Genomic DNA, 57,671 nt, shown 5'->3' on the forward strand with positions numbered 1-57,671 from the left:
CATACCGGAGCCTGCCGTATCTGGGGACGGCGATCGGAGAAATGATGCCATCGGCGTGGAGATCGCGGTGATAGATCGCACCGCAATCCTCCGGACATTCGCGGATCGCCGCCAGCAGCGCATCGACAGCGCCCTCGGCGAGTTCGTCGTCACTGTCCACGAAAGCAATCCATTCGCCTCGCGCCCGGGAGACGCCGCGGCCGCGCGCGGAACAAACGCCCTTGTTCCGCTCCTGCACAAGAACGCTCAGTCGCGGATGCGAGAAAGCCCGAACCGCCGCAACGCTGTCGTCGGTGGACGCATCGTCGACCACAATCACCTCGACATTCTCGCCCGCCTGGGAAAGACAGCTGCGAAGACAGCGCCCGATCAGTGCCACCCGGTTATAGACGGGCACGACGATGGTAAGATCAATCGCCCCGCTCATACTCTCTTCTCATCCACTTTCGGCTCGCCCCGCCCTGCCGCCATTGCCTGGACGCGCTTGACCCAGCGAGATACGCCTTTCCGCAGACCAGATGGAAACAAGGCCAGAACGGCAATCGCATAGGCTCGCCGATTGAAGGGGTCCAGCCGAAGCGCGCCGAGGAGATATCGCCACCCCTCCAGATTCAGACCTTCGGAAAGATAGGCGGAAGCGATCTTGGAATGCCGGTAGGACTTCCGCCGTGCCTGCAGCCCCGCGAGGCGCGGCACGCGCGCCATCGCGAGCTCGGCAACACGCTCGGCTGCCGCCTCCCAGCCCGCCATGTCCCGGGAGGCATTCCTTCCATGCCGGCGTTTGTACACAAGCCCTCCGGGCACATACTGAATCGACCAGTCCTGTGCAATCCGGAGAACCATGTCGGAGTCCTCCGCAAGGCGAAGCTCGGTGTTGAACAGGCCAGCCTTTTCAAACACCTCGCGCCGGTAGACGGTGCTCGAAGGGATGACGGGTCCACCCCTGACAAAAAAGCGCTCGAGCAGGTTTGGATCGCTGGCCGCGTAGCGGCGGACCTGAAAGAGCTTCGCATCGGATATGCCGGCGTCGGAGAAATCATAGAAATCGCTGTAGACGAGGCCGATGCGATCATCGCTTTCGAGGCGGGGCAGCTGCAGCTCGAGCTTGCGCGGCGCCCAGATGTCGTCCCCGTCCAGAACCGCAATGAAAGCGCCGGAGGCCTCGGCCAGCGCCATGTTACGGGCGGCGGAAGGCCCTATCCCCGATGCCTTCAGGATTTTCAGTTTGCCTATCTCGTGAGCAAGCCCCTTCAGAATGGACTCGGATTGGTCGGTGGAGCCATCGTTAACGACGATGATCTCGCTCACGCGCCCATACGCCGTCTGGGCAGTCACGCTTCTGATAGCCTGCTCGATAAAGGCCGCCTCGTTGTGGCAGGTCATGATCACCGAGACATTGCCGGCGGCACCCATGTCGACTATCCGTCTGCTAGCGTTAAGACCTCAGCATGGCATTTCCGCTCCATTGACGGCCAGCCAAGTATGCAAGCTATCTTACTTCGGCTACTTTAAATATGGCAGTCAGAGCGTTGCTGCCCCTCCGAAACCGCCTGCCCGCCGGACCGATCGCCGCATGGAGACAGCATACATTTCCGAGTCCCGCTCTCCCGCGCAACACCTGGGACAACGCTCAGGTGCGGCCGGACGATGGGCGTGCATCATCCTCGGCTTGATTTGCGCCACCATGTTTCTGGACACGCAGTTTCACGCGGCAGGAGCAAAGATACGCCTTTTCGACGTTGCATTCGCAGCCGTTACCGCAGTCTACGCCCTCTCGATTCTCGTATCGCGACGGGTAAGACGCGTGCCGGGGGGAAGCTTCATCCTCGCCTTCTCCGCACTCACCCTCTACTGGGTCCTGAACGCATTCTTTCTCACATCCCCAACGGATGCCCTCAAGGAACTGCTGCAGGCGGTCAGCTTCATCGCGTTTTTCTGGATACTGAAAGACCTGCTGGCCGAAGAGGGGAATTTCCAGATTTTCCTGGTCAGTCTTTTCGTGGGTATCTGGGGCTTGTCCATTGCGAATGCCGCGGTGTTCATTACCAGCGGAACCTTCTATGGCTTCAAAACCATGGGGGCGATAAAGCTCACCCATAGCTACAGCCTGGTGCTCACCGCCGTAACCGCCGGCTACTGGTTTGGCCGGAAAAACTGGTATCTACCGCTGCTCCTGATCGTAGTTGCAGCAGCGCTCACGATCATGTCCGGCGAGCGAAAGGCCTGGCTCGCGGCCGTGGCCGCCATTGTCGTTGCGTCAGCCTTCACGGAAACAGGAAGACTAGCCACGTCCCGGGTCCTGCAGCGTGGGCTCCTGATCTTCGCGGTCGCACTCCCCCTTGTCCTTGTCGCGCAGGCTTCTTCGGAACGAAGCTATCTGACGAAGCAGGTCAACAGCACGCTCTCTGCCTTCGATAAATACTTCAACCCTGCCTATAACCCAATCGCCGACACGAGAGAGTCCATCAGCAACCGCGTGCGCCTTTACGTGTCCGACCAGGCGTGGTCTGTCTTTGAAGAGAACCCGGTCTTCGGGCTGGGCGTGAACCAGTTCATCACCTATATCGAACAGCGTTCGAGCGGGTTGCCCGAGGCGTTTTCACAAGGCATTCACAACGAATATCTACGCACCGCAGCAGAAACCGGTCTCGTGGGGCTTGCGCTCTACCTGGCGGTTCTTTTCATCGTCATGAAAAGAGCTGTGCTCTGCGTCCGCTCGATGCCCTTCCTCAACCGCTCGCTTCAATTCAGAACGCGCATGGGTATTTCGTTGCTCGCATTCGGCCTCGTCATGAACGCGTTCAAGGCGAGCACCGGCCTGAGCGTGCTGATCATCTTCTTGCCAGCCGTACTCTTGTTCTTCCCTTCCCGGAGCATCCGCTTGCCGAACGGCGGGCGCCGCCTTGCATCGGCCGACCGGGTCGGACGGGATCCTGCGGACACGACCGTTTAAATCTGGACGAAACCGGCAGATGCTTCCGAATTTTCTCATAATTGGCGCGCAGAAGGCGGGTACGACCTGGCTTTACGACGTATTACGCCGTCATCCCGACATCTTCCTGCCGGACACGAAGGAACTCAGCTACTTTTCGCGTCTGGATTCCGATGGCCGCGTGCTCGACCAGTTCACGCGGCTCGGCCGCGCCTGGTATGAAGATTTCTTCGCTCCCCGCCGGAGCGAACGCGCTGTTGGCGAAGTATCTCCCATGTATCTCTGCGACGACGCAGCGCCGGAGCGCATTGCCGCCATGCTTCCGGATGTGAAACTGATCGCCGTTCTGAGAGATCCCGTGGAGCGCGCGGCTTCCGAGTACTGGATGACCTATAACAAGCGGGCATCCATGCCGCCATTGATGGATCTCGCCGAAGACGGCAGCAACCTCATCGTAAGGCGCGGCCTCTATGGCGCGCAGATCGAGCGCTATCTACGTCATTTTCCGCGCGAGAACTTGCTGATCCTCATATTCGAGGAAGTCATGGCCGATCGCGATCGCGCACTCGACCGGCTTTGCAACTTTCTGGGTGTCGATCCGGCTCTTCAGCCGAGAGACGACCTCCATCGTGCATCGAATCCGGCCACAGCCTACCGCTGGCGATGGCTCCACACGACATCCGTGAAAGCAGCTTCGGCCTTGAGAGCAACCAGGGCACTCTCCTGGCTCCCGCGCCTCCTGAAGAGAGCGGGCTTCAACAAAAAAATAAGGGCGCTGAACGCCGTGGAGTTCGACAAGCCGGAGCTGACCGAAGAAGAGCGTCATACGCTGCGCTCCCTGTACGTGGCGGACCGGGAGAGGCTCGAGAAATTTCTGGGCAGGAAAATCGAGGCATGGCCACGGTAGGCGGAGGAAGCGTCTTCCCCTACAGCGAGCCGGGCGCGAGGGATGTGCCGAAGCCCGTCAGGCAATCTTCGTAGACCGTTTCGATCCTGTCCGTCATTATACGCGCGTCCCATTCAGAGAGATCGGTTGCCGCGCTCGCGGCGGCGAAGCTTGCGCGAAGCCCGGTGTCCCGCATCAACTTCTCTACTCCCTCGGCAACGCCATCGAGCCGGTCCCCTGCCACCACGAAACCATTCTCGCCGTCGCGGATAACGCGCTCGATCCCCGGAAGCGCCGAAGCGACGACAGGCTTTCCGGCAATGACATACTGGACGATCGAGCGGGGCAACCCTTCCCGCTGCGAAGCGAACACGCAAATGTCGCAGCCGGCCACGACCCGCTCCACATCTTCCCGGAAACCCAGGATGCGTACACGCTCGCCAATACCCTTGTCCCGAATGAACCGTTCGAGTTCGGGCCGTTCCGGACCGTCGCCCGCAAGCACGAGGAACAGGTCCTTGTTCTTTGCAAGCAGCGGCATCGCCGCTTGCAGGAGTTCAAGATGCCGCTTCCGCCTTTCGAGGACAGCGACGTAACCGGCGATCACGGCGCCGTCGCAGGATTGTCTCAAAGCCGAGATGTCGTCCGCAGGACGCGCATTTCGAAACCGCTCAACATCCATGCCGCTCCTGATGACGAAATGATTGTCATTCGTCCCCAGCCCATAGTCGAGGCAGAGGTCGCGCATACCCTCGCTGACATCGATGAAGGCATGGGTACGCAACGCCGTGAGCTTTTCCAGCAGAACGTACACGATGCGCTTCAAGAAGGGTTCACTCGTGAAGGGAAGAATGTGCACACCGTGAACGACCTTGGCGGGCAGCCAGGCAAGAGCGGCAAGACGCCCCACAATGCCGGCCTTGCTCGTATGCGTGTGAACGATGTCGGGGCGGACCCGGCGATAGAGCCTCGCCAGACCGGCCAAGGCGGCGAGATCTCTCGCCGGCGAAATCTCGCGCACCAGCAACGGAATCTCTACCGCCCTGACGCGCGGATCGAGCTGACCGCGCATGCGCTCCGTCCAGTCCCGTCCATAGACGAGCCACACCTCATGCCCCGCTTCGGCTTGATGGTTGCAGGTCAGAAGCGTGTTCTCATCCGCCCCGCCATTAACGAAGCGGGTTATGACGTGAACGATGCGGAGGCTGGAGGACATGGAGCCGTGATGAAGGAAGTGTGGTTGAAATCGCCAATGCGTTTGTTGAAGAACTCTAGCAATATTTAGACAGAGGCAGGATAAAATATGGCATGCTCCGAAACGGCCGGGCGGCAGCCTCCGGTCTCGACCGCCAGCAGACCCGTTCAGATCGGTACCGAATACGTGGACAGACCTCCCGGCACCTCTTCCCTGCACATCGTGCTCGTCCTGCCGACCTACCTGCCGGAGTCCTTCGGCGGCGCGGAACAGCAGAGCCGGAAGTTCGCGGCCACGCTGGTGCGCGAGGGCGTGAGGGTCACGCTGCTGGCACCGCGCATCGAGGCGGACACGCCCGCGCGCGAAACGAAGGACGGTGTCGAAATCGTCCGCTTCCGCCTGACGAGCCTGCCGAACCTCGGCGGCCGTCACTTTCTTTCCTTTGCCTGGTGGTCGCTGCGCACGGCCTGGTGGCTGTGGCGGCACAGGCAGAGCTACGACGTGGTTCACATCATCCACGGACGGCTGCACGCGGTTGGCCCGCTGATCGGCGCGAAACTCGCCGGGCGGCCGGCGCTCATCAAGTTCGGACGCGGCGGATACGATTTCGACATCGACACGGTGAAGAACAAGCGCCTCTTCGGCCCGCAATTCGCGGCGGTCATCAAGCGGCTGACGACGGGCTTCATCGCCAACAGCGCGCAAATGGCTGACGATGTGGAACGCCACGGCATCGAAAAAGCCTTTGTTCATCGCATTCCGAACGGCGTCCTCATGCCGCAGGCCGAACCGCGCGCCGCGCGGGAGAGAGACGAAAGCATCTTCCTTTTCATGGGACGCTTCGACAGGGAAAAGGCTATCGATACCATGTTGCGAAGCTTTGCCAGCCTCGAATGCAAGAACGCCGCGAAGCTGATGCTCGTCGGCAACGGCCCGCGAGAGGAAGAGTTGAGGGCGCTTGCACAAGACCTCGGCATTGCCGCGCGCGTCGAATTCACGGGACGCCTGGACGATGTAACGCCGGCCTTGCGGAAAGCGGATTTTTATCTGTCTACGTCGCTTTCGGAAGGCATGTCGAACTCCGTACTGGAAGCGATGAGCTTCGGCGTCGTGCCCGTGGTGACGCGCGTGAGCGGCGTCGAGGACATGGTGGAAGACGGAGCGAACGGTTATCTCTTCGAAGCGGGCGACGTTTCGAGTTGCGTGGAGGCGCTCGAAAGGGCCGCCGCGACACCACCGGACAGCCATGCGCGGATGAGCGCCGCCGCCCGCGAGACCCTCGCCGCACGCTTCGGCATGGAGAGCGTGGCCGCGCAACACATGGCGCTCTACCGGACGCTGCCGGGGATAAGAGGGGCCGAAAAGGCCTGAAAAAGGGATGACTGTCATCGAAATGTCATGCGAACGTCACATTCGAGGACGCAGACGCGCCGCGAGCACGGACAAAAAAACTTGTCCCCGGTTTGGACGAGGCCAGAAATGAGCGACATTGCCCGCGACGGAGAGCGAGCGAGGAGCATGAGGGGAGAGAGCCACCCGCTGCCGCCGCGCGCCTTCATCCTGGACTGCTTCGGTCGTGGCGGATCGAACATCGTCTGGAACATGATCGGCAGTTCGCCGGACGTGCTGGTGCCTTCGCGCGAATGGCACCAGGGCGTGTTCGGACAGCACCACAGACTGCGCAAGACGATGCGCGCGATGGGACGCGTCATCGACTGGAACGCCGTTCCGGGTTTCACACGCATTGCCGCCGCCCGGACGGCGCGCACGATCTCGCCCGAAGCATGGGCGGAGAAGCCGGACGCGACGGCCACCGTCCTCAAAGTCATGGACTTCCATATCGTCTTCGCCTCCGCAATCGAGGCCGGTTTCGACTGGAGCCGCCACATCGTCCTGATGCGCCACCCGCTGCCCATGTGCGAAGGCCTCATCCGCGGCGGCGAAAGCGAGGCGCGCGCAGCCTCAAGCTACAACGGCGTCGCCGCGAACATGGCGAGGGCCGCCCGCCGCCCGGATGCCCTCTCCGTCCGCTTCGAGGACATGATCGCGGACCCGGCTTCGTTCTACCGCCGGCTCGCCACGGACCTCGCGCTCCCGCCTTCGCCGGACGGCCTCGTCCGCTTCATGCAGAAGAAATTCGGCGCGGCGAGAACCACCGCCGACCATGGCGGGCGGGACGTCGTCCGCATCGCGCCGGAGGAACTCCGTGAGCGGATAGATGCTAATGTGAACCGGGACGCGGTCGCGCGGCTGACGGCGGAGCAGCGCCGCCGCCTCTGGCAGGCGACCGCCGACGCGGCGGCAACCCTCGGTTACGGCGAAACGGATTTCTGACCCATGAGCAGCGATCAAACGCCGCCGCCCGACCCCGCGCCCGCCGCGAAACCGGGGCGCTCCCTCACCCAGAAAACGGTGAGCGGTTTCATCTGGTCCGCCGGCGGCAACGCGGCGCAGGTCGTGCTGCGCATGCTCGTCCTCGCGGTCCTTGCGCGCCTCCTCGAACCCAGCAGCTTCGGTATCGTGAGCGCCGCCCTCATCGTCATCAGCCTGCTCGAGGTGACGGGTCAGGTTGGCACCTCACAAGCGATCATCCAGCGCCCGGACCTCGAACCCCGCGACATTCACACGGCGATCGGCTTCACGGCGCTCACGAGCTGCCTCATGGGCGCGCTGATCTTCATATTCGCCGCCGACATCGCGGCGCTTTTCGACATGCAGGGCGTCGAGCCCGCGGTGCAGCTTCTTGCCCTCGCCTTCCCGATCAAGGGCTTCTCCGCAGTGAGCGAAGCCTTGCTGCGACGGTGGATGCAGTTCCGGCGCCTCGCCGGCATCACCCTTGCGAGCTACATTTTCGGCTATGCGCTTGTCGCCCTCACGCTGGCCTATCTCGGCTGGGGCGTGCTCGCACTGGTCTATGGACAGATCGCCCAGACGGTCCTTCTCTCCCTCTGCCACATCGTCTTCACGCGCCATGTCTTCGGCTTCGGCTTCCACTGGCCCGCCCTGAAAGGCCTGCTCGTCTTCAGCGGCGGCATCTCGCTTTCGCGGTTTGCAAACTTTTTCGCAACGAACGCCGACAACTTCATTGTCGGCCGCATGCTTGGCGCGGAGGCGCTCGGCTTCTACTCCCGCGCCTTCAATTTCATGACGATGCCCGTGGGACTGTTGGGAAATGTGCTGGACCTGGTGCTTTATCCGGCCATGTCCTCGATCCAGACGGAAGAAGAAAGGCTGCGCCGCGCCTATCTTCTCGTCGTCGGCCTGATCGCGCTGACGGTGATGCCGCTCAGCGCCGTCATGGTCGCGCTGGGTCCGGAGATGATCCTCGTCGTGCTGGGCCCCAACTGGACGGAGGCCATCCTGCCGTTCCAGATTCTCTCATCCTGCCTTCTCTTCAGGATCGGCTACAAGGCGAACACGATCCTTGCCCGCGCCAAGGGCGCGGTCTATCGCAGCGCCTGGCGGCAATGGCTCTTTGCCGCTCTCGTCGTCCTTGGCGCATGGGCCGGTCACTTCCACGGCACGAGCGGGGTAGCGGCGGGCGTCGGCGTGGCGCTGGCCGCCCAGTTCCTGATGATGCTCGACTTCGGACGCAGGCTCACTTCGGCCAGCCCCGGCGATCTCGCGCGCGTTCACGCGCGTCATCTGACGGTTGCGCTGCTGACGGGCGGGGGTACCTACGCTTTTGCAGCAGTGGCGCGGGCGTATGAAATGCCACATCTTGTTGTTGTAGTGGCCGGCGGATTGGCGGCGGCGTCTGTAATGCTGGCGATACAGTTACTCATGCCGCATCTTTATGGCGAAGAAGGAGCTTGGATCAAAGACACAGTCACGAGCCAGATCGCAAGAAAGATGCATCGGGCGAGATAATGTTCGGTTTAATCGCTTTTCCAAATTTGTCGGTATTATGAGCGCGCGAGCCACACCTGAACACCACCGGTACAACCAACTTTGGCGAGATTTCATCTATGCATAGCAGACGAAGCATATTCATCGGCGGCTGCGGTCGAAGCGGCACGACGATGCTCGGAAGCGCGCTGGGTGCCGCCCCTGAGGCTGTGGTCACGCCGGAGTCTCAATTCAAATTGAAACTTATCCACCAAAAAAAAGCGGCGCTGTTATCGGAAAATTCCGAAGCGATCTACGCTCAGATAGCTTCGGACGAACGATTTCAGGTGCTATGGGAGATGACAGTATCTCCGTACGTGACCCGCATCGAAGACGAGAAGACCGATACATATGTGAGACGAATTCTTTTCGACATCGTAGACCAATACGCACAGAAGCATAACCGGCAAGGTTGGGAAGTCTGGATCGACCACTCACCAAACAACATAGAGAATGTTCCAAGTTTGATGACGGCATTTCCGGACAGCAAGTTCATTCATCTCGTCCGAGACGGCCGCGCAGCCATGGCGTCAGTACTTCCACTGGATTGGGGCCCCGCCGATCCGATACAAGCCGCATATTGGTGGATGGGGGCTGTCGCGTGCGGTCTGGCAGCCGAGCGGCGTTACCCGAAGCAGGTCTTATTCGTCAAATATGAGTCGCTAACACAAAACCCTGAAGCAGAACTCAGACGCATATGCGAGTTTACGGACCTGACCTACACGGAGGAAATGCTAACGGCCAACGCTCTACGGAAGTCTCGTTACATTGAGCAGCAACACGTGCGCGTGGGAACAACGATTAGCCCTGATACGAATGATCTGTGGCGTAGGAGCCTCTCAATCAAAGAGATATCGCTGTTCGAAATGGTATGTGGCAGCCTCCTCGAATTGCTTGACTATCCACTCGAAAACACCGACACGAGTGGCCGTTTTTCTCGGATCGATTTGATGTTTGTCCGCCTGAAATCAGCGATCAAAAAGGCTAAAAAACGCCGAAGGCTCAGACAAAGGGTAGCCGACTCACTACAACATCGCGGCGTCTCTCAGCACGGTCGCCAGTAAAGAAATTGCTAGGCAGTACCTGCCCCCCTGCGCGCCGTCACTGCCGTATGGAACTGCCCGCTCCGCAGCGACTTCAAACAAGAGAACAGTGCCTTTCCCTTGCTGCCTTCGCCGAACAGGACGCCGAGGCGGCCGCCGCCGGAACCCGGCAGAATTTCGGCGCGTTCGACTTCGAATCCGGAAACGGACAGAAGATTGCCGAGGGTCAGCGGCGTCCACGAATGCAGATGCATGTCGTCATTTGCCTTCCATGCCCTGTGGGAACGCAGCAGCAGAGGCATTTCGCAGGGCACGAAGATGCGGACCGCACCGCCGGGCTTCAGCACCCGGTGAAACTCGGCAAGGATGCGGCCCGGGCTGTCGACATGCTCCAGCGCATGATAGCTGACGATGCGGTCAACCGTCCCGTCGCCCACGGCAGCGAGATCACCGAAAACCTCATCCAGTACCTCACGTGCCTCACATGCGGCATATTCGCTGACCTCGACGCCGAGACGCCGTTCCGCATCGAGACAGGCGAGCACGCCTCCGGTGCCGCAACCGAAATCGAGCACTACCTGATCCGGCCTCGTAAAGTCCTGAAAATGACGAGAGCGTCTGCGCTGGGTCTCGTCCGACCGGTCCTGCGCACGTTGTTCGAAATAGTGCGCGCCCTTCTCCCCGACATAAAGATCCTGAGCCTTCATCGAACATCCTTTCCGCCACCGCACCGCCGGGCGGTTGAGAAACAACCGGTCGGGATGATAAGGCTTCGCCAGCTTTTGTCACAGCTTCTTGCAACGAGGTTGGCAGGATTTTGGATCGTCTTCCGGCGTGCGGGCTACTTGTCACACTGAACGCATTTCCGGGTGAGCAGAATGGAATTTCCGGTGTTTTCTTCTGCGGGAGTCCGATTGCTATGTAGTATGGTCATTCAATTCCATCCATAACCCGGTCAGACAACGCGATGCGACCAAGCGAAGCAAAGGCAATCGGCGAAATTCTGGCCCGGCTGGACAGGCAGGAGATATCGCCCTTTCTCAATCTGGGCTCGTCGACCGGGGCCTTCCGCAGCACCTCCCAACCCCATATCGACCGCTTCATCTTCCGCCCACTGGCCGGGCGCGGCGTCGAGGGTCTGCATGCGGACATAAAGCCTGGCGAGGGCGTCGACATCGTGGGCGACATCTACGATCCGGCAACGATGGCAAGCATCGAGAGGCTCGCCCCGAAGCTCGTCCTTTGCTGCAACATGTTCGAGCATGTGACGGACCGGGAGGCGCTGGCGAAGCGGCTGGACGAAATGCTGCGGCCCGGCGGGCACCTGCTCGTCACCGTCCCTTACAGCTACCCGATCCATTACGATCCCATCGACACCCGTTTCCGGCCGTCGCCGGAGGAACTGAAGGCACTCTTTCCGGGGTTCACGACGGTCGAAGCCGGCATCTGGCCGGACACGACCTATCTGCAGGACCTCCTCGCCGCGCGAGGGACCGGCGGGACGCTGAAGCACATGGCCAAGAGCGCCGTGAAGTTCTTCATGTTCTGGAGGGGCCTGCACTGGTGGAAAGGGCACTTCCACCGCTATCTCTGGCTTTTCCGTCCCTACAAGGTGACGGCGGTGCTGCTTCGCAAGGCGTGACGCCCCCCCCCGCAATGGCAATTCCCGGCGAAGGCTGCTACCCCTTGAAGCAGGCGGCAATGCACTCTTGAGGACCAGGTGAGCGGGAATTCGGCCTCCGGCGGAACGGGGAGCGGGAGCGGGACGGAGCGATGGCTCTTCCGCGCGCTGCTCGCCCTTGTCGCGCTGGCGCCGCTGCCGCTGGCGAGCAACCGGCCGCTGCCTGCCGCGATCCTCTCGCTCGGGGCTGGGCTCCTGCTCGCGCTCTGGGCCGGCGCCGTTCTGACGGGGCGGGCGGAGATGGCCTTCGCGCCGCGCAAGCTGCGCTGGCCGCTCGGGCTCTTCGGCGTTGTGGCGCTGTGGATCCTCGTGCAGGCGCTGCCGCTGCCGGCCGCATGGGGCGACCCGGTGTGGCGGGAGGCGGGGGCGGCGCTGGGCACGCCGCTGCGCGCGAGCCTCTCGGTCGACCCGCAGGCGACGCTGTCGGGGCTGATGCGCCTTCTTGCCTATGCCGCCGTTTTCTGGCTCACGCTGCAGCTTGGCCGCGCGCCGGACCGCGCGCGCCTCGCCATCGCCGCCGCCGCCCTCATCGGCGCGGCCTACGCGCTTTACGGCATCGGGGTCTATCTGGCGGGGAACGAGTGGGTGACGATCTACCGCAAATGGGCCTATCACAGGGCGCTCTCCAGCACCTTCGTGAACCGCAATTCCTATGCGACCTTCGCGGGCCTCGGCCTGCTCTGCGCCACCGCCTGGTTCGTCAACGGCTTCCGCCACCTGCTCGGGATCAAGCGCCCGGCGGCGCGGAAGGCGGCGATGATCGCGGAGGAAATCTTCAGCCGCTCGCTGCCGCGCACGGCCTGCGTACTGCTCCTCTTCATCGCGCTCATCCTGACGGGCTCGCGCGCGGGCATCGCGGCGAGCCTGATCGCCCTTTTCGTCCTGATGCTGACCCATGCGCGGGGCGGCGCGCTGCGCGGCGGGCAGGCCTTGTTCATGGCCGCGCTGGTCGCCGGCACCGCCCTGCTGGCGGCCGGGCTGGGCGGCGGCTTGCTGTTCGAGCGCCTGTCCTCGGCGGGCTCGGATGTGAGTGCCGGCGACCGGCGGATCATCTATGCGGCGACCCTCGACGCGATCTCGACCGCGCCCTGGACGGGAACGGGCTACGGCACCTATGAACAGGTCTTCGCCGCCTACCGCCCGGAGGCGCTGTCTTCCAGCCTGCTCTGGGACAAGGCGCATAACGTCTATCTGGAAAACGCGCTGGAGCTCGGCGTGCCGGCAATGCTGGCGCTGAACCTCGCCATCGCGCTGCTGGCGGTGGAGGCGCTGCGCGGGCTCTGGCGCAGGCGGCGCGAGCGCACGGCGCCCGCCATCGGCGTTGCCTCGACGGTGCTGGTGGGCCTTCATTCCTTTTTCGATTTCAGTCTGCAGATGCCCGCCGTCGCGGTCTTCTACGCCTTCCTGATGGGGCTTGCCGTGGCGCAGGCCTGGCCGCAGGCGCGCGGGCGGACGGGCTGACCGTCCTCAGCCCCGCCGCTCGCGCGTGTATTTGAGGATCTGCGAGCGGAACCTCGACCGTGCGCCGGCATCGGCGAAGGCATGGTCGAGAAAGAGCGCGCGCTCCGCATAGCCCAGCGAGACATAAGGTCCGAAGAGGCCGCGGCGGAGCTTGGGATCGGCGCCGAGGCGGGCCATGTCGCGGGTAGCACCTTCGCGCTGATCCTCCGGAAGGCGCTCCCAGAGCGGCAGCGCCGTGCGCACACGCAGCAGCATGCTCGATGCCTCGAAGCGGCCGGTGAGCCGCGAGAGCCGGAGATAGCCCGCCACTTCTTCCACCGGCGCGCCGCGCTCGAAGGCAGTCTGCGCGAGCAGGCTCCAGATGAAGGCATCGTTGGGGGCATGTGCCGCCGCCTGGCGCAGATGCGCGCGGGCGGCGTCGAGAGCGTCTGGATCGGCCGCCGCCGCGCGGCGCTCGAGGCGGGCAAGCGCGAGGGCAAGGGCGGCATCGGACGGGTGGACGGCGAGCGCGCGCGCATAACGGGCGCGGGCATCGGCGAGCGCGGCGGGAGAGAGCGGTCCGCCATCGGCAAGGACCGCCGCCGCCCGGCCGCCATCGCCGGCGGCGAACCCGTAGGCGATGACGCGGGGAACGGCGAGCGCGCAGATGAAGAGGCCCGCCGCGAGGACAACGAACACCGGCCAGCGCCGCCGGGGCGCCGGGGAGGCCTCGTCAGTTGACATAGTACTTGCTGTAGCGGCTGTAGTAATAGCCGCCATCGCCATAGCCGTAGCGCGCCTGCCTTGCCGTATCGACGATGGAGAGCACGACGCCCGCGATTTTCGCATCGAACTGGCGGAGCTCCTTGAGGGCGCTCTGCGCCGCATCGCGCGGCGTCTCGTTCCAGCGCACGACGAAGACGGTCTCGTCGGCCAGCCGCGAAAGGACGCGCGAATCCGACACCGGCAGGACCGGCGCGCTGTCGAGGACGACGAGGTCGTATTCGTCGCGAAGGCGCTGCAGCAGCAGCTTCATCTGCACGGAGCCGAGCACATCCGGCGGATTGGCGGTGCCGGTCGCGACGGGGATGATGTCGAGTTCGGACTTACTGTCCTTGACCATGACCGCGCTGAGTTCGAGGCGCTCGGCAAGAAGCTCGACAAGCCCCTCCTCCGGCCGCCCGAGGCCGAAGGCACGGTGGACTGAAGGGTGGCGAAGGTCGCAATCGACGAGCGCGACCTTGAGGCCCGAAGCCGCCGCCGCGCGAGCGAAACTCACCGACGTCGTCGTCTTGCCTTCGGCGGGTAGCGCCGAGGTGAAGAGGATGATCTTCGGCGGATTGTCGACATTGGAAAGCTGCAGCGCGCTGCGCAGGCTTCTGAGCGATTCCGAGAAGGCGGAGAGCGGCTTGGCGATCAGATAGTCCTGCGGCAACACGACCTTGCCGCCGGGGCCCTTCTCGGCGGGCGTCGCGGGCAGCGATACGAGATGCGGCAAATGGAGCGTCTGTTCGACATCGCGCGCCGTCTGGAGGCCATTGTCGAAATGTTCGAGCAGGAAGGCCACGCCGCAGCCCAGCATGAGGGAAAGGACGAAACCGAGGCCGACGAAGAGCGTGGTGCGCGGATAGGAGGCGGCCTGCGGGATCACCGCCTGCGAGATGATGCGGGTGTCGGGCGTCTGCAGGCCCTGCTGGCCGGTCGTCTCCTTGAAGCGGTTGAGGAAGGCTTCGTAGACGGCACGCGTGGAGGCCGCCTCGCGCTCCAGCTCACGCAGCTGGATGAGCGCCTGATTGTCCTCGCCCGTCTCGCCCTTGATCTGGTTCAGATTGTCCCGGAGCGCGGAGACCCGCGTCTCGGCGACGGAGACATTGTTGGCAAGGCTCTCGATGATGCGCGAAACTTCCGCGGAGATCTGGCTGCCGATATCGCCCTGCTGCGCCTCGATATTGACGATGGCGGGATGACGCGGCCCGTATTTGGCGGACAGGTTCGCCTTTTCGCGGGCAAGCTCCGCCTGCTTCTGGCGCAGGCTCGAGATGGTGCCGGAGGCCAGCACGTCGGCAACGCTTTCGACGCTGCCGCCCTGGGCGCGGAGCTGGCGCGCGCGGTTGTATTTCGCCTGCGCTTCGGCGAGCGCGGCGCGGGCGAGAATGAGCTGCGCGTTGAGTTCGGAAAGCTGCTGCTCGGAGACAGTGACACCCGACGATTCTTCGAGCCCATGCTCGGAGCGATAGATCGCCACGGCGCGCTCGGCATCGGTGACCTGCGTCCGCAATTCGCTCAGGCGTTCCGACAGCCAGGCATTGGCCGTCCGCGTCGCGTCGAACTTCGCCTCGAGCTGATCGAGGACATAGGCATCGGCGAGCGCATTCGCGATGCGGGCCGCCTTTGCGGGGTCCTCGGAGGTGAAGGAGATGGAGATGACAAAGGTGGTGGTCCGGCGCGCAATCTCGGTCCTCGCGCGGACCGCGTCGACGACGCTCTCCGTCTGTTTGTCGGCGATCCCGGCTTCGCTGGCGGGTGCCTCCACACTGGACGAAGAAAGGGCCGCCATGCCGCGCTTGAGGAGCCAGACCGGCGACACCCAGCGCAGCGGCGAGGGTTCGCGCAGGGCGCTGTTGAGTTCGGGATCACCGACGAGCGCGAGTTTTTCGACAACGCGGCGGGCGAGATCGCGCGAGCGCAATATCTCGACCTCGCTGTCGACCGCCGCCGAATCCGGCGACAGGCCCGACATCACGGCGTCCATGTCGACGACCTGCATCTTCTGCCGGTCGAGCAGGACAAGCGTCTCGCCGGTATAAAGCGGCGTCATCTGGGAAACGGCAAGCGCCACAAGCGCCGTGAGCACGACGGTGATGCCCGCGATGACGCCCGCACGCTTCCTCAGCGTGCGGAAAATGGCGAGCAGATCGAACTCCATGAAGGAATCGGCAGGGGCCTCGACCGATCCGTAAGCACTTCCCCTGGCCGTTGGCGCTGCCGAGCCTTTGACCGGTGCATTCATCGTCTGAAACCTCGCCGCACTACCTGTTGCGCCGCACTATACACGAACGCAGGCTGCTCCCGCCGCCGCCATCCCGCAAATTTGCTTCATGGCTGACGTAATAAAAGGGCAGGCCAAGACGTTCGCCCGGCCTGCCCTCCGTTAACTCTATTGCCGCAAAGCCGTCCAGCTCAGAGCTTGCCGGTCAACGTGAGCGCCACGACGTTTCGCGTGTAGTCCGCGGCCGCGATATTGGAGTCGCGATCCTCGAACGTGTAACGAAGCCCGACGTCGAAATTGCGGTTCAGGAGATAGAGCAGACCGGCACTGGCACCGATCAGATCGTCCTCGCGAGCGCTGGAGCCGAAGTCATCGCTGCCGTAGGAGGCACCGCCGCTGAGGATGAGGTTGCGCATGAGCTCGTGATCGACATCGACGCCGAACCGCTGCCTGTCATAGCCCGATGCGCCGCCGATCGTGGTTTCCTGAACGCTCTGGTCCGCGGTGAAGATCACCGTGGTCAGGGGCGTCACGAACCAGTCGACATTCGCGCCATAGGCAAGACCGTCGGTGTCGCCGAAGGCGGCCGCGTCGTAGTCGCGTTCCTGGTAACCGACATAGACGCCGCCCTGGGCGAGATTGGTCAGGCGGAATTCCGAACCGACCACAATCTGCCGGCCATCGGAATCGCGCGTGACGGCGACAACCGGAGGCTGCAGGTCGTATTCGCGCTGGTCGAGCTGACCTTCGACATAGATATTCGTGTCGGGCGAGAGGTTATAGGCAAGACGGACGCGCTCGATGAACTCCTCGCGGTCGCGGAAGTCCTGGTCGATCAGAACGCCGCCGGCCGTCGCACTGTCGTCGTAATCGTAGTCGAGGTATTCGCCGCCGACCGTCGCCGTCACCCGGGCGAAATTCTGAGAGAGCGCCGCGGTGCCCGTGAAAAGCGTGTACTCGATGGGCTCGTTCGCAGCCGCAGGCGAACTCGGATCGCCACGATCTTCGTGACGCTGCGCATAGCTGAGCGAGCCGGAAAGCGCCGTCATCGAGGTGATGTCGAGCGTGCCGCCCGCGCCGACATTCCAGTCGAAGCGGTCTTCATCGCCGTTGTCCGCGTAGAATTGCTGCGCGAGGCCCGCGTTCAGATTGAGCGCGTGGCGGCTCCAGGTCGAATTGACCGCAACACCCGCCCTGAGCGTGGTGATGAAGTCGTCGGTCTCGTTGGTCGGCGTCGCGTAGATATTGTCCTCATACGCCTCTGTCACGGAAGCCGTCGGGTAGACCATAAAGCCACCGGCCCGGATGCCCGCCGCATCGTAGCCCGGCCGCGCCCTTTCCATGACGGACTGGCCACGCACATCGCTCAGTTCAGTCCCTGCTTCTCCTGCCTGCTGCGCAAAGGCGCCGGAGGCCGAAGCCATCCAAATCCCCGCCGCTGCCAGGGATACGAGGCGAACGCTGCCATAAGTCATTGAATATTCTCCGCTTTGTCTTTGTCAGCCAGCCCCCGGCGTCCCGCCATACCCACTCACTCATGGCAGAACGATTGCACCGGCAGTGCATTTCTTATGTCGCGCTGGCGGGCTCTTCCGGCGTCTCGTCTTCGTCGCCCGCGCCTTCGTCACCACCCCCGGCATTCTGCTCGATCGATGCCGTCTTGTCGGAGGTGCCTGCGGAAACGGCGGCAACCAGCGTCTCGTCGCCGGAGGCCGCCACCAGAGCCTGCATATTCGTCGCTGCCGTCGGATTTGTAAGCGCGATCACAGCGATCGCGGCGCCAAGGCCCCGCCCCAGCGCAATCTTGAGATCGCTGTTGGCCGGAAGGCCTGCGGCAACGGCGACGATCGCCTGCGCCGCAATCTCCGGATCTTCCGAATTCGTTACATATTCCTCGATCGCGGCTTCAAGCCCGTCCGGGTCATCGGCGTACTGGACCAGCAGCGCCTCGATGTCGGCCTGGGCTCCGGCGAGATCCTGGGCCGCAGCCAGAGACGGATTGAAAGCGATCACCGCGAAGGCGAGCGCCACCGCGAATGCAAACGCCGTGGAAACGGATTTCAGCATGACAAAACCTCCTCGAACGCAGGAACTCACATCCATGGAGGACTGGAGGCTCCCGCTAGACTGCGCGAATACATGGTTAGCGATCGCCCCCGCCCGCTAACCATTGCACGTTAGTTGAAAGATAGCACAAGCACGGCGCGAGTTCGATGTACAAGCTGCCGCAGGCGCGAATTTCTGGCCATTTGACGTCGCTTTTCCACTTTGCAGTGGCCGAAATACCTCGCCTTCAAAAGTTAAAATTCGCATACGGAGTAAGGTTTTACGGTTAATGACCCGGTTCGGGACAATCCGCTCCCGGGTCAGGTACCCCGGATCAGAAGAAACGCTCGGGCACCCGCAGGACATCGCCGGGCAGCACCCTGACCGCCTGGCTGGCCGGATACTCGACCTCGTTGCCCTCGCCGCGGGTGATGTAGACCTTGCCCTGATTGGCCCGGTAGGTGTAACCGCCCGCCACCGCAACGGCGTTGAGCACCGTCATGCTGCTGGTATAGGGATACTGACCGGGCGACGAAACCTCTCCATAGATGTAGAAGGGCCGGTAATTCATCACCTCCACGCTGACGCGCGGGCTGGTGAGATAGCCGTCCCGAAGCTTTGCCTCGACCGCATCCTCGAAGGCACTGAGTGTAAGCCCGTTGGCCCGGACCTGCCCGATGAGCGGCAACGCCACCACGCCGGAGCCGCCAACGTCGAACTCGCCTGAAAGGTCGGGCTCCCCGAAAACGATCACTCTGAGCCGGTCGCCCGAGCCAAGTTCATAGTCGATATCCGCATCAGGCGGCAGGGGCGTGTCCGCCGGCTCCGACACCGCCTGTTGAGCCACCGGCGCCGGCGCATTGGTGCGCGGCCCGTCGGTGCAAGCCGCCACCGCGACGACCGCGAACATGACAAAAACAGCCGCTGCCTTGCGCCGCAGAGAGATCAAAATCCTTCGCCCGCAGAAATCCTCGAAGCCGTTCCTGCCGGTTTCCGCCGCAGAATGGTTCATCGAATAGCCCTCTTCGTCTGGTCTGCGCGCAACCGGAACCCCAAGTCCCGGGGGAGATGCATCGCGGACAAATTCAATATGCTCCACCTTTCGGGGCGAAGCGGCCTCCGCGCCCGTTTTCTACCATCAGCGCGCGCTAAAAATAGAGACGAAACGCAGAAAACGGCCAAAAATCCAACCCGCTGGTTAACCCGTCGCCGCAAGCGGCACCTCCGCATCGCATGTCTGCACGAAGCGATGCGACGTTCCTTCCAGCACGACAGCCGTGAGAACCCCCGTCATATAGGCGCCAGTATCCACACCGATCCTGTTCGGTTTGATGACAACTTCCTCGCGCGGCGTATGCCCATGCACGACGATCTTCCCGAACATCCTGCCGGAATCGACAAAGCCCTCGCGGATCCAGAGAAGGTCTTCCTCGATCTGACGATGGAGCGGCACGCCCGGCCGCACCCCCGCATGAACAAAGAAATAGCCTCCGAATTCGGCAGAAAGTTTTAGCGATTTCAGGAAGTTGAGGTGAGACACCGGCAGCACGTCGAGGAACCGCTCGCGCGCCTGTTCGAAGGCGGCCGGATCGTCCGTGCGCGTCAGTTCGGTAACGCCGTAGGAATGGAGCGTTTCGAGCCCGCCGTAATATTTCCATGTCTTGCCGAAGGCGGCGTCCTCCAGGAACTGGAGCATGGCCTGCTCATGGTTTCCCTTGAGGAAGACATATTCGAAGCCGGGAAGCGGCACCCCCGTCAGACGGTCGAGCACGGCTTTCGACTGGAGCCCCCGGTCGACATAATCTCCAAGGAAAATCAAAAGGTTACGCTGAGACGGGCGAGAACGGGCATCGGCCTCGATCTGGCCGAGCAGACGCGCGAGCAGATCGTCGCGGCCATGAATGTCGCCGACGGCATAAATCCTCATGCCCTCGGGTACGGACGCGGGCTCGCCGCCTTGAAACGCACCCTTGAGCCGGTTGAGCAGTCCGCCGATCACGCGTTCCTTCCGGGCATGCCTGCGCATGCCGCTCCGTCAGTCAGCCCCCAGTGACTGAGGTTAGCCGATTGCGATGTGTAAACAAGGAGATACACCACCACGGGGCCCGATTCCGGGCTGTCGGGATGTTTCGCCGCACCCCTTCACCCGTGCCGCGCTGCGGTGGTTACAGAGCGCCTCTTATAGAGTAGCCAGCCAATTGGGATATAAAGAGCCAAATCACTTCGGCGCCGCCCCGGAAGAGCACGGGCCGGCCCAGATGCGCCCACAGGAGCGACGCTTGTCCCGCACGACGAACAACCCGACGGCCGAAGCCGGCCACCTCGCCTCCGCCAGCCGGACGCTTTCGCTCGAAATCGAGGGTCTGAAAGCGCTGCTGGCCTCGCTCGACGGTCCCTTTATCGAGGCGGTGGAAACGCTCGGCCGCGCGGAAGGCCGCATCGTCGTGACGGGCATGGGCAAGTCCGGCCATGTCGCGCGGAAGATCGCGGCGACCCTCGCGTCCACCGGCTCGCCCTCCCAATATGTCCATCCCGGCGAGGCGAGCCATGGCGATCTCGGCATGATCACCGCGAGCGACGTGATCCTCGCGCTGTCCTGGTCCGGCGAGACGGCAGAACTCTCCAGCATCATCTCTCATGCGAAACGGTTTGCGATCCCGCTCATCGCCATGACGGCGGAAGCGGCGAGCGCGCTCGGCCGCGCGGGCGATGTCTCGCTCATCCTGCCGCGCGCGGAGGAAGCCTGCCCCAACAAGCTCGCACCCACGACCTCGACCACCATGCAGCTTGCGCTTGGCGACGCGCTCGCGATCGCACTGCTTGAGAAGAAGGGTTTCTCGGCCAAGGACTTCAAGGTCTTCCATCCGGGCGGCAAGCTCGGCGCGATGCTCGCCCATGTCCGCGAGGTGATGCATGTCGGCGACGAGCTGCCGCTCACCGGGCCCGAGACGCCGATGTCAGAGGTGCTGCTCGTCATGTCGCAAAAGAGCCTCGGCTGCGCGGGCATCGTGGACGGGACGGGCAAGCTTGAGGGCATGATCACCGATGGCGATATCCGCCGCCATTCTTCCGTAGACCTCCTCTCGCGCAAGGCAGCCGATGTGATGAACCCGTCGCCGAAAACGGTGGGCCCCGACATGCTTGCCTCCGAAGCGGTGAAGCTCCTCAACGAGAAGAAGATCACAAGCCTCTTCGTCGTCGAGGGCGGCAAGCCCGTCGGCGTCGTTCATATCCACGATTTCCTGAAGGCGGGCGTCATATAGGAGGCGGATGCGTGAGCGATCCTGAACGCGATTGCGGCCAGCCGAAATTTCGCCTGAATAGATCGCTATAATTTCAGACAGATCGGGTTTCCTGCCACCAGGGCGATCAAGGTGACGCTGAACGCCGAAACCGAGAGGCTCACGGCCACCGCCCGCTTCGGTCTCGGCGCATCCTCCGCCGATATCGAAGCGATGGGCGACGATCCGCGCGGCTGGCTTGCCGGCCAGGTCGACGAGGCGCCTGCCACCCCGCCGCCTGTTGCGGACGAGCTGAGGAGAGACAGCGCGCACCTCCAGCGGGAACTGGTTGCCGAGCGCGATGCGATGCGGGCGGGCGACGAGATCGCGGCCAAGGACATCGCCCGACGATACGTACCGGTCGCCAAACGGATCGACGCGACGCTCGCGGCGCAGAAGCTCGATGTCGCAATGCGGATGGCGGCGACGAAGACGCCTTACCGGGAACGTCTGACCGGCTTCTGGACAAATCATTTTTCCGTCTGGCCGAAGAACCGCCTGGCCCGATCCGCCGTGCCCTATTTTTCGCAAGCCGCGATCGCACCCTTCGCGACAGCACCTTTCGCGGATCTTCTTTTCTCCGCCATTCGCCATCCGGCAATGCAGATCTATCTCGACAGCATCTACTCCGTCGGCCCCAACTCTCCGGAAGGCCGCGAAAGGAGACGGGGCCTCAACGAGAACCTCGCCCGCGAGCTTCTCGAGCTGCACACGCTCGGTGTCGACGGCGGATACACACAGGGCGACGTGATTTCGCTCGCCAAGGGACTGACCGGCTGGGCCTTCCACAGTCTGATCGATGAGGAAAAGGCCTGGGACTTCGAATTTCGCGCCGAGCGGCATGAACCCGGCCCTCTGACCCTGCTCGGGAAGACCTATCCCGACCGTGGCGTGGAGACGGCCGAACTCATGCTGCGCGATCTGGCGCGCCACCCCGCAACCGCGCGCCATCTCGCCACGAAACTCGTCCGGCATTTCGTTGACGACAAGCCGCCCGAAAAAGCGGTGGAGAAGCTGGCGCGCGTCTATCTCGACACGGAGGGCGACCTTGCCGCGGTATCGAAGACGCTCGCCGGTCTCGACGAAGCGCGCCATTCGCTCTTTTCGAAACTGAAGCAGCCGGGCGATCTCGTCCTCTCGTCCTTCAGGGCCTTCGACATCGACATGACGCCGCAACTCGCAACGCTCGCGGCGGAGCATCAGGCGGCGATGGGCCAACCGCCCTTCATGCCGCCCGGCCCGCAAGGCTGGTACGACACCGCCGCCGACTGGAGCGATCCGAGTTCGCTGCGCCGGCGCATCGACTGGGGCGTCGAGCTTGCGCGGCGGACCGGCGGCGACCTCGATGCGGGGGCGGCCATGGAACGGAATTTCGGCTCCCGGCTCGACCGCGACACACGGCTTGCGGTGAAGCGCGCGCCGACCCGCCGCGAGGCGGCCGCGATCCTGCTTGCCTCGCCGATATTCCAGAGGAGATGAGACATGGGAAGCACCTCTCTCGACCGGCGGGATTTCATGATGCTGGCAGCGGGCGCCGCCGCCGCACCGCTTTTCGGATTGAAGGCCGCCTTCGCCGCCGGCCCCGACCGGCCATCGCTCGTCCTCGTCATTCTGCGCGGCGGCATGGACGGGCTTGCCGCGATCGGTCCTCACGGCGACCCCGGCTATCGCCGGGCAAGGACCGGCCTTGCCATCGCGCGTCCCGGCGAAGCGGATGGCTTCAACGATCTCGACGGCTTCTTCGGCCTGCATCCCGCGATGACGCAGGGACACGCGCTCTACCGGCGAGGCGAACTGATCGCGATGATCGGCGTCGCCTCCCCCTATCGCGGACGCTCGCATTTCGACGCGCAGGACATGCTCGAAAACGGGACGGCCGAGACGGCCGGCAGCACGGGCTGGCTCAACCGGGCGATGCCGGCGATGGGTCTGGACGGCATGCGCGCCATTTCCGTCGGCGGGCTCGTGCCTCTCCTGTTGCGCGGCGACGCCCCCGTCGCGTCATGGATGCCCGCCGTGGCGAAGGCGCCGGACGAGACGTTCCTTTCGCTAATGGACAGTCTCTACGCGACGGACGACATACTCGGCCCCGCCTGGCACGAGAGCCGCGCGACCGACCGCATGCTCGATATCCCGCCGCCCGGACGGCCCGACTTCGAACATGTCTGCGCCATCGCCGCGCGGATGATGAATGCGGAAAATGGTCCGCGCGTCGTCTCGCTCGAGGTCCACGGGTGGGACATGCATTCGAGTCAGGGCGCCGCGACGGGACGTCTCGAACGCCTGATGGGAGGACTGGACCGCGGGTTGGGACGCCTCGCCAGCGACCTGACGCCGGAACGCTGGAAGAAAACGGCGATCCTCGCGGTGAGCGAATTCGGCCGCACCGTGCACATGAACGGCACCGGCGGCACCGATCACGGTACGGGCGGCGCGGCGTTTCTGCTCGGCGGCGCCGTCGACGGCGGACGCGTGCTGCATGACTGGCGCGGCCTCGAGGAGAAGTATCTCTACGAGCAGCGCGACCTTCATCCCGCGATCGATCTTCGCGCCGTCTTCAAGAGCGTCTTGCACGATCACATGAAGATCGGCAGCCGCACGCTGGAAACGAAAATCTTCCCCGACAGCAGCGGCACACCGGCGACAGGAGACCTCATCCGCGCCTGATCGTGAAGCGCCGGGCACGCCTGGGCTTCCCCCTCACTCCATCGCGGCGATCCAGTCGCGCAGAAGCGTGACCGCGCGGGCATCGGTCAGCGAGCGGCCGAGCTCCGGCATCATGACGCCGGGCTCCGTGCTCTCCACGCGGTAGAGAAGGATCGACGCATCGGGATCGCCCGGCACGATGTCGAAGGAGAGGTGGCCCGCGCCGCGCCCCGCCGCCACCGGACGTTTGCCGACACCAAGCGCCGAGGGGTTCTTCTCGTCCCAGGTGAGGAACAGGCCCGAATTACTGCCGGGCCCTTCGCGGCGGTGACAATGCGCGCAGTTGATGTCGAGCCAGGCGCGCGCCCTTGCATCGAGAGGTGCCGTTTCATCGAGCCAGTCGGGAACGGAGGGCACGCTCGCCAGATCGGGCAGGCCTGCGAGGAACCCCGCATCCGCCCAGCGCGCGAGCTGGTTCTGCGGACCTTCGGGATAGGCGAAGACATGGTTGAGGTTGCGCGCCTTGGGGCCGATGGGCGCCACCTCGCCGCCGATCGCATGGCATCCCTTGCACTGGTTCTTGTTCGGCACGGCATAGACGAAATCTTCCGCCCTTCCCTCCGGCGTCTCCACCGTCATCGGAATTTTCGCGCCCGCGATATTGAGTTCCGCATCCGTCTGCTCGTCGTTCCAGACATAGGCCCAGGCCTGCCAGCCCTTTTCATGATGCAGCAGCACGCGTGTCTCGACGAGCTTCAACCCCCCGGGACGATCCGCCGCCGGATAGGCGAAGGTCTTGATCAGCGCCGACCCGACGGGGAAGGCAAAAGACTCGTGCGCGTCATAAACCGCGCTCTCGCCTTTCGGTACATAGACGAAGCGGCGCTTCTCCGCGAAATCGGTGAAGAGCGGTGTCGCCGGCGCGAAAGGCAGGATGCCCGATGCCGGAACCTGGCGCGGAGCATCGGCGAAGAAGCCGAATGCCGAAAGCCTCTGCGGTGGCTTGGCGCCGAGGATCGCCTCGTCATTGACGGCGGCGGCCGCCCCCGTCATCGCGCCGAGCAGCAGCGTGCCGAGCAACACCCGCCGCAGCAACAACGAAAGGCGCGTGAGGGATCCGGTCGCCGCCATGATCGTCAGCCTTGTTCGTCCTGTGGAAGCTTCACTGCCGCGGGCTCCGGCAGGCTGCCCGCATAATTCCCGATGTCGCGATCCGGGCTCGCGCCCCAGGGCAGCAGCATGTGCGAGATCATCTTGAGGTTCGCGAATGTCGTGCCCTCGGCCTCGCTGACATAGACGCGGTTTTCCGCCGCGACCCATGTGAACCATTCGGGTATCCGCGTCACGCCGTCCCAGACGACGTCGGGCAGCGGCGCACCCGTCCGCTCGGCGATGAGGCCGCCGATTTCTCCATCGGGCGCGTTGCCGCCATCGCCATAGGTGTTGTCGTGGATGTAAACACCACGCGGCACGAACATGTAGTTGTCGTCGTCATAATCGTTCGGATAGGCCGCGACGATGACATGCACCGTCCCGTTACCCGAAAGACGGTTGCCGAAGATGTGGACGTTCCGGTTCGCCATCACCATGATGCCGGTGCCCGTTGGCACCGATCCCACGATGTTGCCTTCCGGCGCGAAGTTCGGCGTGTCGTTGTCGACCGCATCATTGTCGAAGACGCGAATGTCGTGACCGCCCTGCTGCGGAAGACCGGGCAGGTCGAAGATCAGTATGCCGCCGGTATTGTGGCGGGCCATGTTGCCGTAGACGTCGGCGCGGTAGCAGTTCTCGATCTCGATGCCGGCGACATTGTATTCGGCAAGGCTGTTGCGGACGATGATGTCCTGGCTCTGGCCGACATAGATGCCTGCATCGGATGCGCCGCGCACCGTCACGCCCTCGATCAGTACATTGGTGGAGGAAACGGGATAGACGCCATAAGCGCCATTCTTCTCGTCTGGCCCGTTCGTCCATTCGACGCGCAGGTTGCGGAAGGTGATCAGGTCGACCCCCTTCGACTTGATCCCGTCACCCTTCGTATCCTCGACGGCGAAATCCTCGAGCACCACGCGGTCCGAGGTTATCAGCAGGCCCTCTCCCGAGCCGGTTTGCTCCTTGAACGAGAGCACGGTCTCCCCGGCCCCCGCACCGCGGATCGTGACACCATCGGCGTCGAGGACCAGACCGTCGGTCAGGTTCCAGAGCCCGGCTTCGAGCAGGATCGTGTCGCCCTCCTCCGCCATGATCAGCGTTTCGACGAGCTTTTCCGTGCCGTCGGCCGGGCTCAGCCGGACTTCCGCCGCGTCCGCCACCCCGGCGGACAACATGCCGATCGCGAGTGCGAACGCACCCGCTGAAACAACCGAATTCATCTGCGTCTCCCCCAATGCCGACGGCCCGGGCAATCGCTGGCCCGGCGTCATCGCAGGCAAAATGCTGCCTGCCCCCTGTTCCTGTCAACAAAAATGAAATATTTTCACTTTCTACGAAGCGCCATACCGGACCGGGGATCGATGCAACAAGGCGAACACACCGCAGAAAACACGGCGGCGGCAGCCGCGGGGGGCAGCCAGAAGGTTCCCCGCCAGCGACGGGCGGTGGAAACGCGCATGGCGCTGCTCCAGGCCGTCGAGGACATCGTCGCGGCAGAAGGCGTGGAGGCGGTCACGACAACCAGCGTCGCCGAACGCGCGGGCGTCTCCGTCGGCAGCCTCTATCGCTACTTCAAGGATCGCAATGCGCTGCTCCTTGCCGCCTATGACGCAACAGTTGTCCGCATCGCGGCCGCGAGTGCGAGAAAGCTGGCGAGCCTCGACGAGGACACGCCGGTCGAGGAAGCAGCCCGCCACCTGCTGGAGGTCTATCTCAAGATCGCCGAAGCGATCCCGGCCCATGCGGGCCTGTTGAAGGTCATGCGCTCGATCCGCCCCATGGGCGATGAGCAGGATGCCGCCAATGTCACCATCGCCAGCAACCTCATCGCGCCCTTCCTGAAAAAATTCTCCCCCGCCGCGCAATCCGATCCGGCACGGCTTCATTTCATGAACGTGCTGATCGCCAACCTGGTCGACCTCTACCTCGTCATGCCGGGCACGCGCCCGGAGCGCGCCGCCATGCGCGCGGAGATCGAGGCGCATATGTTGCTGGCACTCGAGCGAGCCATCCGGCCGCATCGCCGGATGGACCTCGAACGAGATTGATATCCCGACGACGACCGGGAAAGAAACTCGCCCTCTATCGCGAATTCCGGCCCGGCTGTCCGTCGCTGAGATCGGAAAGGATATGCTTCAGCGACTGACGCGCGCGATTGAGCCTCGACATGACCGTGCCGACGGGGACGCCGAGCGTCTCCGCCGCCTCGGCGTAGGAGAGACCTTCCAGTCCGACCAGCAGGAGAACCTCGCGCTGTTCGCTCGAGAGCAGAACCAGAGCGCGGGCGACATCCTTGAACTCGATAAAGCCGTGCTGGGAGGCTGGATAGGAAAGCTGCCCGACATAATCGTCGATCGGAATCTCCCTGTCGCGCGCCTTCTTCGCCAGATGATCCGCGCGCACATTGTGAAGAATCCGGAACAGGTAAGCCCGCCAGTTATAGGCCCGGTCGCGATCCGAATAAGTGAGGGCGCGCCTCAAGCTCTCCTGTACGAGATCGTCCGCGTCGGCCGGGTTGGCGACCAGGACCCTCGCATAGAGCGTGAGGCTCCTGATGTGGTCGTCCAGGCCGTCCGCGAGATCGGTCATTACGCTACCCTCCGCCACGCAGTCGGCGTCCAGCACTGCGGTTCGTGACGAGGCAACATTTTCATCGACCTATGACCGCCGATAGGCGGATATGTGGCGAATATGAGGCCAGCACGTGCACCGGTTCGCGGGAAAGCGTTTTGTCCCTGTGCCACAAGCGTTTCTCGCGCTTTCCCGCCGTCGCGTTGTTGCAACACTGAAATATTTTTTGAGCGGCGCGGGGGTCACTTCTTCCTCTCACGGCGCTTCGGCTTCGCGAACGAAACCTGCATTTTCCTACTGGCGAAACGGTTCGTCCCTCCGGTCACTCTCCGATCACACAGACAAGCGCGGCGCGAGCGCGGCGCGCGCCAAGACCCCGCATTGGTCACGGGCCTCTGCGTCCCGCCCCCTCCATAGTTTCCGTCTCCGGATGCGAGGCTCGATCGCATCCCGTTACTTCCGTGGAGTGGAAAGTCATGGCTGCAAGACATTTCGGAGCAATCCTCGTCTGCACGCTCGCGTTTTCTCTCGCAAGCGCCGCCGTCGCGCGCGCGGAGGGGTCGCAGACGCAAAGCGCACTCGACGCCATGCCGGGCACTCAAGGCGATCCGATGAACACACCCTCCGGGCCGGACGTCTCCGGCTCCGCTCCCGACAGCGGCTACCGCCTCGGGCCGGGCGATCAGGTGCGGATCATCGTTTTCGGGCAGCCCGATCTCTCGGGCGTCTTCCGGCTGGATGGCGACGGCCTCATTTCGATGCCGCTCATCAACAACGTGGACGCGAAGGGACTGTCGGCCGAGGAACTTCAGAAGCGGATCGTCGCGAAGCTGACGCCCAATTACCTGAAGGACGCGAATGCGAGCGTCGACATTCTCTCCTACCGCCCCTTCTACATCGTCGGCGAGGTGAGCAAGCCCGGCAGCTACGCCTATGTGAACGGGATGACGGCGATCAACGCTGTCGCCCTCGCGGGCGGCTTCACCTACCGCGCCGACGAGGACGATTTCGAAATCAAGCGCACCGCCAACGGCAAGACCGGCGTTGTGGACGCGGGGCCCGAAACGCTCATCCAGCCGGGCGATGTCATCACCGTTGACGAAAGGTGGTTTTAGCAATGCCGAATATGATAGGTCCGCCCCAGAACCCCCGGGATCCGCTGCCGGTGAGCAACGCGCATTTCGCGGCGCCGCCAGCGCAAGGAGGCAGGTCGTCCGACGATCTTTTCGCAACGTTGCGGAAGCTCGCGCGCCACTACTGGATCGTGCTGGCCGTCGCGGCGACAGCTTTCGTCGTCGCCATGATCGCCGTCCGAAGCCTGACGCCGCTCTATACCGCCACCGCCGAAATACTGATCGGCGCTCCGGTGAACGATGCCGGCAGCTCGCTCGCGCCGGGTGAACGGCAGAGCGTGGATAGCGAAGCGGTTCAAAGCCAGGCGCGGATCGTGACGTCGAGAACGATCGCAAGGCGCGTCGTCGAGAAACTGGCCCTCGACCGGGATCCGGATTTCAATCCCTATCTGCGCGAGGACAAGAGCCTTCTCGACACGATCCTCATGCGCAACTCGTCGGAGGACAAACGCCAGGCACCACGGGAAGAACAGGTCGCGCTCACGACCGAGGTGCTTCTGTCGAAAGTATCGGCCGGCCCGACCGACCGCTCGCATGTTCTCAACGTGCAGACGGAGGTTGAGGACGCGCACCTTGCCGCCCGCATTACCAATGCCTTTGCCGAGCTCTACATCGAGCAGATGCTCGTGCGCCAGACCACGATGGCGCAGCAGGCAAACACATGGCTCGGGGGGCAGCTTGACGAGCTTCGCAGGCAGGTCGACGCGAACGAACGCGCGGTCGAGGAATACCGGCGCAAGCATGGCCTCTACGAGGCGAACGCATCGACGGTGAGCGACCAGCAGCTCGCCGAACTCAACACGCAGCTCGTTCTTGCCGAAAGCGAGAAGGCGCAGGCGGAAGCCCGCCTCTCGCAGGCCCAGGAAGTCCTGAATTCGGGAGGCGAGCTCGATAGCATTCCCGAGGTCGTGAACTCACCACTGATACAGGCTCTTGAAGAAAAGCAGGCCGAAATCGCCCGTCAGGCTGCGGAACTTTCCTCGGTCTACGGACCGATGCATCCGCGCATCACGAATATTGAGGCGCAGCAGGAAGACACAAAGCGCAAGATCGATGCCGAGGTGAGAAAGATCGTCAGCAGCGTCCGCAATTCCGCACTTACCGCGCAAGCACGCTACAACGCGATCAACGCGCGCCTCGACGCCGCAAAATCCGAAGTCAGCGAATCGAATGTCGATTCCGTCGAGCTTCGCCAGCTCCAGCGCGAGGCGGACGCGAGCCGCACGCTCTTCGAGAACTTTCTGGAGCGCTACAAGAGGAATTCCGCCCAGGAGCAGTTCAAGCAGGCTTCGGCATGGATCATCTCTCCGGCCGCGGCGCCCGTTCGCCCGAGCTTCCCACCCAAGACCCCCATTCTCGCGGGCACGACGCTCATGGGGATTCTGCTCGGCACGCTTCTCGTTCTCTTCATGGAATCCCTCGACCGCACGTTCCGGACGAGCGACGACGTGGTGAAGGCAACGGGCCTGCCGAACCTCGCCCTTGTGCCGACCTTCCGGAAATCCGAACTCGCCGGCAACCGGGCCTACGACCCGGCATCTCCGTTCAGCGAGTCAATCTACAAGCTCCATACGCGGATCATGTTTTCGCAGCCGGGCGATCCCCCCAAGGTGACGATGTTCACCTCCGCCGTTCCCGACGAAGGGAAATCGCGCATATCGGTGTCGCTCGCGCGCCAGCTCGCCTATGCCGGCCGCCGCGTCATCATTGTCGATGGAGACCTGCGCCGCCCCTCGGTGCACAAGCTCCTCGGCACGAAGAACGGCCCCGGCCTGATCGATCTTCTGAACGGCACTTCCACGCCGGACGAAGCGGTCTACCGCGACGAAGCTTCCGGCGTTCACGCTATCTTCGCGGGGCGTTCTCCAAATGGCGAGAACATGCTGCCCGACGTTCAGCGCCTGCGCATGTTGCTCGCGTCTCTCTCGAAGCACTACGACACGGTGATCCTCGACGCACCGCCCGTCCTTGTCGGCGCGGAGGTCATTCACTACGCGCAGATGACCGACGCGACGGTCTTCGTCGTGCGGTGGGGCAAGACCCCGAAGAACGTCGTCCTCGACGGGCTTCACCAGTTTGCTGGAACGCAGGCCCGGATCGCCGGCGTCGCCCTCGCGCAGGTCAACCCGCGGCTCTACAAGCGCTATGCGGAGGTCGGCCTTCACTATCGATATCCAGCGAGACAGAAGACGGCGGCGAGGTTGCAGTAGATGAGCAGCGTTCCGCTTCCCACCCCCGCCCTCTTCGTGACGCAGTACTACCGGCCGGAGCTCATCGGCTCGGCGCCGTTCTGCGGCGATATGGCCGAATGGCTGCGGCTGAACGACATTGCCGTGGAAGTGCTGACATCGAGACCGCACTACCCCGCGAACGAGGTCTTCGAAGAATACAGATCGGGCGAGAAGGACTGGGAGATCCTGAACGAAGTCGCTGTGCGGCGCCTGCCCACACGCGTGCCGAAGGGCGGCGGCGCGCTTCAGAGGGCCGCCTCCGCCGGCTATTTCCTCGTGCAAGGCCTTTCACTGCTTGCGCGCGGCGGCGTGGCAAGGCAGGAACTCGTCATCTCGCTTTCGCCCTCGATCTTTTCGGTCGTGCTTGCCATCTGCGCCTGCGCGCGCGATGGACGCCACATCGTTCTGGTTCACGACATCGAATCCGGGCTCGCCGGGGGTCTCGGCATCGCAGGCGGAAACGTCTTCATCAAGACCTTGCGCCGGATTGAGAGGACGGCGCTGAACCGCGCCGATCTCATCATCGTCCTGTCGGAGGAAATGAAACGGCAACTGGAGGCGCTCGATGTGAAGCGCCCGATCCGGACACTTCCTATCTGGATCGACACGAAAGCCATCCATCCGCTGCCGGCCCCCGCGAACCGCCCGCTGACACTGCTCTACAGCGGTAATTTCGGGCGCAAGCAATCGCTGCACCAGGTGCTGGGGCTCGCGGGCATTCTGAAGGAATCGGACCCGGACATCCGGATCGTCCTGCGGGGTGGCGGCAGAGAGGCCGATGCGCTCGCCGAATGCGCGCGGGAAAAGAATCTCGACAATGTGGCGTTCCAGCCGCTCGCGCCGCCCGAGCGGTTGAACGAGGCGCTGAGCGAAGGCGACATACATCTCGTGCCGCAAAATCCCGACGGGGCCGACTTCGCGGTTCCCTCCAAGATCTACGCGATCATGGCGGCAGGCAGGCCCTTCATCGCGACCGCCCGCGAGGGCAGCCAGATATGGCGCCTCCACGAAACGACGAATGCCTTTCTCTGCGTGCCGCCGGACGACCCGCACGCCTTCGCAAACGCCGTCAGACGCCTCGCGGCGGACCCGGCGCGGCGCAACCGGCTCGGCCAATGCGGGCGCGCCTATGTGGAAGCCCATCACACGAAGGCGAACGTACTTCGCGAATTCACGAACGCCGTCACGCAATGCGACGGCAACCGCAAGGGAACATGACATGCCGCCAGAGCTGCTGATTCTGGAGCCGGATGCGCGAGGCCATGCCTTCGAGTGGCTGCAGCACATCGTCGAATATTCGGCGACGGACCGGCATCCCGCCAGGCTCGCCCTTGCCGTTCCCGCGCCGCTTGCTGAAAAGCTTTCGGCCTGGATGAAGACACGCAATCTGCACAACGCGGAACTGCACCCGCTTTCTCCGCGGGAGAGCGAGCTGTGCATGCACCGGCGTCTTGCCGTCAGCGGGCTTGCGCGCTGGTGGACGATGCGCCGGCATCTCGCCGAAAGCGGCGCGCCGCAAGGCCTGTTCCTCGGGATGGATCACCTGTCGCTGCCCCTCGCCCTCGGGCTCGGCTTCGGCGGCCGCAAGGTTTCGGGCATCCTGTTTCGCCCTTCGGTTCACTACCAGGCGGACAATCCGGGCCGCCTCAGCCTTCGCGAGCGCCTGCGGGATTTGCGGAAGGACCTTCTCTACCGCCTCATGTTCCGCAACCGGGCCGTGAAGGCCGTGTTCTCGCTCGATCCTTATTTTCCTTCCTACAGCATCCGGCGCTATGTCAGCGGCGACAAGACGAAGCCGCTTTCCGATCCGGCACACCCGCGCGACGAGGGCTCCGCCGCCGCGTCGTCTCCGTCTCCCTTTCCGGCCGGCAGGACGTCCTTTCTCCTCTTCGGCGTGCTCACCGAGAGAAAGGGCGTGCTCGTGCTTCTCGAAGCGCTACGGGCGCTCGACGAAAACGCCTCTCGCCGCACTGCGATCCTCATCGCCGGCGAGATCGCTCCCGAGATCAGAACCGCCGTCAAAGAACTTCAGGATGAAGTGCAGCGGAACAATCCCGAGCTCTGGCTCGAAGTCGAGGACCGGCATCTTTCGACGGAGGAGATATCGGCATTCACGCGGCATTGCGATGTGGTGCTCGCGCCCTATCAGCGCTTCGTCGGCTCGAGCGGCATTCTGCTCTGGGCGGCCGGTGCGGGAAAACCGGTCCTCACGCAGGGCTATGGTCTTCTCGGAAAGCTCGCGCATGACTACCGCCTCGGCACCACCTGCGAGACGACGTCCCCCTCGGAACTTGCCTTCGCCATCGAGGCGGCCGTGTCGGCGGGCCCGGAAACGCTTTGCGATCCCTGCGGGATTGCCCGCTTTCTGACGGGACGCACGCCGCGGACGTTCTCGTCGCAACTCTTCAACGGCATGTTCCATGGCCCCGCGCCGGTGCCAAAGCCCGAAAGGGTCACACAGGGCGATGCGTCAGCCATGAACTGGTCACGCTCGCGCGCGCCATGATCACACCATTTGCGCCGCCGCGATGCCAAACAGGATCGAGTGGTCCATGAATAGTGAGAGTCTCACATGAGAGGATCGGTATCGTCGATCAAGGCAAGCGCCGCGAACGCGCGCGGCGCCCCGAAGCAAATATCCGAGCCCGTGGTGTGCGGGGCGGTCGCGGCTGTCGAGATGGCCGCCATCGTAACGGCGAGTGCGCTTGCCTATTCCCTCTGGCTCGTGCGGGCAGCTGACATCTTCTGGCCGAACTACGTTCTCGTTACCCTCTTCGGCGCCCTCGTTGCGGTGAACCTCTTTCACGCATTCCGGGCTTACAGTTTCGATGTTCTGACGAATGCCACCGAAAGCCTGAAGCGGATGACGGTTGCCTGGTCGAGCGTCGGCGTCACGCTCGTGGCTGTCAGCTTCTTCACCAAATCCTCCGAAGACTATTCACGCACCTGGTCTGCACTGTGGTTCTTGTCCGGGTGGATGTCGCTGGCTGTTATCCGGATTACGGTATATCTGCGCAGCCTCGCCTGGGTGAATGAAGGCAGGCTGACACGCGACGTCGCCATCCTCGGCGATACGCAGGTCGGCGCGCGCCTCGTCTCCTATCTGAGAGCGCGAGGCGCCGACGGCGTTCGCGTCGTCGGCGTGTTCCGCGACGGCGAGACAGGACGTTCCGGAAAACATGATACGGAGGGCGGCACTTTCGGCATCGATCGTCTGGTCGAGCTCGTACGCCGCCAGGCCGTCGACACCGTCGTGATCGCGCTTCCGCCGGAAGACGAGACACGCATACTGAAAGCCGTGCAGAGGCTGAAGTCGCTTCCGGTGGACATTCGTCTTTGCCCCGGCCCGATCAGCTTTCATCTGGAGCGAGCCGCGGTAAGTCATCTCGCGCACCTGCCGCTCCTGAACGTCCTCGACAGGCCGCTCGCGGGCTGGCAATCCGTCATCAAACAGATCGAGGACAGGGTGCTCGCCGCGCTCATTCTGCTGCTGATCAGCCCGGTCCTTGCCGCCATCGCCCTTCTCATCAAGATCGACAGTCCGGGACCCGTGCTCTTCCGGCAGCAGCGTTACGGCTTCAACAATCATCTCATCGAGGTGCTGAAATTCCGCACCATGCGCCACGACATGCGCGACGAGACGGCCGAGGTTCTGACAAGGCGCAACGACCCCCGCGTCACCAGGATCGGCGCCATCCTGCGGAAGTACAGCCTCGACGAACTTCCCCAGTTCTTCAATGTGCTCAGGGGCGAAATGTCGATCGTCGGGCCGCGCCCCCACGCGATCTCCGCGAAGGCGGCGGGAACGCTCTACGACGATGCCGTGAGGGACTATGCGGCGCGGCACCGCGTCAAGCCCGGGATCACGGGCTGGGCCCAGGTCAACGGCTGGCGCGGCGAAACGGAAACGCTCGACCAGATCCGCCAGCGCGTCGCGCACGACCTTGTTTACATCGAGAACTGGTCGCTCGGCCTCGACCTCAAGATCATCCTCATGACCCTCGTCGGAGGATTCACCGGCAAGAACGCCTTCTAGCGGGTAGCGCGTTCACAGGAGCGGAGGGAACCTCAATGAAATGTCTGTGGCTCACATGGATCGATCCCTGGCCGGAACATGACGGTCAGCGCATCTATTCCGGCCGCCTCGTCGACGCCTTCGCAGCTGCAGGTGCGGAGGTGACAGTGCTCAGCACAGCGCATCACGCCTCGCACCGCCGGGACGGCCATGTCGAGGGCAACATCCGCTGGGCGCTGGTGCCGGCGGAGCGCTACCTGCCATGGCTCAGCGTCTTCTCGTCGCTGCCCCATATTGCCCACCGTCCGGCAACGCCTGCCATGCGGGACCGGTTGAACCTCCTGCTCGCGCGCGAGACCTGGGATTGCATCATCTTCGACGGCCTTCACAGCGGCTGGGCATTGAGCCACTGCCTTGCGCATTATGCCGACGGCCAGCGCCCGCGCCTCATCTACATCTCGCACAACCATGAGCAGAGCACACGCACGACTGTCGCTCGCAACTATGCCGGCAACCCCGCAAAGAAGCCGATCATTCTGTACGACGCCGAAAAGGCCGGCCAGCTCGAGCACAAGCTCGTTTCCCATTCGGATCTCGTGACGGCGATTACGCCGGAGGATGCGGCGAAGTTCCGCGCCGAAGCGCCCGGAACGCCCATTGACGTCCTGACGCCGGGCTACGCCGGCCGCAAGAGGGAGACGAGACACATAACGGACGCTGTCCCGCGGCGCGCCGTCCTCGTCGGCAGCTTCGACTGGATTGCCAAGCAGATGAACCTCGCCGACTTCCTCGCCGTGGCCGAACCGGTCCTCGCCGCGCAGAATATCGAGCTCCAGGTCGTCGGTGGGGGCAACCAGGCCTTTCTCGACGGCCTGCGCCTCAAGCATCCGAGCGTCGACATCGTGGGACGCGTCGCCGAGACGACATCCTATTTCGAGGAAGCCAGGATCGCCGTTGTCCCCGAACTCAGCGGCGGCGGCTTCAAGCTCAAGGTGCTCGACTACATTTTCAACCGCACACCGATCGCCGCGCTCGACGGATCGATTGCGGGCACGCCGCTCGTGTCCGGAAAGAGCGGGCTGTTCCACGACAGTTACGTGTCTCTCGCTCGCGGCATCGCCGACACCATCGACAACCTCGAGTTGCTCAACAGCCTGCAGAACCGCGCCTATGAAGACTGCCGCGATGCCTTCAACTGGCGCGAACGCGGAGAACGGCTCCGCTCATCGATAAACGCCCTTGAAGGTCTCCGGGATGACGCAGCGGCCTGACATCCTCGACAGCATCCTGGTTGCCGGATTCCTGATCGGCATCTACCTCAGTCTCAAGGTGTCGCTGGGTGCGGGCGTACCCATTCCGGCGCTCTCGGCAGCGGCCGCCAGCGGACTTCTGCTTCTGCGGCACGTGAACTGGATCGAGGAACGGCACCTCGGAGCGCTTCTTCTGGTTCTCTTTCTCTACCTCTTGTCGATCTTCTTTGCGCCCGACTACGCCTTCTTCACCGAACGTTTGAAAGGCTTCATCCAGCTCGCCTATTCATTTGTCGCCGGCTACGGCTTTTTCATCGTCGCGACGCGGTACGACCGGGCGGCGCTGGCTCGCATCTTCCTCATCCTCTGCCTGCTCATTCTGGCCGGCACGGCACTCGAGAACTACACTGCATTCAAGGCCGTCAGCGACAGCTTCCGAGAACGCTTCTACGACTTCGGCGTCTACGCTTCGGACAGGCGCGATGAACTTCTCTACGGAATGATCCGGCCGAAGTTTTTCACCTCCGAACCTTCCTATCTCACCTTCGGCTTCTCGTTCCTGCTTTTTGGCTGGTACGGCCTCTCGACGGCAAAGCTCAGGCTTCCGCTCGCCCTGGCATTTCTGGCCGCCGCCTATTTTCTCATGCGCGGGCCAACACTGCTTCTCGTCCTGCCCCTTATCGCGGCCTGCGAACTCCTGCTCAACGCGCGCAGGGCGGAGGGCGCGGGAAGTGCTTCCATGCGTCTCGTCGCCCTGCCCGCGCTCGCCCTGTTTCTGCTGGGCGTCGGGCTCTGGGCGGGTGCGACCCTTTTCGCGGAACGGCTTGACGCGGTTCTTCTCGGTTCGGACCCGAGCTTCTTCTATCGCGAGATCGGACCGGCGCTCACCGCCTTCGCGACCATAGCCAGGCATCCCTTCACGGGTATTGGACTTACCGGCGAAGAATATCTTGGGAACGACATCGTCGCGATTTACATGAGCTCGCCCGCCTTCTCGCCGGATTGGGCGACCGACGACGTCGCACACATCATCACCAATTATTTCTGGTCCCACTGGATCTACTTCGGTCTCGGCTGGGGGCTGGCGCTCGTCGCGGCCTTCAGCTGGTTCCTGAAGCGCCTCGATGTGCCGTCCGTCACCTTCTGCTGGGTCGCATGGATCGTGTTCGGTCAATCGATGGGGGCCTATGTCTCACCGCGAACATGGTCGGTCATGTTTCTCGCTTCCGTCATCGCCATTCTTTCGAAGCGGCAGCCGGTTGGGCGACGTCAGGGAGCGGACGCACCGCAGATGCGGGAAACCGGCTGGACCGCCCGCGAGGCCACCACATGAGGACCAGGCCCATGCGCGTTCTTCACCTCAGCACATTCGACGCGGATGGCGGCGCCGCACGCGGATCGCTTTGGCTGCACCAGGCACTTCGGGCGCAGGGCGTCGACTCCGTGATGATGGTCGGACGCAAGACGAGTCCGGACGGCACCATCCTGCCCCTGCCGACGCGGACCGATCGTCTGGCTGCCCGCCTGCGCGGACGTCTCGACGGCCTCCCCCTCTACCGCTACGACAAGACGGAAGAATCCTTCTGGTCTCTCGGCTGGATTCCCGCCCGCGTCGATCACATCATCCGCGAGGTCGACCCCGACGTCGTGCATCTCCACTGGGTGGGCGCCGGCTTCCTGCCAATCGAAGGCCTGCGCCAGATCGGCCGGCCCATCGTCTGGACATTGCGCGACATGTGGCCCCTGACCGGCGGATGCCACTACACCGCCGGGTGCGAACGCTACCGCGTGGGCTGCGGACGCTGCCCGCAGCTCCGGTCGCTCGACGAGGACGATCTCAGCCGGCAAACCTGGCGCCTCAAGGAGGCGAACTGGGGCTCCCTCGATCTCCATCTGGCGCCGATCAGCGGCTGGCTCGCCGATTGCGCCCGCGCAAGCCCTCTGCTTCGCGACTATCCGCTGACGGTCATCCCGAACGGACTCGATACGACGCACTTCCGCCCTATCGACAAGCAGGCGGCGCGCCGGGAGTGGAACCTGCCGCCGAACAAGCGCATTCTTCTCTATGGCGCCATCAACGCCACGAAAGATCGCCGTAAAGGCTTTCCCGAACTCATCCTCGCCCTCAGCCAGCTCGGTCAGACAGCGCGGGCGAGCGACACCTTGCTCGTCGTCTTCGGGAACCTTTCTCCCGAAGAACTGCCGGATACCGGCATCGAGACGAAGCTTGTCGGATATGTCGGCCAGGACGACCAGCTCGCCAGCCTGTACGCGGCAGCCGATGTCGCCGTCATGCCTTCCTTGCAGGAAGCCTTTGGCAAGACACTGATCGAGGCCATGGCCTGCGGTACCCCTGTCGTTGCCTTCGCAAGCGGCGGCCCTCTCGACATCGTCGACCATCGCCTCAACGGCTATCTGGCGGAGCCGTTCCGTTCGAGAGATCTCGCCGCCGGAATTTCATGGTGCATGGACGAGATCGAACGCGGCAGGAACCTCGGCGGCGCCGCACGCGCGAAAATCGAGGCGGAGTTCGATATTCACGCCGTCGCCCACCGTTACACCTCCCTTTACAGGCAATGCATGAGAGGCCGCGATGAATCGCAGGGATCTATTCGCGAGTGGCGGTGCCGCAGCTCTGCTGCTGACTAGCCCGAGCGCCTTTGCCGCGCCGTTGGCCCCCGCCGCCGCGGGCGTCGTCGGCCTGCGCTCCGTCCTCGAATTCGGCGTAATAGGTGACGGCCTCACCGATGTAACCGATGCGCTGCAAGGCGCAATCGACACTGTACTGAATGCGGCCACCCCCTCCTTTCTTGTTATCCCGCCTGGCCGCTACAGGGTGAGCCGTCCGCTGCGGATCGAATACCGGCGCGAGACCACAGGAAACGTCACGCAGCCGCATGGCATTCTTGCGCATGGCGCGACGCTCCTTTCCGGCATCACCGACGGCTCGGACGTCCTCACCATCACCAGCCACGCCACGACACGTTTCCTGTTGATGGAAGGGCTTGCCATACGTGGAAATCGCAGCGAAGGGCGCGGGCTCGTCTTCGACTGCAACCGGGAAGGTGCTTACATCTACAACCTTTGCCTTCGCGACATCTTTGTCGAGAATTGCGGAAGCGACGGCCTCAATATGATCGGCAACATATTCGAGGGCCAGATTTTCAACTGCTATTTTCGCGATAACGGAGGCACCGGAGCCGTCTTGAAGCACGGCGATGCGGGAGGCGTGCTCTCGGCGATCCATGTTTTCGGTTCGGTCTTCGGCGGCAATGCAAACCACGGCGCCGTTCTTTCAAGTCCCGCGAACGATGCGAGTTTCCACGGCTGCTACTTCCTCGAGAACGGTTTGTTCGGCCTTTCCGCAGCAAACGGTTGCCCTCTTCTCTCGCATTGCGGCTTCGAGAACAACCACATGAAGGCCGGCAGCAAGGCCACTGGCGATGCAGGAGCGCGGATATCGAACTTCGGCGCGCTTGTCGGCTGCACCTCGCACTCGATTCACTACCAGACCCATCTCGTCCGCAGTTACATCGTCGGCGACGTGACCATGATCGGCTGCAGTGCATCCGGCTCCAGGCTCGCCGCCCTGCAGAGCAGCGGCACCGGCCGCGCGACTGTGATCGGGTGTCGCGGCGAAATCGATCATACCGGCGCCTTTCGGAGCGTACGCATCGGACAACAGGCAGGGGCCGTCTTCGGCAGCGACTGGAACGGCATGAATCTCGTTCACCTCGGCGATTACCGCCTCTGGGTCGACGCGGGCGGCAATCTTCGCATGAAGCGGGGAGCGCCCGTTGCAGACGATGACGGCAAACTCGTTGGAACCTAGGAGAACGAAGCATGAGCAACGCCGAAAGGGGGTCGAACGTGCAGCCAGGAAAGGCACGCACGGTTCTCATCCTGAATGCCGCGGCGCTGAACGGGGGCGATGCCGCGATCCTCACGGCGACCATGGCGATGCTGAAACGCATGCTGGGCGAAGACACCTCCTTTGTCGTTCATGACATCGACGCGGATGCAGCTTCCCGCTATCACGACGGCGTCCGGTTTCGCCCTCAGCTCTTTGCGCATGTGGAACGCCTGTCGGCACGGCGGAAGGCGCAGATCGCGATCAGCTTTTGTCTTCTGGCATTGGCGCCGCTACGCCGCACGGCGACGGGAAGATGGCTGACCTCCTGGCTGCCGGCCGGCATGAGGCGCGGTCTCGACGATTATGCGGCGGCCGATCTCGTCGTCTCGTCGGGCGGCACCTATCTCGTCCCGCATTACGAGGTCTACTCGAAGCTCTTCAATCTTCTCCTTGCCCGGGCGATGAAGCGCCCCCTTGTTCTCTTTACCCAGAGCCTTGGCCCCTTCCCTGCCGGAAGGCGGCGGTCGCTGATGCGCCTTGTCCTGAACAAGGCCGATCTTGTTCTGGTTCGCGACGAAAGATCACGGCAAGCGCTGGAAGCGCTCGGCATCGACGCCGGCCGGACAAGGCTTTGCGCCGACGCTGCCTTCTTCCTCGCCCCCGAAGACATCGCGAAAACCGCTCCCACCTTCGAGGAGAGCCCGCGAAGCGTCGCGATCTCGGTGCGGACCTGGCCGCATTTCCACTCGCGCCCGGCACAGGAGGGAATGGAGGCCTATCTCTCCGCCATGGCGGACTTCACCGAATATCTTGTCCTGCGGCACGGTGCGAAGGTCACCTTCATATCGACCTGCCAGGGGACACCGGAGTACTGGGCAGATGATGGCCTCGTGGCCGCCGGCATCGCCGCCCGTCTTCCGAAGCACGTCGCCGAACACGTCGTCTGCGATCGCGGCTTCCACAGAACGGCCCAGCTCCTCGATCATCTGCGGCAGCAGGACTTCGTCGTCTCCACGCGGCTTCACTTCGCGATTCTGTCGCTCTGCGCCGGTACGCCCGTTCTCCCGATCGCGTATGAATTCAAGACGACCGAACTCTTCGAGCGTCTCGGTCTGGGCGACCTGGCGCTCGATATCGAGACGATCAGCTCCGGACGGCTCATCGAGGCTTTCGAGGCGGCATTGCCTGTCTGGCGCGCGCGCCATGAGGCGGTCTGGAACGCCGTGGACAAGGAACGCCGCAGCGCCGCCGACGCAGCTCGCCACGTCGCGGAGCTGATCGCTCCCACCGATGTCGGGGACGAATCCGCACAGCGGAGCGAAGGCCTAAAGCTTCAGGAACGCTGGCCTTCCGCCGTTCCCGATGCGGCGAGAAGGCCCTTGTAATGCGCTTCGAGCCGCGCATTGAGTATGCGGACGTCGAACTCGCGGGCAACTCGCGCCCGCGCCGCCACGGAGAGTTCCTCTGCATGCCGCGGATTTTGCCAGATAAACGCCAGCGCGGAGCGGAGGCCGCAGACATCCCGCTCCTCGAGAAGCAAGCCCGTCTCTCCCGAGATGACGAGTTCGGGAATGCCGCTATGCCGGGTTGAGACCACCGGTACCCCGCTCGCCATGGCTTCCATCAGCGTAACCGGAATGCCCTCCTGATCCCCGCGCGAATCCGTCACGCTTGGCGCAAGCAGGACATCGCTCTTTTTCATGAGCGCGGCAACGCATGCCTGATCTTTCCATCCAAGGAAGTGTACTTGTCCGGCGATGCCGAGTTCGGCGGCAAGCTCTTCGAGCTGTCGCCGCAGCGGGCCATCCCCGACAATGGAATAACGCACCGGCACGCCGCTGTCCGCAAGCCCGGCTACGGCCCGCAGTGCATATTCAATTCCCTTCTTCTCGACGAGACGGCCGATCGTCAGAACCTGGAACTCCCGGTCGCGCGAGGCAGGCCGCTGCCTGAAGGGAAATCGTTCAAGGTCGATCCCCATCCGGTGAACCCGCATGCGCGCCGGATCGGCGCCCATTTCGAGAAGGCGGCGCCGCCAATGTTCGGAGATCGGCAAAAGCAGATCGGCATTCTCGAAGAGGTGGCGGTAGAGCCCGTCACCCGCTTCAAGACATGCGCTCATATCAACCCCGTGGAAGCTCACCGCGAGCTTGCCGCTTATCGCACCGATTTCGCGGAGGAAGGCGACCTCGCGTCCGACAGTGCCGAAGTGGCAATGAATGACGTCGTACTCTTCCCGCGCCTGCAACGCACAAGACCAATAGAAGAGACTGAGCGAGCGCGCATCGTCCCCATAACGCGCCACGTTGAGAGACCTGAGAAACGACATCGCGTTTCCAGGGCCGGCGCGGGCGGCCAAGGCCGGCGCCGACATCACTCTCTCTATCCGGCCGGCAGGCATCGCCCGGTAGCGAATGCGGGCGTCGAGCCCATAGGAGACGACGTCCGGATGGACCATCGGATCGGCACGCGCGGCGGTGGCGAACACCGTCACGTGATGGCCGCGATCGATGAGCCCCGTGACCTGGTTCAGGACGAAAGTTTCGCTCAGAGCCGGAAATTCATAGGCGAAGACCGCTATGCGCAAGGGCCGCTGTGCAAGGGCAATGGTCATCGGGGCCTCGGCCTGCGGCCGCCTTCGCGCTTCCATGTCACGCATTCGCCCCCCGCTTCAGAAAAAAGCCGGAGAGCCTGCGGAAATCCCGCATCGCCTCGCGCCCCTGCGGCAGGATCAGATAGGCGGCCAAGGCGAGCGCCATCGCAATGAAACCGGTCGCAAACAGCATTTCGAGCGGCGTCATCGCGGCGAAGATATGCAGCTTCCGCAGCGACCAGATCGCAACGAGCACCAGCGCGGAAGCAACCGCTGCAGGCATCATCGCCCTGTAGAGATCGGAGGAACTCACAGGCCCCCGGCGTCCCACCACCCAGAACAGGAATGGCACTCTCAAGCAAAGTCCGCTCAGCGCATAGGCCGCGGCAACGCCCACCGCACCGAAAGGCAGACCGAGCACCACCGCAAGAACGGTCACGCAGGAGCCGATCAGCCCCAGCGCCGGCATCTCGCCCGTCCTGTTCTGCGACATCAGCAGCCAGCTGCAGGTGTAGCTCACGGGTTGATAGAGAGCGGCGATCGCGAGCCAGCCGAGAATGGGCGCGGCGCCAAGCCATTTCTCACCGAAGAGGACCCGCACCACGACATCGGGAATCGCGATCAGCAGTGCCGCACCCGGCATTGTGATCATGATCAGCTTCTCGATCATCATCAGATAGGCCCGCCGGTAGCGCACCGCATCGCCCGCGAGCCGGCTCAGCGCCGGCATCGCGACGGCAAAGAGAGGGGTGTTGAGATTGTTTATGGGCACGAGGAGAAACCGGTGCGCACGATCGTAAAGGCCGAGCGGCGCCGCGCCCCAGTACCAGCCGATCAGCACCTGGTCGAGATTCTGCGTCGAATAATTGATCAGGTTCGACAGCGTCACGTTGCCGCCAAACCCCAGCAACTCCTTCACCTTGCCGAGTCTCATCGGAGGACCGGGGCGCCAGCCGCAAAAGGCCCAGGTGCCCGCAAGCATCAACAGCGCCCATACCAGGCGCTGAACGACAAGCGACCAGTAGCCGGCTCCCTCATATGCCGCAAACACGGCCGCGGACATGCCTGCAATCTCGGCCCCGACCTGAATGAAGGCCAATGCCGAGAACTTCATCTGCCTGCGCAGCAAGGCGAGATGCTGTGTCGACAATCCGCCCAGCACAAAACCGAGACAGAGCCAGCGCGTGATCCCGGTGAGTTCCGGCTCGCCATAGAACCACGCCAGAAGCGGCGCCGCAGCGAAGACGATGAGAGCGGCCACGGTGCCGAGCGAAGCGTTCACCCAGAACAGGGTGCTGACATCCCCGTGAGTGATGTTCTGGCGCTGGATCGTTGCCGTCGAAAGACCGAGATCCTTGAACGCCTCCACGAAGGTCAGGACCACCGCCACCATCGCGATCAAGCCGAAGGCATGCGGATTGAGCAGACGCCCCAGGATCACGATCGTCCCGAGCTGGACGACCACCTTGACGATCTGGGCGAAGATGGTTACGGCGCCGCCCCGGGTCGACCGGCCCGCCAGATCGTCATGCAGATGATCGATGCCGATATAGCGGTTCTGATCACGCTTCGACATGTGCCCGCACGCGAGGTCCCGCCTGGTTCTGCAGGTACCAGAGATAAGTTCTCTCGATACCTTCCTCGAGAGAGACGCGCGCCCTCCAGCCGAGTTCCGCAATCCGGCTTACATCGAGCAGCTTCCGTGGCGTGCCGTCAGGCTTCGATACGTCGAACCTCAACGCGCCCCGGAAGCCCACCACGTCGCAAACGAGCTGGGCGAGATCTGCAATGGGCAGGTCGACACCCGTGCCGATGTTCACATGCTCCTCGCCCGAATAGTGCTTCATCAGGTGCACGACCGCGTCCGCCGCATCGTCCACATAGAGAAACTCCCGTCGAGGCGACCCGGAACCCCATACATCGAGAGACGCCGCCCGCTCCTCCTTCGCCACATGCGCCTTTGCAATCAGGGCAGGCAGAACGTGGCTCGTCATCAGGTCGAAATTGTCACGCGGCCCATAGAGATTGGTCGGCATGGCGGAGATGAAATCGCACCCGTGCTGCCGTCTGTAGGCCTGGCAGAGCTTGACGCCGCTGATCTTCGCGATCGCATACCACTCGTTCGTCTTCTCCAGCGGACCGGAGAGAAGCGCACTTTCCGATATCGGCTGCGCGGCAAGCCGCGGATAGATGCAGGAGGAACCGAGAAAGACGAGCTTCTCGACGTCGAACCGGCGGGCGGCGTCTATGACATTCGCCTCGATCATGATGTTGTCGTAAATGAAATCCGCCGGACTGGAATCGTTCGCGAAGATGCCGCCAACGCGGGCAGCCGCGAGAACAACGGCGTCCGGCCGCATACGCTCCATCCACGCTTCGACCTGCTCGGCCCGCCGCAAGTCGACCTCGCTCCGGGACACCGCGAGAATTTCGCAATCCTCCTTCTTGAGGCGATCGGCGATGGCCGACCCCACCATGCCTCGATGGCCGGCGACCCAAACGCTTTTGCCCTTCAGGCTGTATAACGGATCTTTATGCACCGGCGGCACTCCATTTGATCTGCGCCCGCGAACGCTGTTCCGCCGTCTCAAGCACTCCCGTTTCCTCGCTGAGCAGCGCAAGATCGCTTTCGACCATCTCCGCAACCAGCTCGGGGAAGCTCGTCTTGTGCCGCCAGCCGAGACGACGGTGCGCCTTCGCCGGATCTCCAAGGAGCGTCTCCACTTCCGTCGGCCGGAAATAAGCAGGATCGATCTCGATCAGGATCTTCCCCGTTCTCGCGCAAACGCCCTTTTCGTCGACGCCATGACCGATCCATTCAATCGGCCGGCCGATATGCCCGAAAGCGAGTTCCGCAAACTCGCGGACCGAATGCGTCTCACCGGTCGCAAGCACATAGTCGTCGGGTTCCTTCTGCTGCAGGATTCGCCACATGCCTTCCACATAGTCGCGCGCATGCCCCCAGTCGCGCGTGGCGTCGAGATTTCCGAGATAAAGACGGTCCTGCACACCGCGCTCGATTGCGGCAACCGCTCGCGTGATCTTGCGCGTGACGAAGGTCTCGCCGCGTGTCGGTCCTTCATGATTGAAGAGGATGCCGTTCGAGGCGTGCATCTTGTATGCCTCGCGGTAGTTCACCGTCATCCAGTAGGCATAGAGCTTCGCCACGGCATAGGGACTGCGCGGATGGAAGGGCGTCGTTTCGCGCTGAGGCACCTCGGCGACCTTGCCGAAAAGTTCGGAGGTCGATGCCTGGTAGAAGCGTACGTCCGATTCCATCCCGAGGATGCGTATCGCTTCCAGAAGCCTCAATACCCCGAGGGCATCGGCGCTGGCGGTATACTCAGGCGTTTCGAAACTCACCTGAACGTGGCTCTGCGCCGCGAGATTGTAGATCTCCGTCGGCTTGGTTTCCTGGACGAGGCGAATGACGTTGGTCGCATCGGACACATCGCCATAATGGAGAAAGAAGTTCTCCCCCTCATTTTCATGCGGGTCGGCGTAGAGGTGATCCACCCGCCGCGTATTGATCGAGGAGGAGCGGCGCTTGACGCCATGCACCACATAACCTTTTCCGAGCAAAAACTCCGCGAGATAGGCACCGTCTTGTCCTGTGACGCCGGTGATGAGTGCAACTTTCCTCTGCATGGAACTACTCCTGTTCGGATCGATCACTGTGGTTTGCAAGGCGCTCTGGAGGAAAGCTGCCTCCGCTGTTCCGGGAGATCGCACCAACACGAAATGGAGCGGATCGCTCGCCCTTGCGTTCTTCCAGTCAACACGCAAGCACATCTTGAGGACGAGTGATCAAAACGTGGCCGGTGAAGCGGCGCGCTCGATGCACCGATGGAGGGACCGCAAACGAAGATGCGGGAACCTGGCCTCGCGGATGCTTGGCCGCGCACCTTATGGAAAGCGGAAGGCAGCCGCACTTGGCTTCCCGTGGCAGCTTTGCGCCGGTCTCGCGCCTGCATGACCTTTCGATTCACGACCAGTCACGAAGAAACCACAGAAAATAGATCGTTTCCGGCAGCACCGTTCGGCAAAACTAGCGTTGGACGTAACGCGCAGTGTTTACAGCCTGCCGCGAGTGAAATCGGACAAGACATGACAGATTCAGGCGAGCACCAATGGGGGAGCGAACGAAGCCGGAAGGCTTCGCAGAGCGGCGCGGCGAAAGGCGGCGATGCAGCGCCAGTCGACGTCCCCTGGCAAGACGAGGACTTCGCACGCATCAGCCGGATCGACGCGAAACGGAAATCGAAACGCCGCAAGCGCAAGGTGGCACCCGAAACCCGATCCACAAGCGCCAAGTCCACAAACGCCAAGCCCGCAAAGGCGGAGCCTGCTGCCGCCGACCCACTCCCGGCCTCGAAAGCCGCAACGCCGGCGGAAGCGCCGAGACCGCCTCTCCAGCGGACGCAAGTTCCCCGCCCTGCCGACGATCTCGCGCGCGCGGCATCCGACGCCCACGTGCCGGCTGAGGCAGCGGCCAGACGGGACGGCAATCCGGAGCGTCGCCTCGATCCGCCGCCCTTCCCCTTGCCGCCGGAGCAGGTGAAGACGGAGAAGAGGAAGTCTTCAGCCCCTGCTGCGCCTGTCCGTCTCGCCGCGGCATGGCCGACGCCGGCCGATGAGAGCGTCACCGGGCCGCGCCTGGATCCTCCGAACCGTCGCCCGTCACAGGCACCTGTCACCGAGGTTCGCGACATCCGCCATGGCGCGGGACCCTCCTTCGTTCCCGCGGGCCTCTTGCTGCTTGCGGCCGTCGGCGTTGGCGCCGTTCTGGCTTCCCAAATGACGGCAGACTTGCCTTCCAAATTGCCCAACCTCGTTTCCTCGACCGAGCCATCGCCGGCCCGGCAACCGCTGGACCAGGCATTCACAGATAAGGTGGCCACGCCGCGCGCCGCGCAGCCGCATCAGGAGCATGAGGTGGCATCTCTGCCACCGCCGGCAGCCGCCGGCGGCAAGGTGGAAAAATCGGTCCCGCCCGCAGCCGGCGTCCGGCCGAGCGACCCTGACGACGAAGCAGCGGAAAGCCCGCCGCCGGAAGTGGAACCCGGGACGGTAGAGGCGGAACCCGAGAACAAGGAACAGAAACGCGCCGTCTCGCAACCACCGCCAGCATCCAGTAAGGCTGCGCCGCAATCGGCGGAGCGCGCGCCGGCACCGCGCGAACTCGCATCGGCGGAGGCCACGCTCGAACCGCCCGAAGCGGCAACGACACCCTCACCTGCTGGAAGCGAAATGGTGGCGGAAGTGCAAACGCGCCTTTCTACCTTGGGCTACGCGCCGGGCCCCGCCGACGGTGCCTTGCGCGAGCAGACACGCGACGCCATACGCGCCTTCCAGACCGATGCCGGGCTCCCCGCGACCGGAGAGATCGACAGCAGCCTTGTGGCGCGCTTGCGGCGGACCGAACAGGTACATTGGAGATTCAGCGGATAAGTGCGCCGGTCGCCGCATTGTTCTTCTTTCTGCCACAGTGAAAACACAAATCATTCTGTAGGCGGACCATATGGACAATAATGCAGAGGCCTTTCTCAACATAAACAAGTCGTGTGACCAAGGTTGCGAGTTAATGGCGGAGAGTCTGGAATAAATCCGCCACGGGACTGGTCTTTAACAGCACGAAACGGGGAGGACGCGGAGATAAACGGAGACGAGGTCGCTTATGTCGAGACTGGTAACAGCGTACGATCATCAGATACCCGAACATCACTTTCGCGTTCCCGATCCATCGCCCACCGTCAGACTTCGGCCATCCACGCGGTCGCTCGTCATGACGCTGAGGCTGCTGAGAAGGAAGCTTCGCCGATCTGCTTCCTCTTTCGGACGCTCGATGTGGTCTGGAAGATGGACCGGGTCCGGGTTCCATGCGGGCGCCGCCACGGCCACCCGATCCGGCTTCTCATACAGCGCATATGGGGATCTCAGTACGGATGAGGAGTACGATTTCGCGACCTCGGTCGAGGACCAGTCCCGCTCCGCGCCGAAGGCCCTTGTCGCGCTCATCAATCCGAACGGCGCCTCGCTCGACCTCATTGCGCGTGCCACATCGGCACAGGAAATGGACTTCCTCGAGTTCCAGAATCTGGGTGAATTCGTTCGCTTCCTGAAGCAGGGAAATTCCTGCGACCTCGTCCTGCTCGACTGTGATTCAATTCGAGCGGGGGCCGCCGAGCTCAAGGAGACTGCACCGGCGGGTATTTCGCATTCGGGCCTTGTCCCCGCGGCAAGTTCGGAAGAAGTCCGCTCGATGAAGGCTTCGATGTCCATGGCTTTGCCGGGCACGGGCTCGGCGGCTGCGGAAGACGGTGCCGGCAGACCGGAACCCCGGATCGCTCAACTCGGCCCGCTCGTCCTCGACTTCCGAACGAGCAGCGCGACATGGAAGGGACACCGTCTCGACCTGACCGTCACGCAGTTCAACATCGTTCACCTTCTCGCCCGGCGCGCCGGTGAGAATCTCACCTATCGCCAGATATATGACGTCGTGCACAAGCCCGGTTTCCATGCCGGAGACGGCGAGGACGGCTACCAGACGAATGTCCGCTCTCTCATCAAGCGCGTGCGACAACAATTCAAGGCAGTGGACGAGAGCTTCGCGGAGATCGAAAACCATCGCGGAGTCGGATACCGCTGGCGCCATTCGGGCGCACTCGAAGACCCGGTCGCCCCGGAAGATTTGGGAGACATTGCGTTCGGTGCCGACGCCACGGACCGCAGCGTTTCCCGCTGGACGAAGCTCGCCAAAGCCATGAGCCGGCCCCGTCCTGCGCAAGCCACCGCTCCCGTCGTCGCGGATCAAGCGGCGCCGAACCTCGATTCCTCCGATAGCTGCTGAGGAACCTGGTCGGCTTCACCGTCGCTCCCGACCGCTGCTCTCACCGCGAGGAGCATCTCACGATGTCCTCGCGCGCGGGCAACTTCCACGGGAGCGTGTCATCTGTACATCTCCAGGACGCGAAAGATGCCGGATGCCCTTTCTCAGAAAGATTGCAAGCCTTGAGCCGGTCAGCCGGCTCCGATACCGCTTTGAAGTCTTGCGCCGCATGGAAGGCGTGCATGAACGGGAATGCCCACTGTGCGGCCATCGAGGCATGTTCCGGGCGCATGGCCTGCCGCCCCGCTTCGACGCCTGTTGTCCGGCTTGCGGATCGCTCGAGCGTCATCGGCTCCTCGGCTGCTATCTTCTCGACCAGGCGGAAAGCCTGCTCGCAGGACGGCGGGTGCTTCACTTCGCGCCGGAGCCTTGCATCGCACAAGCACTCCAAAGTGCGCCTCTCGCCGCCTATGTGACCGCCGATCTTCATGAACCCGCTGTCGACGAACGGCTCAACATCGAGAAGATCGACAAGCCTTCAAATTCCTTCGACCTTGTCCTTTGCAGCCACGTTCTCGAACATGTCGACGACCGGCAGGCCTTATCGGAAGTTCACCGGATCCTTTCGCCAGGCGGGACCGCCATCCTGATGGTGCCCATCGTCGAGGCGTGGACACGCACATATGAAGATGAAGGAATCCGGACCCACCGCGAACGGGAACTGCATTTCAACCAGCGCGATCACCTTCGCTTCTACGGTCGCGACTTCCGCAGCCGCGTCAAGGAGACGGGCTTCGAGACGCTCTCCGAGTTTACGGCCCACGGGGAATTGGCCGCGCGCTACGGACTGACGCGCGGCGAAACCGTCTTCACCGCGCGCAAACCGGGCAGCCCTGTCTCCGCCTAGCGTTCCATCGGGACACGACGAAACCAGAACGAGCCCGGTTCCCCGCCCTCTTCGGCGAGAACCGGACAGGCTTTCGCAGTTTCCTCCGGGTGCTGGTGCCAGAGCCAGTTGGCGGCGCAGATCACCTCGAATTCTGTGTTGAAGCTCAGGAAAGCCTCGAGCAGATACTGCTCGTCCCACATACGCCTCTCGTTTACGACCCAGCTTTCGAGATAGTCGCGCGGGGTGAAGATGTCATGCACATGCACGATAACCCCCGGCTTCAACCGTCCGAGAAGGCTGAGATATTCGTGAACGACATCGCCCTGCGGCCGAATGACGTGCGAGGAATCGATGAAGAGAATATCGCCGGCGTCGAGCTTGTCGAAAAATGCCGGATCGAGATCCTCGACCCTCGCCCGCACAACCTTCACCGGAATGTCTTCGAGCCAGCCATGCTCATATGGCTCGACGCAGACATGCTCGCAAACAGGAGCGCCATCCTCTTCGTTTCGCACCAACGCCTCCCGCGCCATCAGCGTCGAATGACCGCTGCCGATCTCGTAGAGCCTGCGCGGCCTGAAGTGGCGGATCATGCTGTAGAGAAGCTCGGCATCTCCGGCTTTGAAGGAGTCGTTCCGGTACCCGTAGCGTTTCTCGCGCGACACCGTACGCGGTATGGCGCGGAGTTCGGAACCGTACCGCAACTGCTCCAGAAACCGGAGCTGGCCGGCGGCATTCAGATCGAGGCCCGGTAGCGGCCGTTCTTCCGCGAGACTGTGCCTGAGATCGCCTGGATAGAGAATCGGCTCATAGTAGTGATGCCGCACGATGGCAACATTGAACCTGTCGAGGATCGCCCGCGACCGCGGCGCCTTGTGCCGCAGCCGTCCGAGCGCGGCGGCGACGGGTGCAAACAGAAGAACGAGAGGAACGAGCCCAATATCGGCCGCCCGTGCCACCGCCTCTTTCCACTCGAAGCTCGACGGCCGGGCCCGTCTGACGTCGAGGCGAGAGGCCGCTTCTGGCCTTGGGACTGTTTCCGTCATGGAGGCCTCCAAAATCCGGACCAGCATGGGTCCAACCCGATGATGCCGTGGGGATGGCGAGATTCCGCAGATGAGAAAATTCATCATGCCGAATTTCTTGACCGCTTTTCGTCAGGATCGCGGCGTTTTCATGTGCGGCGTATGGCCTCGCGGACAAAGCGCGGAGACGCTCTCTTTCGTGTAACATGTGCAAAACGAAGGGGAGACCGATGTTTGGAAGTCAGATCAAACTGTTCCGCCTTGCAGGCTTCGATGTGATGCTCGACCTGAGCTGGGTCTTCATCGCACTGCTCGTCTCATGGACGCTCGCGACCGGCTATTTCCCCGGGATATATCCGGGGCTCGAACCGCTTACCTATTGGTCGATGGGGATCGTGGGCGCGGCCGGCCTCTTCCTCTCGATCATCCTGCACGAGCTTTCCCATTCGCTCGTCGCCCGGCGTTTCGACATTCCGATCACCGGCATAACGCTCTTCATCTTCGGCGGTGTCGCGCATATGGCCAAGGAGCCGCCGACGGCGCGCTCGGAATTCCTGATGGCGATCGCGGGGCCGATCGCGAGCCTCGCCCTGTCGGGGTTCTTCTATCTCATGGCGTCCGCCGCTCTCGCCGCGGGCCTCGGCGACACTGTCGCGGGCGTTGCCGGTTATCTCGCACTCATCAACCTGATCGTCGCGGTCTTCAACATGGTGCCCGCCTTCCCGCTCGATGGCGGCCGCGTCTACCGCGCCTGGCTCTGGGGCAAGCTCGGCGACCTGAACGAGGCCACGCGGCGCGCTTCCGCCGCCGGCCAGACCTTCGGCCTCATCCTGATCGCGCTCGGCGTCGTGAGCCTCTTCTCCGGTAACGTCATCGGCGGCCTCTGGTGGGGGCTGATCGGCCTCTTCCTCCACACGGCATCGCGCGCTTCTTATGCGCAATTGCAGGCCCACGTCCTGCTCGAGGCCGAACCCGTCTCGCGCCTCATGACCAAGAACCCGGTCACCGCGCCGGCCGACATCACGCTGCGCCAACTCGTCGACAATTATGTTTACGGCTCATTCCACGAGACCTTTCCGGTGATGGAAGGCGAGCGGCTTGTGGGCAGCATCGGCGTTTCCGATCTGCGCGGCACGGACAGCACCGAATGGGAGCGCAAGAAAGTGCGCGACGTCATGCACCCTCTCTCGGACAAGAACACGGTGACGCCTCAGGAAAACGCGGAAGCCGCCCTTCGCCTGATGCGCGAGGGCGGTCATTCGCGGCTCATGGTGGTGGAAGGCGGCAAGCTCCTCGGCATCGTCGCGCTGCGCGACATCATGCGCCTGATGGAGCTGAAGCAGAACCTCGGCTAGGCGGGTACGCCCGTAAAGGCAAACAGAACGCCCGGACCGAGCAGCACCGCATTGTAAGCGCCATGCATGATGGCGGGCGCGCGCAGCGAGCCTGTGGTCCGCGCGAACCCCGCAAGAACGAAACCGACCGCGAAGAGCATGGCCGTCAGCCCGCCGCTTTCTCCGCCTTCGAGGCCATGAAGGCGCGCCAGCCGCCAAAAGCCGTAATGTCCTCCGCACCGTCAAGACCGCTCTCCTCGCAGAGGAACCCCTTCACGCTGCGCCCGTTCTGGAGATCGAGCGTGCCGATGCAAAGCGGTTGCGGCACCCCCGCCATGAAACCTCCGAAGGCGGCGCGCGGCACGCGCCAGACTTCGAGCTCGATCGCCGCGCCGCCTTCCGCGACGCGCACGAGACCGGGGCGGAAGGGCGGTCCGCCAGCCAGCGCATGAAAGCGGTAGCGGGGCGCCGTGCGCGTGCGCTCGACGAACATGGCCCCGCGCGAGGTGAGTTCGTGATTGAGCGGCAGGCCGGACATATGCGCGCCGACGACCGCAAGTTCGATGAAGCCTTCATCCGGTTTCTCGACCGCCACGGGTCCACCGGACGCAAGCCCCTGCGCCGCCTCGAAGGCGGCCGCGAGCGCAACGAGCTTCCCATCGGAGAAGGCAGGCGCGCAAAACGTCACGCCGAAGGGAAGCCCCGCTGCCCTGCCCTGCGCACGAATGCCTGCGGGAACGGCGATGCCCGCCATGTCGAGCAGGTTCATGAAATTCGTATAGGTGCCGAGGCGGCTGTTGAGCTTCACGGGGTCGGCCATCACCTCGTCCACGCGGTAGATGGTGGGCGCGGCCGGTACGACGAGCACATCGATATCGGCAAAGAGCGCAAGCGCGCGCCGCTTCAGTGCTTCAAGCCTGTAAAGCGTCTCGAAAGTCTCGACGGCATTACGGCCTCTGCCGCCAAGCACGATGCCACGCACGGTGGGATCGGTTTCGGCCTCGTGCGCCTCGATGAAGCCGCCGACGGCGGCTGTGCGCTCGGCAACGAAAGGCCCCTCGTAGAGAAGTGCCGCTGCCTCCGCGAAAAGAGAAAAGTCGATCCGCCGCGCGCGGCCACCAAGTTCCTCCAGCCGGTTCGCCGCTTCCTCGAAAAGCCGCGCCGCTTCGTCGTCGCCAAAGAACTGGAGATCGGATGCGCGTGGCACGGCGAAGGTGAAGTCACCGCCGAGCGGCGGCTTCACCTCCGGCATGCGGGCGCGGGAATAGATATCCTGCCCGTCGAAGACCGCCGCCACGTCGAACACAGCCTCGGCATCGGCGGCGGTGAGCGCGAAGATCGACACGCAATCGAGCGACCGGCAGGCGGGCACGACACCGCGCATCGAAAGGAGACCGCGCGTGGGCTTCAGACCCACGATATTGTTGAAGGCGGCCGGCACGCGGCCCGAGCCCGCCGTATCGGTTCCGAGCGCGAAGGAAACGATCCCCGCCGCAACGGCGACGGCCGAACCCGACGACGAACCGCCCGAGATGAAATCGCGATTGAAGACGGAGCGCGGACTTCCGTGGGGCGAGCGCGTGCCGACAAGGCCTGTGGCGAACTGGTCGAGATTGGTCTTGCCGAGCGCGATGGCACCCGCCTCGATCAGCCGCGCCACGGCGAAGGCGCTTTCCTCCGGCCGATAGGCGAAGGCGGGACAGGCCGCCGTCGTCGGCAGCCCTTCGACGTCGATATTGTCCTTCACCGCAAAGGGGACACCGAAAAGCGGCATGCGCGCGCGGGCCTCGCGCGGCAAGGCATCGAGCGCACGGGCGCGGGCGAGAACCGCCTCGTCATCGAAGCGCGAAATCCAGATGGCGGGATCTTCGTTGGCCGCCGCGCGGGCCAGCGCCTCGCGCGCCACGTCTTCCGCGCGAACGCCGGAGGCAAAAGCGGCCCGAAGCGAAGCGAGAGAAAAGCAAAGACCCTTCACGATGCAACCTCCATTCCGGGCGCCTCGGCATCGAGCGGCACCAGTGTGATGAGCGCCTGTCCCGCCTGCACCATTCGGCCCTGCGCGCAATGCACCTCGTGAACCCGCGCGGCGACCGGCGCGCGCACCTCGATTTCCATCTTCATCGACTCGAGCACCACAAGCATCTGACCGGCGGCAACCTCATCGCCTGCCGCGACACCGATGGACCAGACATTGCCCGGCACACCGGATTCGACGAGACGTCCGCCTTCCGGCAGCTCTGCCGCCTCCTCCAGCGCCGGCGCATCGGGCTCGTCCGCGATCAGGGCAAGCCCCTGCTCTTCCCAGCGCTTGCGCTCCTCCTCGAAGGCACGGCGCTGCGAGACACGGAAGGCGGATATCTCTTCCGCATTGTCCTCAAGAAAGGAGAAATAGTCGCTGAGACGGAATGCTCCTTCCTCGATCTTCACTTCATATTCGCCATGCAGGAAGGCTTCGCGCGCCTCCAGCAGTTCCTGCGCGGACACGGGGAAGAATTTGAGCCGGTCGAAGAAACGCAGCAGCCAGGGTTTCTCGAAATTCGCCGTCCGGCGCCACCCGTTCCACATCTGCACCGTGCGGCCGACAAGCTGGTAGCCGCCGGGGCCTTCCATGCCATAGACACAGAGATAGGCTCCCCCGATGCCGACGGCATTTTCCGGCGTCCATGTGCGCGCTGGATTATATTTGGTGGTGACGAGGCGATGACGCGGATCGAGCGGTGCCGCGACCGGCGCACCGAGATAGACGTCGCCAAGACCAAGCACCATGTAGTCGGCTTCGAACAGGATGCGCCTGACCTCCGCAATATCCTGGAGACCGTTGATGCGGCGGATGAACTCGATGTTGGACGGCACCCAGGGCGCATCGGGCCTGACCAGCGTACCGTATTTTCGCACCGCTTCGCGCGCCGCCTCATCGTCCCACGACAGGGGCAGGTGAACGATGCGGCTCGGCACTTCGATATCGGCGCTCGGCGGCAGCGCACGCTCGACTTCTTCCAGCATGGCGAGCAGCTTGCGCGAGGGCAGCACGTCGGGATCGAAATGGATCTGCAGCGAGCGGATGCCGGGCGTCATCTCGATGATGCCTTCCGGCGCGCGCGCCTGAAGTGCCGTCATCATCGCATGGGCGCGAAACCGCAAGGCGAAATCGAGCACCATGGGGCCATATTCGACAAGCAGATAATCGTCGCCGGCGCGGCGATAGGTCACTTCCGTTTCAAGGTCGGTGAGCCGCGCAAGAACGGCGTCCTCCTTCCATCTCTGCTGCGTGAGCGGCGCGACAGGGCGCTTGAGCGAGGAAACCCACGCTTCTTCCGCATGGCGCATGGCGGCCGCTTCCCCTTCCGTCACGCGGTGGAAGCGAACCTTGTCGCCGGGCTTCAACTGACCGATCTTCCAGAGTTCGGACTTCGCGAGCGTCGCCGGACAGACGAAACCGCCAAGGCTCGGCCCGTCCGGACCGAGAATGATCGGCATGTCGCCCGTGAAGTCGATCGTGCCCACGGCATAGGCATTGTCGTGAATGTTCGAGGGATGAAGCCCCGCCTCGCCGCCGTCCTTGCGCGCCCATTTCGGCTTCGGCCCGATGAGGCGCACGCCTGTGCGCGCCGAATTGTAGTGAACCTCGTAGGCCATGTTGAACAGCGTCTCGATATCCTCGTCGAGAAAGAAGTCCGGCGCGCCATGCGGCCCGTAAAGCGTCGCGATCTCCCATTCGCGCGTGAGCGGCGTGCGCGCGGATGGCGGCAGCGGCTCCGCAACGGGCTCGCCGATGGCGCCCTCCCGATTGATGCGCAACACGTCGCCGGTTTTGAGTGCGCCGGGGGCATGGCCGCCGAAGCGCCCGAGCGTGAAGGCGGAGCGCGAGCCGAGATAGAGCGGCGCATCGAAGCCGTGGCGCACGGCAAGATAGGCGCGCTGGCCGGCCCCGGGCACCTGGCCAAGCTCAAGCGTCTGGCCGCGTTTGACGTCGACCGCGCACCAGAAAGGCACGGGCTCGCCATCGAGCGTCGCAGGCATTTCGGCGCCCGCCAGTGCGATCGTCGCATCCGTCCGGAAACGCAGCACCGGTCCGTTCAGCGTCATTTCGAGCGTCGCGGCGTCTTGCGGATTGCCCACCAGCCGGTTTGCCAGCCGGTGCGACAGCCCGTCCATCGGCCCCGAAGGCGGCACGCCGACATCCCAGTAGCCGACACGGCCCGGCCAATCCTGCAGGCTCGACTGCGCGCCCGACGAAAGCACGTCGATGCCTGGGCTCTCATAATCGCAAGTGGCAAGCGTCGAGGTGAGGAGCCGGCCTTCGAGAAATTCCGGCGCGCGCGCGAGCGCGCGCAGATAGTCGAGATTGGTCTCGATGCCGTAGACACGCGATTGATCGAGCGCGGCAGCGAGCTTCGCAGCCGCCTCTTCGCGCGTTTTCCCCTTCACGATCACCTTGGCGAGCATCGGATCGTAGAAAGGCGTCACTTCCGTGCCCGTCGAAATCCATCCGTCGATACGCACGTCGTCCGGAAACGAGACCTCGGTGAGAAGGCCGGAGGAAGGCTGGAAATTGCGGCCGGGATCTTCTGCATAGAGCCGCACCTCGAAGGCGTGCCCCTCGGGCGGGCGGGCGTATGAGGCAAGGTCGCCCAGCTCGCCCGCAGCCTGCCTGACCATCATCTCGACGAGATCGAGCCCCGTCACCTCCTCCGTCACAGGATGCTCGACCTGGAGCCTCGTATTCACTTCCAGGAAGTAGAACCTCTTCTCCGCCTCGTCATAGATGA

At 63.5% G+C, this 57,671-nt stretch carries 47 protein-coding genes (1 of these 47 running past the window's edge); 26 read left to right on the forward strand and 21 right to left on the reverse strand.

All coding sequences use genetic code 11. The features are described from left to right. Positions 1-427 (reverse strand): glycosyltransferase family 2 protein (locus tag ACKUUH_RS05955; protein ID WP_407948963.1); only part of this gene is annotated, 427 nt, incomplete at its 3' end. Then, positions 424-1,413, reverse strand: a complete 990-nt coding sequence (locus ACKUUH_RS05960) for a glycosyltransferase family 2 protein (RefSeq protein ID WP_407948964.1) — start codon at positions 1,411-1,413, stop codon at positions 424-426. The genes ACKUUH_RS05960 and ACKUUH_RS05955, both read right to left, overlap by 4 nt. Before the next feature lie 160 nt (positions 1,414-1,573). On the opposite strand from ACKUUH_RS05960, the gene ACKUUH_RS05965 reads away from it, so the two are divergent. Continuing rightward, entirely contained in the window at positions 1,574-2,953 is a 1,380-nt protein-coding gene (locus tag ACKUUH_RS05965; RefSeq protein WP_407948965.1) for an O-antigen ligase family protein, read from the forward strand. 19 nt (positions 2,954-2,972) lie between these two features. Next, positions 2,973-3,839 carry a sulfotransferase family protein gene (locus ACKUUH_RS05970; protein ID WP_407948966.1) on the forward strand — a complete coding sequence of 289 codons (867 nt, stop codon included), beginning with the start codon at positions 2,973-2,975 and terminating at the stop codon, positions 3,837-3,839. A gap of 19 nt (positions 3,840-3,858) precedes the next feature. Here the strand turns inward: ACKUUH_RS05970 and ACKUUH_RS05975 are convergent, their stop codons facing one another. Further along, complete coding sequence (locus ACKUUH_RS05975; protein WP_407948967.1) at positions 3,859-5,034, reverse strand: glycosyltransferase; 1,176 nt, start codon at positions 5,032-5,034, stop codon at positions 3,859-3,861. A gap of 87 nt (positions 5,035-5,121) precedes the next feature. Here ACKUUH_RS05975 and ACKUUH_RS05980 point away from each other — a divergent pair, with 87 nt between their 5' ends. From ACKUUH_RS05980 to ACKUUH_RS05995, 4 genes are all read left to right on the forward strand, one after another. Then, positions 5,122-6,384: a glycosyltransferase family 4 protein gene (locus ACKUUH_RS05980; protein ID WP_407948968.1), complete on the forward strand. Its 1,263-nt coding sequence runs from the start codon at positions 5,122-5,124 to the stop codon at positions 6,382-6,384. Positions 6,385-6,492: 108 nt separating this feature from the next. After that, positions 6,493-7,347, forward strand: coding sequence for a sulfotransferase (locus tag ACKUUH_RS05985; RefSeq protein ID WP_407948969.1), 855 nt, complete (start codon positions 6,493-6,495; stop codon positions 7,345-7,347). Between the two features lie 3 nt (positions 7,348-7,350). Continuing rightward, a complete protein-coding gene (locus tag ACKUUH_RS05990; protein WP_407948970.1) occupies positions 7,351-8,883 on the forward strand; it encodes a lipopolysaccharide biosynthesis protein in 1,533 nt (510 codons plus the stop codon). A gap of 98 nt (positions 8,884-8,981) precedes the next feature. Further along, positions 8,982-9,965 (forward strand): sulfotransferase family protein, encoded by a 984-nt coding sequence (locus tag ACKUUH_RS05995; protein ID WP_407948971.1) that lies wholly within the window; start codon positions 8,982-8,984, stop codon positions 9,963-9,965. 8 nt (positions 9,966-9,973) lie between these two features. Here the strand turns inward: ACKUUH_RS05995 and ACKUUH_RS06000 are convergent, their stop codons facing one another. Continuing rightward, complete coding sequence (locus tag ACKUUH_RS06000) at positions 9,974-10,651, reverse strand: class I SAM-dependent methyltransferase (protein WP_407948972.1); 678 nt, start codon at positions 10,649-10,651, stop codon at positions 9,974-9,976. Between the two features lie 260 nt (positions 10,652-10,911). Between ACKUUH_RS06000 and ACKUUH_RS06005 the strand changes: the two genes are divergently transcribed. Beyond that, on the forward strand, positions 10,912-11,586 hold the full coding sequence (locus ACKUUH_RS06005) for a hypothetical protein (protein ID WP_407948973.1): 675 nt from the start codon (positions 10,912-10,914) through the stop codon (positions 11,584-11,586). A 78-nt stretch (positions 11,587-11,664) separates the two neighbouring features. Next, positions 11,665-13,086: an O-antigen ligase family protein gene (locus tag ACKUUH_RS06010; protein WP_407948974.1), complete on the forward strand. Its 1,422-nt coding sequence runs from the start codon at positions 11,665-11,667 to the stop codon at positions 13,084-13,086. Positions 13,087-13,092: 6 nt separating this feature from the next. On the opposite strand, the gene ACKUUH_RS06015 is transcribed toward ACKUUH_RS06010, so the two are convergent. From ACKUUH_RS06015 to ACKUUH_RS06040, 6 genes are all read right to left on the reverse strand, one after another. Then, on the reverse strand, positions 13,093-13,764 hold the full coding sequence (locus tag ACKUUH_RS06015) for a hypothetical protein (RefSeq protein ID WP_407948975.1): 672 nt from the start codon (positions 13,762-13,764) through the stop codon (positions 13,093-13,095). Positions 13,765-13,798: 34 nt separating this feature from the next. Then, on the reverse strand, positions 13,799-16,075 hold the full coding sequence (locus tag ACKUUH_RS06020; RefSeq protein ID WP_407948976.1) for a GumC family protein: 2,277 nt from the start codon (positions 16,073-16,075) through the stop codon (positions 13,799-13,801). 170 nt (positions 16,076-16,245) lie between these two features. Further along, positions 16,246-17,478 carry an outer membrane beta-barrel protein gene (locus ACKUUH_RS06025; RefSeq protein WP_407948977.1) on the reverse strand — a complete coding sequence of 411 codons (1,233 nt, stop codon included), beginning with the start codon at positions 17,476-17,478 and terminating at the stop codon, positions 16,246-16,248. 145 nt (positions 17,479-17,623) lie between these two features. Further along, positions 17,624-18,121, reverse strand: coding sequence for a hypothetical protein (locus ACKUUH_RS06030; RefSeq protein WP_407948978.1), 498 nt, complete (start codon positions 18,119-18,121; stop codon positions 17,624-17,626). 313 nt (positions 18,122-18,434) lie between these two features. Next, the gene (locus ACKUUH_RS06035; RefSeq protein WP_407948979.1) at positions 18,435-19,112 is read right to left on the reverse strand and encodes a polysaccharide biosynthesis/export family protein; all 678 of its coding nucleotides are present in this window, start codon (positions 19,110-19,112) and stop codon (positions 18,435-18,437) included. A gap of 186 nt (positions 19,113-19,298) precedes the next feature. Further along, positions 19,299-20,126, reverse strand: a complete 828-nt coding sequence (locus ACKUUH_RS06040; protein WP_407948980.1) for a metallophosphoesterase family protein — start codon at positions 20,124-20,126, stop codon at positions 19,299-19,301. A gap of 232 nt (positions 20,127-20,358) precedes the next feature. Between ACKUUH_RS06040 and ACKUUH_RS06045 the strand changes: the two genes are divergently transcribed. The 3 genes from ACKUUH_RS06045 to ACKUUH_RS06055 all read left to right on the forward strand — a co-directional run bounded on the left by ACKUUH_RS06045 (position 20,359) and on the right by ACKUUH_RS06055 (position 24,048). Beyond that, positions 20,359-21,363: an SIS domain-containing protein gene (locus tag ACKUUH_RS06045; RefSeq protein WP_407948981.1), complete on the forward strand. Its 1,005-nt coding sequence runs from the start codon at positions 20,359-20,361 to the stop codon at positions 21,361-21,363. A gap of 111 nt (positions 21,364-21,474) precedes the next feature. Then, positions 21,475-22,860, forward strand: a complete 1,386-nt coding sequence (locus ACKUUH_RS06050) for a DUF1800 family protein (protein WP_407948982.1) — start codon at positions 21,475-21,477, stop codon at positions 22,858-22,860. Positions 22,861-22,863: 3 nt separating this feature from the next. Next, the gene (locus ACKUUH_RS06055; RefSeq protein ID WP_407948983.1) at positions 22,864-24,048 is read left to right on the forward strand and encodes a DUF1501 domain-containing protein; all 1,185 of its coding nucleotides are present in this window, start codon (positions 22,864-22,866) and stop codon (positions 24,046-24,048) included. Between the two features lie 33 nt (positions 24,049-24,081). Here the strand turns inward: ACKUUH_RS06055 and ACKUUH_RS06060 are convergent, their stop codons facing one another. Both ACKUUH_RS06060 and ACKUUH_RS06065 read right to left on the reverse strand, forming a co-directional pair. Further along, positions 24,082-25,158, reverse strand: a complete 1,077-nt coding sequence (locus ACKUUH_RS06060; RefSeq protein WP_407948984.1) for an SO2930 family diheme c-type cytochrome — start codon at positions 25,156-25,158, stop codon at positions 24,082-24,084. 5 nt (positions 25,159-25,163) lie between these two features. Next, entirely contained in the window at positions 25,164-26,399 is a 1,236-nt protein-coding gene (locus tag ACKUUH_RS06065) for a parallel beta-helix domain-containing protein (RefSeq protein WP_407948985.1), read from the reverse strand. 237 nt (positions 26,400-26,636) lie between these two features. Between ACKUUH_RS06065 and ACKUUH_RS06070 the strand changes: the two genes are divergently transcribed. After that, on the forward strand, positions 26,637-27,227 hold the full coding sequence (locus ACKUUH_RS06070; protein WP_407948986.1) for a TetR/AcrR family transcriptional regulator: 591 nt from the start codon (positions 26,637-26,639) through the stop codon (positions 27,225-27,227). 34 nt (positions 27,228-27,261) lie between these two features. On the opposite strand, the gene ACKUUH_RS06075 is transcribed toward ACKUUH_RS06070, so the two are convergent. After that, positions 27,262-27,768 carry a sigma-70 family RNA polymerase sigma factor gene (locus ACKUUH_RS06075; RefSeq protein WP_407948987.1) on the reverse strand — a complete coding sequence of 169 codons (507 nt, stop codon included), beginning with the start codon at positions 27,766-27,768 and terminating at the stop codon, positions 27,262-27,264. 458 nt (positions 27,769-28,226) lie between these two features. Between ACKUUH_RS06075 and ACKUUH_RS06080 the strand changes: the two genes are divergently transcribed. From ACKUUH_RS06080 to ACKUUH_RS06125, 10 genes are all read left to right on the forward strand, one after another. After that, positions 28,227-28,865: a polysaccharide biosynthesis/export family protein gene (locus ACKUUH_RS06080; protein ID WP_407948988.1), complete on the forward strand. Its 639-nt coding sequence runs from the start codon at positions 28,227-28,229 to the stop codon at positions 28,863-28,865. A 50-nt stretch (positions 28,866-28,915) separates the two neighbouring features. Next, positions 28,916-31,093 (forward strand): GumC family protein, encoded by a 2,178-nt coding sequence (locus ACKUUH_RS06085; RefSeq protein WP_407948989.1) that lies wholly within the window; start codon positions 28,916-28,918, stop codon positions 31,091-31,093. Continuing rightward, positions 31,094-32,332, forward strand: coding sequence for a glycosyltransferase family 4 protein (locus ACKUUH_RS06090; RefSeq protein WP_407948990.1), 1,239 nt, complete (start codon positions 31,094-31,096; stop codon positions 32,330-32,332). A gap of 1 nt (position 32,333) precedes the next feature. After that, entirely contained in the window at positions 32,334-33,620 is a 1,287-nt protein-coding gene (locus ACKUUH_RS06095) for a glycosyltransferase (protein ID WP_407948991.1), read from the forward strand. 66 nt (positions 33,621-33,686) lie between these two features. Continuing rightward, on the forward strand, positions 33,687-35,150 hold the full coding sequence (locus ACKUUH_RS06100) for an undecaprenyl-phosphate glucose phosphotransferase (protein ID WP_407948992.1): 1,464 nt from the start codon (positions 33,687-33,689) through the stop codon (positions 35,148-35,150). 35 nt (positions 35,151-35,185) lie between these two features. Next, positions 35,186-36,400, forward strand: a complete 1,215-nt coding sequence (locus ACKUUH_RS06105) for a glycosyltransferase (RefSeq protein WP_407948993.1) — start codon at positions 35,186-35,188, stop codon at positions 36,398-36,400. After that, entirely contained in the window at positions 36,384-37,712 is a 1,329-nt protein-coding gene (locus ACKUUH_RS06110) for a hypothetical protein (RefSeq protein WP_407948994.1), read from the forward strand. Before ACKUUH_RS06105 ends, ACKUUH_RS06110 begins: the two co-directional genes overlap by 17 nt. 11 nt (positions 37,713-37,723) lie before the next feature. After that, complete coding sequence (locus ACKUUH_RS06115) at positions 37,724-39,028, forward strand: glycosyltransferase family 4 protein (RefSeq protein ID WP_407948995.1); 1,305 nt, start codon at positions 37,724-37,726, stop codon at positions 39,026-39,028. Beyond that, on the forward strand, positions 38,973-40,211 hold the full coding sequence (locus tag ACKUUH_RS06120; RefSeq protein WP_407948996.1) for a glycosyl hydrolase family 28-related protein: 1,239 nt from the start codon (positions 38,973-38,975) through the stop codon (positions 40,209-40,211). The genes ACKUUH_RS06115 and ACKUUH_RS06120 overlap by 56 nt, the downstream gene beginning before the upstream one ends. An 11-nt stretch (positions 40,212-40,222) precedes the next feature. Beyond that, positions 40,223-41,617, forward strand: coding sequence for a polysaccharide pyruvyl transferase family protein (locus ACKUUH_RS06125; protein ID WP_407948997.1), 1,395 nt, complete (start codon positions 40,223-40,225; stop codon positions 41,615-41,617). Here ACKUUH_RS06125 and ACKUUH_RS06130 read toward each other — a convergent pair. The 4 genes from ACKUUH_RS06130 to gmd are packed head-to-tail and all read right to left on the reverse strand — an operon-like array spanning position 41,566 to position 46,473. Next, entirely contained in the window at positions 41,566-42,846 is a 1,281-nt protein-coding gene (locus ACKUUH_RS06130) for a glycosyltransferase (RefSeq protein ID WP_407948998.1), read from the reverse strand. The genes ACKUUH_RS06125 and ACKUUH_RS06130 overlap by 52 nt on opposite strands. A 37-nt stretch (positions 42,847-42,883) precedes the next feature. Next, positions 42,884-44,401, reverse strand: coding sequence for a lipopolysaccharide biosynthesis protein (locus ACKUUH_RS06135; RefSeq protein ID WP_407948999.1), 1,518 nt, complete (start codon positions 44,399-44,401; stop codon positions 42,884-42,886). Then, the gene (locus ACKUUH_RS06140; RefSeq protein WP_407949000.1) at positions 44,388-45,365 is read right to left on the reverse strand and encodes a GDP-L-fucose synthase family protein; all 978 of its coding nucleotides are present in this window, start codon (positions 45,363-45,365) and stop codon (positions 44,388-44,390) included. Before ACKUUH_RS06140 ends, ACKUUH_RS06135 begins: the two co-directional genes overlap by 14 nt. Next, entirely contained in the window at positions 45,358-46,473 is a 1,116-nt protein-coding gene (gene gmd / locus ACKUUH_RS06145; protein WP_407949001.1) for a GDP-mannose 4,6-dehydratase, read from the reverse strand. Before gmd ends, ACKUUH_RS06140 begins: the two co-directional genes overlap by 8 nt. A 459-nt stretch (positions 46,474-46,932) precedes the next feature. Here gmd and ACKUUH_RS06150 point away from each other — a divergent pair, with 459 nt between their 5' ends. The 3 genes from ACKUUH_RS06150 to ACKUUH_RS06160 all read left to right on the forward strand — a co-directional run bounded on the left by ACKUUH_RS06150 (position 46,933) and on the right by ACKUUH_RS06160 (position 50,561). Then, the gene (locus ACKUUH_RS06150; protein WP_407949002.1) at positions 46,933-48,276 is read left to right on the forward strand and encodes a peptidoglycan-binding protein; all 1,344 of its coding nucleotides are present in this window, start codon (positions 46,933-46,935) and stop codon (positions 48,274-48,276) included. A 394-nt stretch (positions 48,277-48,670) separates the two neighbouring features. Further along, a complete protein-coding gene (locus tag ACKUUH_RS06155) occupies positions 48,671-49,675 on the forward strand; it encodes a winged helix-turn-helix domain-containing protein (RefSeq protein WP_407949003.1) in 1,005 nt (334 codons plus the stop codon). 133 nt (positions 49,676-49,808) lie between these two features. Then, positions 49,809-50,561, forward strand: a complete 753-nt coding sequence (locus ACKUUH_RS06160) for a class I SAM-dependent methyltransferase (RefSeq protein WP_407949004.1) — start codon at positions 49,809-49,811, stop codon at positions 50,559-50,561. Here ACKUUH_RS06160 and ACKUUH_RS06165 read toward each other — a convergent pair. Next, positions 50,558-51,589, reverse strand: a complete 1,032-nt coding sequence (locus ACKUUH_RS06165) for a class I SAM-dependent methyltransferase (protein WP_407949005.1) — start codon at positions 51,587-51,589, stop codon at positions 50,558-50,560. The genes ACKUUH_RS06160 and ACKUUH_RS06165 overlap by 4 nt on opposite strands. 209 nt (positions 51,590-51,798) lie before the next feature. Between ACKUUH_RS06165 and ACKUUH_RS06170 the strand changes: the two genes are divergently transcribed. Further along, complete coding sequence (locus ACKUUH_RS06170) at positions 51,799-52,923, forward strand: site-2 protease family protein (protein WP_407949006.1); 1,125 nt, start codon at positions 51,799-51,801, stop codon at positions 52,921-52,923. Here ACKUUH_RS06170 and ACKUUH_RS06175 read toward each other — a convergent pair. The 3 genes in view from ACKUUH_RS06175 to uca are tightly spaced (at most 5 nt apart) and all read right to left on the reverse strand, a layout consistent with a single transcriptional unit that may run on beyond the window. After that, positions 52,920-53,063: a hypothetical protein gene (locus ACKUUH_RS06175; protein ID WP_407949007.1), complete on the reverse strand. Its 144-nt coding sequence runs from the start codon at positions 53,061-53,063 to the stop codon at positions 52,920-52,922. The genes ACKUUH_RS06170 and ACKUUH_RS06175 overlap by 4 nt on opposite strands. Positions 53,064-53,068: 5 nt before the next feature. Further along, the gene (gene atzF / locus ACKUUH_RS06180) at positions 53,069-54,877 is read right to left on the reverse strand and encodes an allophanate hydrolase (RefSeq protein WP_407949008.1); all 1,809 of its coding nucleotides are present in this window, start codon (positions 54,875-54,877) and stop codon (positions 53,069-53,071) included. Continuing rightward, a protein-coding gene (gene uca / locus ACKUUH_RS06185; protein WP_407949009.1) for an urea carboxylase crosses the window boundary here: on the reverse strand, positions 54,874-57,671 show its 3' portion. It continues 823 nt past the right edge of the window; only the last 2,798 of its 3,621 coding nucleotides appear in the window; its start codon lies beyond the right edge, outside the window — the gene reads right to left on this strand; its stop codon occupies positions 54,874-54,876. Before uca ends, atzF begins: the two co-directional genes overlap by 4 nt.

Origin of the sequence: Parvibaculum sp. (assembly GCF_045863935.1) — a bacterium.
Lineage (GTDB): Bacteria > Pseudomonadota > Alphaproteobacteria > Parvibaculales > Parvibaculaceae > Parvibaculum.

Excerpts from the sequence above, each read along its gene's own strand:
- ACKUUH_RS05960 (WP_407948964.1), bottom strand. The coding sequence starts at position 1,413 with ATGGGTGCCGCCGGCAATGTCTCGGTGATCATGACCTGCCACAACGAG.
- ACKUUH_RS05965 (WP_407948965.1), top strand. The coding sequence starts at position 1,574 with ATGGAGACAGCATACATTTCCGAGTCCCGCTCTCCCGCGCAACACCTG.
- ACKUUH_RS05970 (WP_407948966.1), top strand. The coding sequence starts at position 2,973 with ATGCTTCCGAATTTTCTCATAATTGGCGCGCAGAAGGCGGGTACGACC.
- ACKUUH_RS05975 (WP_407948967.1), bottom strand. The coding sequence starts at position 5,034 with ATGTCCTCCAGCCTCCGCATCGTTCACGTCATAACCCGCTTCGTTAAT.
- ACKUUH_RS05980 (WP_407948968.1), top strand. The coding sequence starts at position 5,122 with ATGGCATGCTCCGAAACGGCCGGGCGGCAGCCTCCGGTCTCGACCGCC.
- ACKUUH_RS05985 (WP_407948969.1), top strand. The coding sequence starts at position 6,493 with ATGAGCGACATTGCCCGCGACGGAGAGCGAGCGAGGAGCATGAGGGGA.
- ACKUUH_RS05990 (WP_407948970.1), top strand. The coding sequence starts at position 7,351 with ATGAGCAGCGATCAAACGCCGCCGCCCGACCCCGCGCCCGCCGCGAAA.
- ACKUUH_RS05995 (WP_407948971.1), top strand. The coding sequence starts at position 8,982 with ATGCATAGCAGACGAAGCATATTCATCGGCGGCTGCGGTCGAAGCGGC.
- ACKUUH_RS06000 (WP_407948972.1), bottom strand. The coding sequence starts at position 10,651 with ATGAAGGCTCAGGATCTTTATGTCGGGGAGAAGGGCGCGCACTATTTC.
- ACKUUH_RS06005 (WP_407948973.1), top strand. The coding sequence starts at position 10,912 with ATGCGACCAAGCGAAGCAAAGGCAATCGGCGAAATTCTGGCCCGGCTG.
- ACKUUH_RS06020 (WP_407948976.1), bottom strand. The coding sequence starts at position 16,075 with ATGAATGCACCGGTCAAAGGCTCGGCAGCGCCAACGGCCAGGGGAAGT.
- ACKUUH_RS06025 (WP_407948977.1), bottom strand. The coding sequence starts at position 17,478 with ATGGCTTCGGCCTCCGGCGCCTTTGCGCAGCAGGCAGGAGAAGCAGGG.
- ACKUUH_RS06030 (WP_407948978.1), bottom strand. The coding sequence starts at position 18,121 with ATGCTGAAATCCGTTTCCACGGCGTTTGCATTCGCGGTGGCGCTCGCC.
- ACKUUH_RS06035 (WP_407948979.1), bottom strand. The coding sequence starts at position 19,112 with ATGAACCATTCTGCGGCGGAAACCGGCAGGAACGGCTTCGAGGATTTC.
- ACKUUH_RS06040 (WP_407948980.1), bottom strand. The coding sequence starts at position 20,126 with ATGCGCAGGCATGCCCGGAAGGAACGCGTGATCGGCGGACTGCTCAAC.
- ACKUUH_RS06045 (WP_407948981.1), top strand. The coding sequence starts at position 20,359 with ATGCGCCCACAGGAGCGACGCTTGTCCCGCACGACGAACAACCCGACG.
- ACKUUH_RS06055 (WP_407948983.1), top strand. The coding sequence starts at position 22,864 with ATGGGAAGCACCTCTCTCGACCGGCGGGATTTCATGATGCTGGCAGCG.
- ACKUUH_RS06060 (WP_407948984.1), bottom strand. The coding sequence starts at position 25,158 with ATGGCGGCGACCGGATCCCTCACGCGCCTTTCGTTGTTGCTGCGGCGG.
- ACKUUH_RS06065 (WP_407948985.1), bottom strand. The coding sequence starts at position 26,399 with ATGAATTCGGTTGTTTCAGCGGGTGCGTTCGCACTCGCGATCGGCATG.
- ACKUUH_RS06070 (WP_407948986.1), top strand. The coding sequence starts at position 26,637 with ATGGCGCTGCTCCAGGCCGTCGAGGACATCGTCGCGGCAGAAGGCGTG.
- ACKUUH_RS06075 (WP_407948987.1), bottom strand. The coding sequence starts at position 27,768 with ATGACCGATCTCGCGGACGGCCTGGACGACCACATCAGGAGCCTCACG.
- ACKUUH_RS06080 (WP_407948988.1), top strand. The coding sequence starts at position 28,227 with ATGGCTGCAAGACATTTCGGAGCAATCCTCGTCTGCACGCTCGCGTTT.
- ACKUUH_RS06090 (WP_407948990.1), top strand. The coding sequence starts at position 31,094 with ATGAGCAGCGTTCCGCTTCCCACCCCCGCCCTCTTCGTGACGCAGTAC.
- ACKUUH_RS06095 (WP_407948991.1), top strand. The coding sequence starts at position 32,334 with ATGCCGCCAGAGCTGCTGATTCTGGAGCCGGATGCGCGAGGCCATGCC.
- ACKUUH_RS06100 (WP_407948992.1), top strand. The coding sequence starts at position 33,687 with ATGAGAGGATCGGTATCGTCGATCAAGGCAAGCGCCGCGAACGCGCGC.
- ACKUUH_RS06105 (WP_407948993.1), top strand. The coding sequence starts at position 35,186 with ATGAAATGTCTGTGGCTCACATGGATCGATCCCTGGCCGGAACATGAC.
- ACKUUH_RS06110 (WP_407948994.1), top strand. The coding sequence starts at position 36,384 with ATGACGCAGCGGCCTGACATCCTCGACAGCATCCTGGTTGCCGGATTC.
- ACKUUH_RS06115 (WP_407948995.1), top strand. The coding sequence starts at position 37,724 with ATGCGCGTTCTTCACCTCAGCACATTCGACGCGGATGGCGGCGCCGCA.
- ACKUUH_RS06120 (WP_407948996.1), top strand. The coding sequence starts at position 38,973 with ATGAATCGCAGGGATCTATTCGCGAGTGGCGGTGCCGCAGCTCTGCTG.
- ACKUUH_RS06125 (WP_407948997.1), top strand. The coding sequence starts at position 40,223 with ATGAGCAACGCCGAAAGGGGGTCGAACGTGCAGCCAGGAAAGGCACGC.
- ACKUUH_RS06130 (WP_407948998.1), bottom strand. The coding sequence starts at position 42,846 with ATGACCATTGCCCTTGCACAGCGGCCCTTGCGCATAGCGGTCTTCGCC.
- ACKUUH_RS06135 (WP_407948999.1), bottom strand. The coding sequence starts at position 44,401 with ATGTCGAAGCGTGATCAGAACCGCTATATCGGCATCGATCATCTGCAT.
- gmd (WP_407949001.1), bottom strand. The coding sequence starts at position 46,473 with ATGCAGAGGAAAGTTGCACTCATCACCGGCGTCACAGGACAAGACGGT.
- ACKUUH_RS06150 (WP_407949002.1), top strand. The coding sequence starts at position 46,933 with ATGACAGATTCAGGCGAGCACCAATGGGGGAGCGAACGAAGCCGGAAG.
- ACKUUH_RS06155 (WP_407949003.1), top strand. The coding sequence starts at position 48,671 with ATGTGGTCTGGAAGATGGACCGGGTCCGGGTTCCATGCGGGCGCCGCC.
- ACKUUH_RS06160 (WP_407949004.1), top strand. The coding sequence starts at position 49,809 with ATGCCCTTTCTCAGAAAGATTGCAAGCCTTGAGCCGGTCAGCCGGCTC.
- ACKUUH_RS06165 (WP_407949005.1), bottom strand. The coding sequence starts at position 51,589 with ATGACGGAAACAGTCCCAAGGCCAGAAGCGGCCTCTCGCCTCGACGTC.
- ACKUUH_RS06170 (WP_407949006.1), top strand. The coding sequence starts at position 51,799 with ATGTTTGGAAGTCAGATCAAACTGTTCCGCCTTGCAGGCTTCGATGTG.
- ACKUUH_RS06175 (WP_407949007.1), bottom strand. The coding sequence starts at position 53,063 with ATGCTCTTCGCGGTCGGTTTCGTTCTTGCGGGGTTCGCGCGGACCACA.